48 protein-coding genes (2 of these 48 only partly in view) are annotated in these 56914 nt (G+C 66.3%); 25 read left to right on the top strand and 23 right to left on the bottom strand.

Going from position 1 to position 56914, the window contains the following annotated elements; translation table 11 throughout:
• The 3 genes from ISP17_RS10530 to ISP17_RS10520 all read right to left on the bottom strand — a co-directional run.
• Positions 1-241, bottom strand: partial view of a VOC family protein gene (locus ISP17_RS10530; protein WP_404632882.1) — the 5' portion only. Its footprint begins 203 nt before the window's first position; 241 of the gene's 444 nt are visible here — the first part of the coding sequence; its start codon is at positions 239-241; the stop codon falls past the left edge of the window.
• Positions 238-687 (bottom strand): helix-turn-helix transcriptional regulator, encoded by a 450-nt coding sequence (locus ISP17_RS10525; RefSeq protein WP_404632880.1) that lies wholly within the window; start codon positions 685-687, stop codon positions 238-240. Before ISP17_RS10525 ends, ISP17_RS10530 begins: the two co-directional genes overlap by 4 nt.
• A gap of 150 nt (positions 688-837) precedes the next feature.
• Positions 838-1857, bottom strand: coding sequence for a hypothetical protein (locus ISP17_RS10520; RefSeq protein WP_404632878.1), 1020 nt, complete (start codon positions 1855-1857; stop codon positions 838-840).
• 457 nt (positions 1858-2314) lie between these two features.
• On the opposite strand from ISP17_RS10520, the gene ISP17_RS10515 reads away from it, so the two are divergent.
• From ISP17_RS10515 to ISP17_RS10505, 3 genes are all read left to right on the top strand, one after another.
• Positions 2315-3523 carry an HD-GYP domain-containing protein gene (locus ISP17_RS10515; RefSeq protein ID WP_404632876.1) on the top strand — a complete coding sequence of 403 codons (1209 nt, stop codon included), beginning with the start codon at positions 2315-2317 and terminating at the stop codon, positions 3521-3523.
• Between the two features lie 201 nt (positions 3524-3724).
• On the top strand, positions 3725-4612 hold the full coding sequence (locus ISP17_RS10510; RefSeq protein WP_404632874.1) for an HNH endonuclease: 888 nt from the start codon (positions 3725-3727) through the stop codon (positions 4610-4612).
• A gap of 215 nt (positions 4613-4827) precedes the next feature.
• Positions 4828-6759 (top strand): CocE/NonD family hydrolase, encoded by a 1932-nt coding sequence (locus ISP17_RS10505; RefSeq protein WP_404632872.1) that lies wholly within the window; start codon positions 4828-4830, stop codon positions 6757-6759.
• Positions 6760-7009: 250 nt separating this feature from the next.
• Here the strand turns inward: ISP17_RS10505 and ISP17_RS10500 are convergent, their stop codons facing one another.
• Both ISP17_RS10500 and ISP17_RS10495 read right to left on the bottom strand, forming a co-directional pair.
• On the bottom strand, positions 7010-7828 hold the full coding sequence (locus tag ISP17_RS10500) for a class I SAM-dependent methyltransferase (protein ID WP_404632870.1): 819 nt from the start codon (positions 7826-7828) through the stop codon (positions 7010-7012).
• Positions 7829-8185: 357 nt separating this feature from the next.
• The gene (locus ISP17_RS10495) at positions 8186-9289 is read right to left on the bottom strand and encodes a GGDEF domain-containing protein (RefSeq protein WP_404632868.1); all 1104 of its coding nucleotides are present in this window, start codon (positions 9287-9289) and stop codon (positions 8186-8188) included.
• 226 nt (positions 9290-9515) lie between these two features.
• Between ISP17_RS10495 and ISP17_RS10490 the strand changes: the two genes are divergently transcribed.
• The 3 genes from ISP17_RS10490 (at position 9516) to trmY (ending at position 11767) form a co-directional block, all read left to right on the top strand.
• Positions 9516-10124, top strand: a complete 609-nt coding sequence (locus ISP17_RS10490; RefSeq protein WP_404632866.1) for a dihydrofolate reductase family protein — start codon at positions 9516-9518, stop codon at positions 10122-10124.
• Positions 10125-10277: 153 nt separating this feature from the next.
• Entirely contained in the window at positions 10278-11006 is a 729-nt protein-coding gene (locus tag ISP17_RS10485; protein WP_404632864.1) for a M90 family metallopeptidase, read from the top strand.
• Between the two features lie 167 nt (positions 11007-11173).
• The gene (trmY, locus tag ISP17_RS10480; protein ID WP_404632862.1) at positions 11174-11767 is read left to right on the top strand and encodes a tRNA (pseudouridine(54)-N(1))-methyltransferase TrmY; all 594 of its coding nucleotides are present in this window, start codon (positions 11174-11176) and stop codon (positions 11765-11767) included.
• A gap of 241 nt (positions 11768-12008) precedes the next feature.
• Here trmY and ISP17_RS10475 read toward each other — a convergent pair whose 3' ends face one another.
• Positions 12009-12401: a VOC family protein gene (locus ISP17_RS10475; protein ID WP_404632860.1), complete on the bottom strand. Its 393-nt coding sequence runs from the start codon at positions 12399-12401 to the stop codon at positions 12009-12011.
• A 361-nt stretch (positions 12402-12762) separates the two neighbouring features.
• Positions 12763-13707 (bottom strand): RDD family protein, encoded by a 945-nt coding sequence (locus ISP17_RS10470; protein ID WP_404632858.1) that lies wholly within the window; start codon positions 13705-13707, stop codon positions 12763-12765.
• A gap of 285 nt (positions 13708-13992) precedes the next feature.
• On the opposite strand from ISP17_RS10470, the gene ISP17_RS10465 reads away from it, so the two are divergent.
• The 3 genes from ISP17_RS10465 to ISP17_RS10455 all read left to right on the top strand — a co-directional run bounded on the left by ISP17_RS10465 (position 13993) and on the right by ISP17_RS10455 (position 17182).
• On the top strand, positions 13993-15672 hold the full coding sequence (locus tag ISP17_RS10465; protein ID WP_404632856.1) for a GspE/PulE family protein: 1680 nt from the start codon (positions 13993-13995) through the stop codon (positions 15670-15672).
• A 149-nt stretch (positions 15673-15821) separates the two neighbouring features.
• Complete coding sequence (locus ISP17_RS10460; protein ID WP_404632854.1) at positions 15822-16181, top strand: DUF1428 domain-containing protein; 360 nt, start codon at positions 15822-15824, stop codon at positions 16179-16181.
• 26 nt (positions 16182-16207) lie between these two features.
• Positions 16208-17182, top strand: a complete 975-nt coding sequence (locus tag ISP17_RS10455; protein WP_404632852.1) for a diguanylate cyclase — start codon at positions 16208-16210, stop codon at positions 17180-17182.
• Positions 17183-17325: 143 nt separating this feature from the next.
• Here ISP17_RS10455 and ISP17_RS10450 read toward each other — a convergent pair whose 3' ends face one another.
• Positions 17326-17691 carry a DUF6164 family protein gene (locus ISP17_RS10450; protein ID WP_404632850.1) on the bottom strand — a complete coding sequence of 122 codons (366 nt, stop codon included), beginning with the start codon at positions 17689-17691 and terminating at the stop codon, positions 17326-17328.
• Positions 17692-17966: 275 nt separating this feature from the next.
• On the opposite strand from ISP17_RS10450, the gene ISP17_RS10445 reads away from it, so the two are divergent.
• Together ISP17_RS10445 and ISP17_RS10440 are read left to right on the top strand one after the other, a co-directional pair.
• A complete protein-coding gene (locus ISP17_RS10445; RefSeq protein WP_404632848.1) occupies positions 17967-18584 on the top strand; it encodes an SOUL family heme-binding protein in 618 nt (205 codons plus the stop codon).
• A gap of 212 nt (positions 18585-18796) precedes the next feature.
• Positions 18797-19186, top strand: a complete 390-nt coding sequence (locus tag ISP17_RS10440; RefSeq protein ID WP_404632846.1) for a DUF6404 family protein — start codon at positions 18797-18799, stop codon at positions 19184-19186.
• A gap of 186 nt (positions 19187-19372) precedes the next feature.
• Here ISP17_RS10440 and ISP17_RS10435 read toward each other — a convergent pair whose 3' ends face one another.
• The 4 genes from ISP17_RS10435 to ISP17_RS10420 all read right to left on the bottom strand — a co-directional run bounded on the left by ISP17_RS10435 (position 19373) and on the right by ISP17_RS10420 (position 24047).
• On the bottom strand, positions 19373-20506 hold the full coding sequence (locus ISP17_RS10435; protein ID WP_404632844.1) for an aminotransferase class V-fold PLP-dependent enzyme: 1134 nt from the start codon (positions 20504-20506) through the stop codon (positions 19373-19375).
• A gap of 151 nt (positions 20507-20657) precedes the next feature.
• On the bottom strand, positions 20658-21815 hold the full coding sequence (locus ISP17_RS10430) for a lactonase family protein (protein WP_404632842.1): 1158 nt from the start codon (positions 21813-21815) through the stop codon (positions 20658-20660).
• A gap of 255 nt (positions 21816-22070) precedes the next feature.
• Positions 22071-22253 (bottom strand): YgaP family membrane protein, encoded by a 183-nt coding sequence (locus ISP17_RS10425; RefSeq protein WP_404632840.1) that lies wholly within the window; start codon positions 22251-22253, stop codon positions 22071-22073.
• A gap of 210 nt (positions 22254-22463) precedes the next feature.
• Positions 22464-24047, bottom strand: a complete 1584-nt coding sequence (locus tag ISP17_RS10420; RefSeq protein WP_404632838.1) for a hypothetical protein — start codon at positions 24045-24047, stop codon at positions 22464-22466.
• Positions 24048-24531: 484 nt separating this feature from the next.
• On the opposite strand from ISP17_RS10420, the gene ISP17_RS10415 reads away from it, so the two are divergent.
• Together ISP17_RS10415 and ISP17_RS10410 are read left to right on the top strand one after the other, a co-directional pair.
• Positions 24532-25068, top strand: coding sequence for a flavodoxin family protein (locus tag ISP17_RS10415; RefSeq protein ID WP_404632836.1), 537 nt, complete (start codon positions 24532-24534; stop codon positions 25066-25068).
• Positions 25069-25304: 236 nt separating this feature from the next.
• Complete coding sequence (locus ISP17_RS10410; RefSeq protein WP_404632834.1) at positions 25305-25823, top strand: DUF2141 domain-containing protein; 519 nt, start codon at positions 25305-25307, stop codon at positions 25821-25823.
• A 262-nt stretch (positions 25824-26085) separates the two neighbouring features.
• Here ISP17_RS10410 and ISP17_RS10405 read toward each other — a convergent pair whose 3' ends face one another.
• On the bottom strand, positions 26086-26628 hold the full coding sequence (locus ISP17_RS10405) for a DUF1579 family protein (protein ID WP_404632832.1): 543 nt from the start codon (positions 26626-26628) through the stop codon (positions 26086-26088).
• A gap of 110 nt (positions 26629-26738) precedes the next feature.
• Between ISP17_RS10405 and ISP17_RS10400 the strand changes: the two genes are divergently transcribed.
• Complete coding sequence (locus ISP17_RS10400) at positions 26739-27590, top strand: helix-turn-helix domain-containing protein (protein ID WP_404634284.1); 852 nt, start codon at positions 26739-26741, stop codon at positions 27588-27590.
• Positions 27591-27902: 312 nt separating this feature from the next.
• Positions 27903-29693: a WD40/YVTN/BNR-like repeat-containing protein gene (locus tag ISP17_RS10395; protein ID WP_404632830.1), complete on the top strand. Its 1791-nt coding sequence runs from the start codon at positions 27903-27905 to the stop codon at positions 29691-29693.
• Positions 29694-29807: 114 nt separating this feature from the next.
• Here the strand turns inward: ISP17_RS10395 and ISP17_RS10390 are convergent, their stop codons facing one another.
• From ISP17_RS10390 to ISP17_RS10375, 4 genes are all read right to left on the bottom strand, one after another.
• Positions 29808-30470: a hypothetical protein gene (locus ISP17_RS10390; RefSeq protein ID WP_404632828.1), complete on the bottom strand. Its 663-nt coding sequence runs from the start codon at positions 30468-30470 to the stop codon at positions 29808-29810.
• Positions 30471-30631: 161 nt separating this feature from the next.
• Positions 30632-31318 carry an XAC0095 family protein gene (locus ISP17_RS10385; protein WP_404632826.1) on the bottom strand — a complete coding sequence of 229 codons (687 nt, stop codon included), beginning with the start codon at positions 31316-31318 and terminating at the stop codon, positions 30632-30634.
• A gap of 609 nt (positions 31319-31927) precedes the next feature.
• Positions 31928-33220, bottom strand: a complete 1293-nt coding sequence (locus ISP17_RS10380; RefSeq protein ID WP_404632824.1) for an MAE_28990/MAE_18760 family HEPN-like nuclease — start codon at positions 33218-33220, stop codon at positions 31928-31930.
• The gene (locus ISP17_RS10375) at positions 33217-34422 is read right to left on the bottom strand and encodes a DUF262 domain-containing protein (protein ID WP_404632822.1); all 1206 of its coding nucleotides are present in this window, start codon (positions 34420-34422) and stop codon (positions 33217-33219) included. Before ISP17_RS10375 ends, ISP17_RS10380 begins: the two co-directional genes overlap by 4 nt.
• A 334-nt stretch (positions 34423-34756) precedes the next feature.
• Here ISP17_RS10375 and ISP17_RS10370 point away from each other — a divergent pair, with 334 nt between their 5' ends.
• Both ISP17_RS10370 and ISP17_RS10365 read left to right on the top strand, forming a co-directional pair.
• On the top strand, positions 34757-35206 hold the full coding sequence (locus ISP17_RS10370) for a lysozyme inhibitor LprI family protein (protein ID WP_404632820.1): 450 nt from the start codon (positions 34757-34759) through the stop codon (positions 35204-35206).
• Positions 35207-35236: 30 nt separating this feature from the next.
• Positions 35237-36784: an XVIPCD domain-containing protein gene (locus tag ISP17_RS10365; RefSeq protein ID WP_404632818.1), complete on the top strand. Its 1548-nt coding sequence runs from the start codon at positions 35237-35239 to the stop codon at positions 36782-36784.
• Between the two features lie 198 nt (positions 36785-36982).
• On the opposite strand, the gene ISP17_RS10360 is transcribed toward ISP17_RS10365, so the two are convergent.
• Both ISP17_RS10360 and ISP17_RS10355 read right to left on the bottom strand, forming a co-directional pair.
• Complete coding sequence (locus ISP17_RS10360) at positions 36983-40705, bottom strand: methylmalonyl-CoA mutase family protein (RefSeq protein ID WP_404632817.1); 3723 nt, start codon at positions 40703-40705, stop codon at positions 36983-36985.
• Between the two features lie 511 nt (positions 40706-41216).
• Complete coding sequence (locus ISP17_RS10355) at positions 41217-42200, bottom strand: transporter (RefSeq protein ID WP_404632815.1); 984 nt, start codon at positions 42198-42200, stop codon at positions 41217-41219.
• Between the two features lie 102 nt (positions 42201-42302).
• Here ISP17_RS10355 and pdxR point away from each other — a divergent pair, with 102 nt between their 5' ends.
• Positions 42303-43778, top strand: a complete 1476-nt coding sequence (gene pdxR / locus ISP17_RS10350) for a MocR-like pyridoxine biosynthesis transcription factor PdxR (protein WP_404632813.1) — start codon at positions 42303-42305, stop codon at positions 43776-43778.
• 21 nt (positions 43779-43799) lie between these two features.
• On the opposite strand, the gene ISP17_RS10345 is transcribed toward pdxR, so the two are convergent.
• Together ISP17_RS10345 and ISP17_RS10340 are read right to left on the bottom strand one after the other, a co-directional pair.
• The gene (locus tag ISP17_RS10345) at positions 43800-44723 is read right to left on the bottom strand and encodes an alpha/beta fold hydrolase (RefSeq protein ID WP_404632811.1); all 924 of its coding nucleotides are present in this window, start codon (positions 44721-44723) and stop codon (positions 43800-43802) included.
• Positions 44724-44733: 10 nt separating this feature from the next.
• On the bottom strand, positions 44734-45336 hold the full coding sequence (locus ISP17_RS10340) for a TetR/AcrR family transcriptional regulator (RefSeq protein WP_404632809.1): 603 nt from the start codon (positions 45334-45336) through the stop codon (positions 44734-44736).
• 108 nt (positions 45337-45444) lie between these two features.
• Here ISP17_RS10340 and ISP17_RS10335 point away from each other — a divergent pair, with 108 nt between their 5' ends.
• The 5 genes from ISP17_RS10335 (at position 45445) to ISP17_RS10315 (ending at position 51513) form a co-directional block, all read left to right on the top strand.
• On the top strand, positions 45445-46242 hold the full coding sequence (locus ISP17_RS10335; protein ID WP_404632807.1) for a M48 family metallopeptidase: 798 nt from the start codon (positions 45445-45447) through the stop codon (positions 46240-46242).
• 111 nt (positions 46243-46353) lie between these two features.
• The gene (locus ISP17_RS10330) at positions 46354-46689 is read left to right on the top strand and encodes a hypothetical protein (protein WP_404632805.1); all 336 of its coding nucleotides are present in this window, start codon (positions 46354-46356) and stop codon (positions 46687-46689) included.
• A 211-nt stretch (positions 46690-46900) separates the two neighbouring features.
• Positions 46901-48004 (top strand): Glu/Leu/Phe/Val dehydrogenase dimerization domain-containing protein, encoded by a 1104-nt coding sequence (locus tag ISP17_RS10325; RefSeq protein ID WP_404632803.1) that lies wholly within the window; start codon positions 46901-46903, stop codon positions 48002-48004.
• A gap of 99 nt (positions 48005-48103) precedes the next feature.
• A complete protein-coding gene (gene yccS / locus ISP17_RS10320; protein ID WP_404632801.1) occupies positions 48104-50251 on the top strand; it encodes a YccS family putative transporter in 2148 nt (715 codons plus the stop codon).
• A gap of 104 nt (positions 50252-50355) precedes the next feature.
• Positions 50356-51513, top strand: a complete 1158-nt coding sequence (locus ISP17_RS10315) for an isovaleryl-CoA dehydrogenase (RefSeq protein ID WP_404632800.1) — start codon at positions 50356-50358, stop codon at positions 51511-51513.
• Between the two features lie 79 nt (positions 51514-51592).
• Here the strand turns inward: ISP17_RS10315 and ISP17_RS10310 are convergent, their stop codons facing one another.
• Entirely contained in the window at positions 51593-54394 is a 2802-nt protein-coding gene (locus tag ISP17_RS10310; RefSeq protein ID WP_404632799.1) for a S8 family serine peptidase, read from the bottom strand.
• Positions 54395-54599: 205 nt separating this feature from the next.
• Here ISP17_RS10310 and ISP17_RS10305 point away from each other — a divergent pair, with 205 nt between their 5' ends.
• Both ISP17_RS10305 and ISP17_RS10300 read left to right on the top strand, forming a co-directional pair.
• On the top strand, positions 54600-55784 hold the full coding sequence (locus ISP17_RS10305) for a thiolase family protein (RefSeq protein WP_404632797.1): 1185 nt from the start codon (positions 54600-54602) through the stop codon (positions 55782-55784).
• 161 nt (positions 55785-55945) lie between these two features.
• Positions 55946-56365 carry a hypothetical protein gene (locus tag ISP17_RS10300; RefSeq protein ID WP_404632795.1) on the top strand — a complete coding sequence of 140 codons (420 nt, stop codon included), beginning with the start codon at positions 55946-55948 and terminating at the stop codon, positions 56363-56365.
• Positions 56366-56604: 239 nt separating this feature from the next.
• Here the strand turns inward: ISP17_RS10300 and ISP17_RS10295 are convergent, their stop codons facing one another.
• Positions 56605-56914: the end of a TonB-dependent receptor gene (locus ISP17_RS10295; RefSeq protein WP_404632793.1), read on the bottom strand. It continues 2111 nt past the right edge of the window; only the last 310 of its 2421 coding nucleotides appear in the window; its start codon lies off the right edge, out of view — the gene reads right to left on this strand; the stop codon is at positions 56605-56607.

The following is a 56914-nucleotide window of genomic DNA, read 5'->3' as shown; positions in this document are numbered from 1 at the left end:
TCTCCTCGTCGGTGACGCCGGGGCTGGCGGCCGGCGGGTACAGCACGATGGACGTGCCGGGCTGCTCGGCCGGGCCGACGGTGATCCAGCGCAGGCCGTGGTAACCCACGTCCTTGCGCACCTCGAAGCCGAGCGTGTCGCGATAGAACGCCAGCGAGGCGTCGGGGTCGGTGTGCGGCAGGAAGCTGGAGTGGATGGTGATGTCCATGGCGTTCGCCTTCGTGGGGGATGGAGCCGTCATGCTAGGTCCGGCTCGGGGGCCGGCGCTTCTCGATTCCTGATCGGTCGCGTCACCTGCCGCGCCACGCACGACGGCATCCCGGCCGTGGCGCCAGCCGCCTCGCGTCGATAAACGCTGGGCGACACCCCGACCAGCTCGGTGAAGCGCGTGCTGAAGGTCCCCAGCGACGCGCAGCCCACCGTGAAGCACACCTCGGTGACGCTGAGGTCGCCACGCCGCAGCAGCGCCATCGCCCGCTCGATGCGCCGTGTCATCAGGTAGCTGTACGGCGACTCGCCGAAGGCGAGCCTGAACTGCCGGCTCAGATGCCCGGACGACATGCCGATGTCGCGCGCCAGCACTTCCACGTTCAACGGCTGCGCATACTCGCGATCGATGCGGTCGCGCACGCGGCGGAGCCGGGCGAGATCGCGCAGCGAATAGTCGGGGGCGGGATGGCGGGGCATCTGCCGATCGTCCCATCCCGCGCCGACAGGCTCAACGGGGTCGCGCTCTTCACCTGCCCATCGGCAATCCACTGCGCCCCCGGCGCCAGGCCCTGACGCGCTGCTTGCGAGGCCCTGCTCTCCAGCGTGGGCCTCGCGACAGGTCACCGGCTAAGGATGGCCATCGCGGCCCTGCTCGTCATCCTTCCGGCCCTTGTCCTTGTCGGATCGGCCCTTGCCCTTGCTGTCCGAGCCGCGCGCTTTCGGTGCCGGTTGCGAACGCGGCGGCTGTTGCTGTCGGACATCCTGCTCCTGCCGAACCCTCTGCTGCTGTTGCTGCTGCACATCCTGCCGCTGCCGGCTGCGCTGCTCCTGCTGCTGACGAACGTCCTGCTCCTGCCGAACCCTCTGCTGCTGTTGCTGCTGATCGTCCTGCCGCTGCCGAGTGCGCTGCTCCTGCTGCTGGCGAACGTCCCGCTCCTGCCGAACCCTCTGCTGCTGTTGCTGCACATCCTGTCGTTGCCGGCTGCGCTGCTCCTGCTGCTGGTCGTCCTGCCGTTGCTGACGGTTACGCGTCTCCTCGCCACGTCGACGCTCCTGGAGAATCTGCCGGCTCACCGACTCGCGCGGCTGGTAGCGATAACTACGCGATTCGATCGCGCGCTGCTGCTCCTGCTGGCGGGGATAACGGCTGCCGGAGTAGCTGCGCTGGTACGTCGGCAGCGGCGCCGGTGCGGGCACGGAGCGACGGTTCCAGCGGTCCCATCCGCTGCGCTGGCGTTCCCAATCGCGGCCCCAGTGCTCACCCCAGCGCGGTGGGGCGTCGGGGCGCCAGCCGCGGAAGTAGGGAGGCGGCTGACGGTAGTAGCGCACGGGAATGCGCAGCACGAACAAAGGCACGTAGGCGGGATAAATCATGTCCCACGGGCCGTTGTACCAGGGACTCGAGTACCAGTTGTCATCCATGTAGACCCAGTACAGGCCGTCGTAGAAGAAGTAGTTCAAATCCATCTGCGGGTCGTAGTAGACCGGGTACCCGGGAATGCGCTGCAGCGTCGGGTAGTTCGAGATCGCGAACCCCAGGCTCACGCCGCGGTTCCCGATGCTGATGCTCATGCTGGTCTGCGCCCACGCCTGGGTGCAGACCACCGGAGAGAGGAATAGCGCCAGGGCAAGAATGACATTACGCATGGTCAGGACTCCCAGTGGATGACCGTTGTCGCTGTCGGCTCACGGTGTTGCCATCGTCCTGTTACACACCTTGCGCCGCAGGCAGCTGGCATGACCGTAGTCCGCTGCCCGGGTCGCCAATTTGCTCACGATCAATCCGCCGCGTGCTCATGCTCCTGGTATTTCGCCGGCGCCGGCCGACTTCACGGAGCAGCACGTTCAATTTCACGGCGGCGCAACGAGACCGCGCCCCGCCGCGGGCCGCTCCGCAGGCGCGCGGGCTGGCTGCCGAAGAGTGCGCCACCGCCCTCATACGCAACCGGATCAATCACGACTCAAGTGTGGTTCGCCTTGGCCGATAACCGAACGCACCGCATGCAACCGGAGGGTTCTTGCGGGGTATCCCACGCAGAAGCGGTCAGTGCCCCCGGACGTATGCGCGGGCGCAGAAATCGACGAGATACGGATTGGCCAGAACATGACCTCGCCGCTTAAGAAAATCCCCGTCGCGCGGGTCGCGCGGGGCATGTACGTGCACAAGATCTGCGGCAACTGGCTGGACCACCCGTTCTGGCGTGGCTCGTTCCTGGTGGAGGACGAAACCACCCTCGCCACGTTGCGGGCACTGGGCAACCAGGAAGTCTGGATCGACACCGACAAGGGCTTGGATCTCCCGTCCTCCCCCATCCGCGCGCCATCCGCGCCGGCGCCGGCGCCCGCCCCGGCCGCTGTCGAGCAGGAACCCGAACCGCCACGCACGGTATTCGGCAATGACGTGGCCCGCGCCGAGGAGCTGCGCGACCGCGCCAAGGCCGCGGCGAAGGCGCTGTTCCATGACGCCCGCATGGGGCGCGCGCTGCAGATGGAGACGGCCGCCAGCATCGTCGACGAGGTGGACGAGGCCATCGCGCGCAATCCCGCGGCCATGCTCAGCGTGCTGCGACTGAAGAACAAGGACGATTACACCTACCTGCATTCGGTCGCCGTCGCCGCGCTGATGATGGCGTTGGGACGCCGGCTCGGTTACGAGGGTGTCGCGCTCAAGGAACTGGGCCTGGCCGGCCTGCTGCACGACATCGGCAAGGTCGGCGTGCCCGATGCAGTGCTCAACAAGCCGGGCAAGCTCAATCCGCTGGAGCTGACCTCGGTGCGCCAGCACCCGCAGATCGGCTGGGACATCCTGCGCCGCGAGGTAGCGGCCGGCCCGGTGGCGCTGGACGTATGCCTGCACCACCACGAGAAGACCGACGGCAGCGGCTATCCGGAAAAACTCGCCGGCAACTCCATCAGCCGCGCCGCCCGCATGGGCGCGATCTGCGACGTGTACGACGCGATCACCTCCGACCGTCCCTACAAGCGCGGCTGGGAACCGGCCGAGGCGATCCGCCGCATGGCCGAGTGGCAGGACGGCCACTTCGACCGCGACATCTTCCACACCTTCGTCAAGCTCATCGGCATCTACCCCACCGGCACCCTGGTGCGGCTCGCCTCCGACCGGCTGGCCGTGGTGCTGGTGCAGGGGGAAGGCAGTTCGCTCAAGCCCGTCGTCCGCCTGATCTGCGCGCTGCCCGACCGCGAACCGCTGGAACCGGAAACGCTGGACCTGCACGAGTCGGACGATCGCATCGTGGAGATCGAAGATCCGGTGGCGTGGGGCATCCATATTCCGCGCGTGCTGCGGGAGTGAGAGCCCGATCACCGCTAGGCTGATAGAGACGCGTCCTTTGCGGCTGCAGCAGCGATCCTCCCTGATACCGCTGTGGTCACGTCTCTCACCTAGCAGCTGAGGTCGAACACGAAAGGAACTCCACAACCGGATCGCTATCCGCATCATGTCGTTCGCCCTGCACTCGGCCTGGTAACCTGGCGCGACGCCCGGGGAGCGTCCATGACGAATGCCGTTTTCACTTCATCCGCAAGCTCGATCTACGACGATCTGATCGAAGAGCGGTACCACTTCCCTCGCACGTATCTGCGACAGGTAGAAGAGGCAGTCGGCGACTGGATCGTCTATTACGAGCCACGGCGAACATCAGGTCCGCACAGTGCCACGGGGCGTCAAGCATATTTCGCTATGGCCCAAGTCGTGGACGTGGTCGCCGATTCGGCTCGCGCCGATCATTTTTACGCGCACATGCGCGAATACGTCGATTTTGAGCACCCGGTACCTTTCCGCGACTCGACCGGCTATCGCGAATCCATGCTTCAGCGCGAGGACACCAGGACCAACAAGGGTGCGTTCGGAAGAGCTGTCCGCTTGATTCCTCGCGAGGAATTCGACGGCATCATCCAGCGCGGCATCAGCACGCGACCGGACCCGTGGGAACTGCCGCTGCAGGCCGTGGCCGAGGAAGCACCGGAATACGTCATCCGCCCTGTCATCGAGACCCTGACCACCAGAAAGGTCCGTGATGCCTCGTTTCGACGTCAGGTGCGCACGGCCTATCGCAACACCTGCGCAGTCACCGGGCTGCGCCTCATCAACGGCGGCGGCCGCCCGGAAGTGCAGGCAGCGCATATCCGACCAGTCGAAGCCAACGGGCCCGATGCCGTACGCAACGGCGTTGCCCTGACTGGCACCGCTCATTGGTTGTTCGATCGTGGACTGATGACCTTCAGCGACGATTTCCGCGTCCTGCTATCCCCGCATGGCATACCAGATGATCTGGACAAACTGGTCCGATCGGACCAGATCCTTGATGTACCCGACGCGCCCGAGCTGCGACCGCACCCAACCTATTTGCGATGGCATCGAGAGAACTGTTTCAAGGCCTGAGGATCGGGCGGGCACGCGGGCACGCGACTGTTAATGCACCAATCCTTGCCTGACATCCGGGCGCTGACTGGCAAGCACTCACGAACTGGTGGCGTTCGCCGCAAGAACCCGCGCATGCCGCACTCCGCCTTGCCAAACCCGCCCTGCCGTTTTCATAGTGACGATTGCGCAGCCCTGCCGGGCCGCTGCCGTTTTCCACCCAGAGGACCCCACCCATGAAGCAAGCTGCCCTGGCTTCGGCGATCGTCTCGCTGATCTGCCTCGCCTCCGCCACCGCATTCGCTGCACCGCCTATGGGCCAGCAGGCGGCGCAGGTCACTCCCGACATGATCCAGACCGGCTCGGACATCCCGGCCAAATGGGTGCAACCGCAGGGCAACTTCGACTACGTCAAGCGCGAGGTGATGATCCCCATGCGCGACGGCGTGAAGCTGCACACGGTGATCATGATCCCGAAGGGCGCGCACGACCTGCCGATGCTGCTCGAACGCACGCCGTACAACGCCAGCGGCATGATGCCCGGCAACAGCCCGAAGATGGCCGACGCGGTGTGGTCCGGCGACAAGGATTGGGCCGACGGCAGCTACATCCTGGTGGCGCAGGACGTCCGCGGAAAATACGGCTCGCAGGGCAAATACATCATGACGCGCCCGCCGATGGGCCCGCTCAACCCCACCAAGACCGACGACACCACCGACGCCTGGGACACCATCGACTGGCTGGTGAAGAACATCACCGAGTCCAACCACAACGTCGGCATGATCGGCTCGTCCTACGACGGCTGGACGGTGGCGATGGCCCTGCTCCATCCGCATCCGGCGCTCAAGGTGGCCGCGCCGGAGAGCCCGATGATCGACGGCTGGATGGGTGACGACTGGTACCACTACGGCGCGCTGCGCCAGGTCAACCTGGACTACTTCACCGGCCAGATGACCAAGCCCGGCGAAGGCCAGGAAGTGCCGCGCAGCAACTACGACGACTACTCCAACTTCCTCGACGCCGGCTCGCCCGGCGCCTACGCCGAGGCGCACGGCTTCAAGCAGCTGCCGTGGTGGAAGCGCTTCGCCGCGCATCCCGCGTACGACGCGTTCTGGCAGCTGCAGGCGCTGGACAAGCTGCTCGTGGCGCATCCCTCCAGCGTGCCCACCATGTGGCTGCAAGGCCTGTGGGACCAAGAGGACATCTACGGCGCCGTGCACGCGTGGGAGGCGCTGACCGAGGCCGGCCACGGCAGCAACAATCATCTGGTGATGGGTCCGTGGTGGCACAGCCAGATCAACCGCGACGGTTGGAACATCGGGCCGCTGAAGTGGCCGGGCAACACCACCGCGCAGTTCCGCCAGACCGTGATCATCCCGTGGTTCAACCACTACCTGCGCGGCACGCCGATGCCCAAGCCGCTGCCCACCGCGATGATCTACAACCCGGTCGCGCAGCAGTGGGACAGCTTCGACCACTGGAAGCCGGCCAGCGAGCAGCAGCTCACCCCGCTCTACCTGCAGGCAGACTTCGGGCTGGGCTTTGGCGCACCGGGCGGCGATGGCGACAGCTACGTTTCCGACCCGGCCAAGCCGGTGCCCTACCTGCCGCGCCCGATCCCGCAGAAGAACGACCGCTGGCGCACCTGGCTGGTGCAGGACCAGCGCTTCGTGGTCGATCGCCCGGACGTGCTCTCCTACGTCACCCCGGTGCTGACCCAGGCGGTGACGGTGCAGGGTGCACCGATCGCCGACCTGTTCGCCAAGACCACCGGCACCGACGGCGACTTCGTGGTGAAGCTGATCGACGTCTACCCCGGCACGGTGCCGAGCGACCCGGAGATGGGCGGCTACGAGCTGCCGGTGTCGCTGGACATCTTCCGCGGCCGCTACCGCAAGAGCTTCGCCGATCCGTCGCCGATCCCGGCGAACCAGGTGCAGGAATACAAGTTCCGCCTGCCCACGGTGAACTACGCGTTCCAGCCCGGCCACCGCATCATGGTGCAGATCCAGTCCACCCTGTTCCCACTGTACGACCGCAACCCGCAGACGTACGTGCCGAACATCCTGTTCGCCAAGCCGGCCGACTACCGGAAGGCCACGGTGACCATCGAGCACCGGGCGGACGGCCGGAGTGCGGTGCTGCTGCCGGTGGTGGCCAACAAGTAACGACGTAAGCCATTCGCCACCGTTCGTGGCGACTGCCGCTCGCTTCAGCCAGCGGAGGCAAGACACGTTTCTATAAGCCCGCTCGCCCCGGATCGGATCCGGGGCGAGCGGTCGACGTTGGCAGAGCCTCGGGGTTGGTCAGGCGCAACCGTTCGAATTCAGGCGAAGAGCCCGGCCCGCGCCTGCGCGTGTGCCGGGCGATTCGTCTGGACGTCCAGACGTCTTTTGGCGCTTCCCTGGCGGGCGCGGATCAGCGCGCGACCTGCGCCACCAGCGCCTGGATGCGGCCGGCGATCGGCCCGTCACCGAAGCGTGCAGCGAGTGCGGCCGTGGCCACTGCGGTGGCGTCCTCCAGCCCCACCTTGCTGCGCGCCTCGATCTCGCCGCGCATCGGCGTGCCGTGGCAGTAGGCCAGGGCCGCAAGGTGCGGCGTATCGGCGTGGCTGGTGGCGGTGACGGTCTCGATGATCGGCGACTCGACAAAGCCGGCCAGTGCCAGATCGCGTGCGATGGCTTCCGCCGAAAAATAGCCGTGCGGCACGCTGGCCATGAAGCTCGGCGGATCCTCCGGGAAGAGTTCGGCGAGGACATCGCTCACCACCCGGGCGAAGTCGTTCGTCTCGATCCGGTCCCACACGTTGAACAGCAGCGTGCCGCCCGGGCGCAGCACGCGGCGTGCCTCGGCGAAGGCATGCGCCTTGTCCGGAAAGAACATGGCGCCGAACTGGCACACCACCGCATCGAACGAGGCATCGTCGAACGGCAGCGCCATCGCATCGGCCTGCCGCCACACCACCGGCCGCGCGGCGCCCTGCGCTTGCGCCACCGCCAGCATCGCCTCGTTGAGATCGGTGGCGACAAGCGGCACCTCACGCGGAAGCTGCGCGGCCAGCGCGCGCGTCACCACGCCGGTGCCCGCTGCCAGCTCCAACACACTCGCAGGCTGCAGGGGCGTGAGCCGGTCGACCAGATCCGCCGCATACGGGGCGAAGATCAACGGAACCAGCAGCTCCTGATAACGCGCGGCCACCGCGTGACTGAAACGGCCATCGTTTTCGGTCGTATGCATGGCGTGACTCCGGCCCCGGGACGGCGCAAGCGTACGCCGCCCGGGCCGCGGATGTGAGCAGTTCCGCGCCTTGCTCTCCCTTGAACGGGTTCATCGTTCGGGGGACAGGGCTCAAGCACGGAGCTTCGCGATGCGCCGGGAGCCGCATTGCTCCCTCTCCCCTGAACAGCTCCATCGTTCGGGGGAGAGGGACGGGGTGTGGGGGGCTTTTGCTTGGCAGGCACGCCTCTCTCGCTGGCGAAAATCAACAGCACAAAGCGCCCCCTCACCCAACCCTCTCCCCCGAGAAAGCTCGGGGGAGAGGGCTCAAGCTTCGAGCGCCAGCGCGCCGCACACGACCAGCGACCAGCGACGGCATCAGCCCGAAGAATGCGTGCTCCCGGCGCCCGCCACCGGCCCCGCTTCCACTCGATTGCCGCCCAGCTCCTTGGCCCGGTAAAGCGCCTGGTCGGCGCGCTGCAGCACGGTGTCCAGGGTGTCGCCGGGCCGGATCAGCGTGGTGCCGAACGAGGCGGTCACCTGGCGCACCGGCGCCACGGGCAGGCGGGCGATCGCCGATCGCAGGCGTTCGGCCACCTGTTGCAAGCCGGGCGCGTCGACGTTCGGCACGATCACCAGAAACTCTTCACCGCCCCAGCGCGAAATGCATTCGTTCTCGCGCAGCAGCTCCTTGCAGCCGCTCGCCACCGCCTGCAGCACGCGGTCGCCCACCGGGTGGCCGTAGGTGTCGTTGATCGACTTGAAGCGGTCCAGGTCGAGCATGATCACGCCGGCGGGTGCGGCTTCGGCCAGCGCTTCGCGCAGCATCCGCTCGCCGAGCAGGCGGCTCTGCACGCCGGTCAGTGGATCGCGATGCAGCATCACCTCCATCCGCTGGCGCTCCGACGCCAGTCGCCGGATCTTGCTGGCCAGCCCTCGCTGCACCGGCAACAGCACCACCACCAGGATGCTCACCGGGCCATACGCCATCATCAGGTCGCTGCCCCGCGGCGACCACAGCTCCAGCGGGTGAAGCAGCAGGTAGGCCAGCACCGGCAGTGCAACCAGCGCCCAGCAGAGTGCCGCGGCGAAAAACGCCAGCCGGCCGGGGATGAAGATCATCAGCATCACCAGGAACACCACGAACAGCGACGACACCGGCGGCAGCAGATCGATCAGTTGCACGCCGGGCGTCAGCGTGGCCTGCAGCGTGTAGAGCCACGCCGGCGCGGCCAGTGCCAGCGCCCCCGCCGCCAGCGCGATGCGCGCAATGCCGATCACCCAGCGCGGCCGCCGGATCAGGGCGACGATGAGGCCGCCGAACAGCACGGTGGCGGCGGGCGGAATGATCAGGTCCATCGTGCGATGAACCGGGGCCAGCCAGTGGATCGCGGTGGCGCACGCGCCCGCAAATACCGTCAGCGACAGCAGGAACATCACGGCGATGCGGACGTAGCGGTTGTCGGTGTCTGGCGCTTGCATCCGGTAGGACCTGGGAGGTTCGCTGGCGAGTGGGGCCGCAGCCATGGTCCGCGCGGCGCGGTCGCCGGCACGGCGGGGTGCGTGCATTATCGGCCGGGAACGCTTTCGCTGGAGCGTCGTCCGCGCGGGCGTGCCGACCACGTCGCGACCCATCCCTTGTCGAACGTTCCACCGCTCGCTCGTCGTATGCACAGGCGGACATGTCGATCCGCACCGGAGCCCCACCATGCGCAAACTCATCGTTCCCGCCTTCGTCACCCTCGACGGCGTCATCCAGTCGCCCGGCAGTCCCGACGAAGACACCGGCAACGGCTTCGCCCACGGCGGCTGGTTCTGGCCGTATGCCGACGAAGCCACCGACGCGATGGAAGATCTGTTCCAGCGCCCCTTCGAGCTGCTGCTCGGGCGCCGCACCTACGATGTGTTCGCCGGCTTCTGGCCACAGGTGGAGCCGGACTCCCCGCTGCGCGGCACCGCCGACCTGTTCAACCGCACCACCAAGCACGTCGCCACCCACCGACCCGACTCACTCGGCTGGAACCACAGCCGCGCCCTCGGCCCCGACGTCGCCGCTGCCGTGCGCGAACTCAAGCACAGCGACGGTCCGGACCTGCTCACCCAGGGCAGCAGCGAGCTGGTGCAACAGCTGCTGGCCACCGACCTGGTCGACCAGCTGATCCTGATCGTCGTACCGATCCTGCTCGGTACCGGCAAGCGCCTGTTCGACGGCCGCGCGCAGCCGACTGCGTTCCAGCTGGCGTCCTCGACCACCTCGTCGAAGGGCAACGTGGTGAATCGCTACGTGCGCGAGGGTGAGGTGCAGGCCGCGTCTTAGTTGGCTTCACCGAACACTGTACGTTCCGGGAGAGATCTCGAATGGCCTCCCGACGGCGGCGCGGCGCTTGAGAAACCCCACTTCGCCCAGATGCTGGGAGCGCCGAGACTCCTGCCGCGTGGGGCCATGTTCCAAAAGCTCAGAAACTGGCGCGTGCGCCGCATCGTCGCGAGACACCCGATTCCCGAACCGCTGTGGCAAGCCGCGCTGGCGCGATGTGCCCCGGCGCGCCGGCTGGGTGCGTCCGACCAGGCCGCACTGCGCGTGCTGGCCACGCTGTTCCTGCGCGAGAAGTCGCTGGAGCCGACACAGGGGCTGGAGCTGGACGACGCCGACCGCGTGCTGCTCGCCACGCATGCGTGCATTCCCATCCTGAAACTGGGCATGGGTTGGTACGACGGCTGGCACAGCGTCATCGTGTATCCGGACGCGTTCGTGCCCCGTCGCACGCGCATCGACGAAGCGGGCGTGGTGCACGAGAGCCGTTCCGCGATGGCCGGCGAGGCGTGGGGTCGCGGGCCGGTGATCCTGTCGTGGGCGGACGTGCTCGACGCAGGCCAGCGGCCGGGGCACAACGTGGTGATCCACGAAATGGCGCACAAGCTCGACCTGCAGAACGGCGCGGCGAACGGCTTTCCGCCGCTGCACCGACGCATGGATCAGCGCGTTTGGACCAAGGTGTTCTCCAGCGCCTGGGAGCACCTGCGCGAGGCACACCACCAGGGCATGCCCCTGCCGATCGACCCGTACGGCCTGGAGAACCCGGCCGAGTTCTTCGCGGTGGTCAGCGAGCAGTTCTTCGAGGCGCCGGCCGCGTTGCGGGAACACCTGCCCGAGGTGTATCGGCAGCTGGAGCTGTTCTATCGGCAGCATCCGTACTGAGCGCAAGGCGGAAACCGCAGAGTCGGACGATGCGACCGGCGGCGTGATCGCCGGCCGGCCCGCGGAACGCGCGCGCCCTGCCACTGTCTTCCGATCCGCTCGTTCGTGGACAATCGGCATTCGACGCGCCTCGCCGCGCGCAGCACCACGAATCAACCGGGACAACCATGCGAACCTTTGTACTCCGCGCGCGCGCCGCGCCTACCGACAGCCAGAAACTGCTGGCGGGCGTGGGCAAGGAGGCGCACACCGAGATCCTCGCGCACACGCTGATGAACGCCATCTTCGTGGCGCAGTCGCACCGGGCTGACGTCACCGTCTACCTCGTGCTGGAGAGCACGCAGGATTACTCGCGCACGATCCGCTTCGACGCCAATGCGCTCACCGACATCGGCGGCTTCGACGAGCGCACGCTGCTGGCCGCGGTCGCTAGAGCTCTGGATGCCTCCATCGGCATGGGCAAGGAAGAGACGCGCCCGGTCGCACCGGGCATCACCGTGCGCACGGTGAGCTTCGAGCGGCTGGTGCAGGAGCTGGCCGAGGACCACCAGCTGTTCGTGATGGACCGCAAGGGCGCGCCGATCCGCGAGCAGGCCTTCGGCGGCAACCCCTGCTTCCTGCTCACCGACCACATCCCGATGCCGAAGAAGACCTTCCACAGTCTCGAGCGCCTGGGCGCGAAAAAGATCACGCTGGGCTCGACGATGCTGTTCGCATCGCAGTGCGTGGTGTTGATCCATCACGAGCTGGATCAGCGCTGAGCCCTTGGAAAGGCGGATGACGCTGCACGCGGCATCGCTGGCTCAGACGTTCTTCTTGGGAACGCTGTCAGAGCATCCAAGAGTCGAGATCTCGCCAGCGAATCGACCGTGGTCACCGCCCTGGCTCAACCCGGCGTTTGACTTGCCGCAAGTGAACCTGCCCTCGTTAGCTGGTCCTCAACTGCGGGCCCGCCCCCACGCAAACAGGGGCGGAGAAACCACCTCGCGCCCCTGCACGGGCTCAGCCGGGGCGATATATCGCGCAGAGCTTGTTGCCGTCCGGGTCGCGCACGTAGGCGAGGTACATCGCACCCAGCGAGCCCTCACGCAGGCCCGGCGCTCCCTCGATCGACCTGCCGCCGTGGGCGACCGCCACATCGTGGAACTGCTGCACCTGCTCGGGCGAACTGCACTTGAAACCCACCGTGCCGCCGTTGGCGCACGACGCCGCCTCGCCATTGATCGGCTCGCTCACGCAGAACATGCTGCCGTCATGCGGATAGAACAGGCGCACATGCCCCGTGCTCGCCACGTTGCGCAGCGGCTTGCCCGCACCCACGACGCCGAGCACCGCATCGTAGAAGCGCTGTGACCGGTCGATGTCGTTGGAACCCACCATGATGTGACTGAACATGCAATTTCCCCTGGAGACCCGGCTCAATGCCGGATGTGGCTTGAAAGTGGTGACGACTGCGGGTGCGCACCCGGCTGCGATTGCCTGACCTTCGCAAGCGGCAACGGCCACTGGCAGCCATGACGCGCGGCTGAGCGAACCGGCCGATGTTAGCCAGACATCATGCGGATAGACCGCAGGCAAGCTGCGGCAAAACGACCGGGGAACGGGCGCGTCGCAGTGCGTGGTGTTGATCTATCACGAGCTGGATCAGCGCCGAGGCCTTGCCACAGACTTCCGCAAACCTTTCCCGAAGCAGCTGACAGATATCCGTTCCTGGCCGGAACAGTCGACTGCGCCCTCTGCCTCGCCGACAGCGGATCTATCGCAACTCTTCCGACTTGTACGAGTACACATGCGTCTTCCAACCCGACGCAATGCCCATGTCGTACCCGAAGACCAGGCGCACCACCACGGCGTCCTCATGGGCGATCTCGGAATCGGCTTTGGCCATCTGCTGCGCGATGCGCCGGGCCATGGCGTCATCGTCGACCAGTGGTGCATCCAGCTGCAGCGATGACTGCAGGGAGTGGGTGGTGTTCCCGTTCATGGACGTCCAACTGCGCATGAGCTGCGCCGTCATCACATGGGGCTGCCTCGACAGCTTCCGGTACAGCGGCATGAGGTCCGCGAAACTCCGGGTCTGCGCAAAATGATTCGCCACGATGGGTGCGCCCAAGGCAACCGCAGCAAGCAGCGCCGCCACGGCGACGTGCCCACGCCACATCACGGGGAACGGTACCAGTCGCGCCGCACCATCGAAGCGTTCCACGTAGGAGCCGACCGCCAGATCGTGCAATGACTGGCGTGTGCGCCGATTGAACACGTAGAGATAGACAATGGCGAGCATGCCGCCGAACACGACCAGGGCGAGCAAGTAGCCCAGCGTGCTCCCCATTGCCACGTCGGGATCAACCGGCAGGCCGTTGGCGAAGGACGGAATGCCCAGCACCGCGTAGCGCAGCAGCGAGCGTGGCAACGACAGCAGCTGGTCGTGACCGTCGACCACCCGCACGCCCAGCCAACGCTTGCCAAGCGTCTGTCCACCGCCGATTCGGCTGTTCAAGACGCCGAAGTACGCCAGCGCGATCGCAAAGCCGATCAGCCGCGCATAGGCGCCCATGCGCGCAAACGTATCGAACAGCAGCGAGCCCAGGATCATGCCGACGATGCCAAGCATGATCACGTCGATAACGAAGGCACCAAGACGACGCCAGAAGCCGGCGATCTCACGAGCCGGCGCCTCTTCCCCATGCAATGCGTCCATGTACTTCCCCCTGAAGTCGGGAGCATCTTGCAGCAAGGTCCAGCGGGAGGCGAGGTGCGCTGCGGCAACGTGGAGCCGGCCCGTTGACCATCTCGCCCTGGCAACCTCGCGGTAAGTGAACCTGACTCCGTTAGTTGCCTTCATCGACCTGGCCGCCGAGGCGATCGGCGGCGAGGCGGCATGAGCAGGGCGTCCGTCGGTGGCGCCCCTGATGCGGATTGACGGCGGTAACGCCGCATGTGCGAAAGCGTGCTATCACTAGCCGGGAAGGCTACAGGGGGCCAGATGATCAGCGACAAGAACAACGGCCTCGTGCCGGTTATCCGCCAGCCGGAGCAGTTGGCGGCCTTTCTCGTCGCCTATGCCGCCGGCGATCCGAACCGCGCCCTTGAGGGCCTGCACGTGACGCGGGAGGCATGGACCACCCTGGCCGGCGACGACGGCGGCGCCTCCTGGAACCGGGCCGAGGCATTCGGGCTGCCGCTGGTGGACCTGGCCGGCGTGGAGGCCGATCCGGGGGCACTGGCGCTGCTGCCGGCGGCCAGCGCACGCAAGCTGCATGCCGTGCCCCTGCTGAGCGCGCGCGGCTGCGTCGCGGTGGCGGTCGACGCCACCACCGAACCGTCGCTGCTGACCGCGGTCGACTTCGTCTCGCGCGACCGGGTGGTGCTGCTGGTCGCCCATGAACGGGCCCTGCGCGAGGCCATCGGCCGGCACTACGACCTGATCGAGGACGCCGAACTGGTGCATCGCCTGGGGTTGGACCACAACGGCGCCGAGCACGGGGTGGACGACTGGAAGCGGCTGGCCGGCGAAATGCCGGTGGTGAAGATCATCCATTCGGTGATCGCCGAGGCGATCGCCAGCCGCGCCTCGGACATCCACTTCCGCCCGGGCGAACACTCGGTGGAACTGCTCTACCGCATCGACGACGACATGGTGCCGATCCGGCACTTCCTGCGCACGCTGGCGCCGGCACTGGTCAGCCGCATCAAGGTGATCGCCTCGATGAACCTGGCCGAGCACCGCATGCCGCAGGACGGCCGCGCCACCTTCGCCACCGAACAGGGCAAGAAGGTGGACCTGCGCGTGTCGGTGCTGCCCACGGTGTTCGGCGAGAGCGTGGTGGTGCGCCTGCTCGATGTTGCCGAAAGCCTCAAGACGCTCGACGAGATCGGCCTGACCCCGGAAGACCGACTCGCGCTGGACGACCTGATGAACTCCAGCCACGGGGTGTTCCTCACCACCGGCCCCACCGGCTGCGGCAAATCCACCACGCTCTACGCCATGCTGCTGGAGATGCGCAAGCAGCGCATCAACATCCTCACCATCGAGGAGCCGGTGGAATTCCACATCGCCGGCATCCAGCAGATGCAGGTGAACCGCCCCGCCGGCTTCACCTTCGCCAGTGCGTTGCGCAACTTCCTCCGCCACGATCCGGACACGATCATGGTAGGCGAGATCCGCGACCGCGAGACGGCGGACATCGCGATCGAAAGCGCGCTCACCGGCCATCTGGTGCTGAGCACGCTGCACACCAACACCGCGGCCACCACCATCACCCGGCTGCTCGACCTCGGCGTGGAGCCGTTCCTGGTGCGTGCCCCGCTGCTGGCCGTGATGGCGCAGCGGCTGGTGCGGCTGACCTGCGAACACTGTCGCGAGCCGGAGCGACCACTCGAGCACATCCGTGCCGTGATGGGCGTTGCGCCGGACGAGACCTTTTTCATCGGACGCGGCTGCCACCGCTGCAACGGCTCCGGCGTGTTCCGGCGCGCGGCGGTATACGAGCTGATGAGGATCTCGCCGGCGATCCGGCGGCTGATCGTGCCGGGCGCCGAGGCCGACCGCATCCACGAAACGGCGCTGGCCGAGGGCATGGTGCCGATCACCCAGGCCGCGCTAGGCATGGCCCGGCGCGGGCTCATCTCGCTGGCCGAAGCCTACCGGGCACGCGCCGAGTAGCCCGGGGCCCGGATCAATGCGGCATCCGGGCGATCCGGGGAACAGGCAGCGGCCTCGCCCACGCGCTATCCGGAGCATGTCGATTCCCCGTGTGCTCACCCGTCGTCCCCGAGCGAGCAATCCGTCACCGCGCCGCCCCGGAGAACACCATGTCCTACATCGATGGCTTCCTGATCGCCGTTCCCGTCAACCACCGCGACAAGTTCGTCCACCATGCCGGGACGTTCGACGCGATCCTCCTGGAGTACGGCGCCGCCCGCGTCATGGAATGCTGGGCCGACGACGTGCCGCACGGCAAGCTCACCGACTTCCATCGCGCGGTGCAGGCCCGGGACGACGAAGCCGTGGTGTTCTCCTGGATCGAATGGCCCGACAAGGCCACCCGCGATGCGGGCATGGAAAAATTCATGAAGGACCCGCGCGTGACCGCAGGCGGCGACCTGCCTTTCGACGGCAAGCGCATGATCTTCGGCGGCTTCGTGCCCGTGGTGGACCTGTCCGCGCCCTAGGACACCGCGTCGCGCCGGTTTCCGGAATGGTGCGCAAGGTACCGATACACTCCACGACAAGCCGCGAGGTCGCCCCGAACCGTCCACAGCCGTGGAGTTTTGCCATCAACGCCGAACGCGCCTCCATCCAGTCCGCCCTGCAGCAGCTAGACCTGGCCCAGCAGCGTCACAACCAGTGGTACGACGCGGTCATCCGCACCCTCGTCTGCGATTTGCCGGGCGAGCCCGACGACATCGCTCCGGACGCGCACCACCGCTGTCCGTTCGGACGCTGGTACTACGAGGATGCCCCGGCCGTGCTGCACCAGCATCCCGGGTTCGTGGCGATCGAGGAGCAGCACGAACGCATGCACGAGCTGGCAGCGAAGCTGCTGGGCTCGCTCGGCAACGAGCAATCCGTCTCCGTCAACGACTTCGATGCGTTCGCCCGTGCGCTGGAGGACCTGCGGCTGGAGATCTTCACGATGCGACGCGACCTGGAGAACGCGTTGTACAGCCTCGACGAGCTCACCGGCGCCGGCAACCGGATCGGCATGCTCGGCGTCCTGCGCGAGCAGCAGGCGCTGGTGGACCGGGCGGTGCAGTCGTGCTGCGTCGTGATGATCGACATCGACCACTTCAAGCGCGTCAACGACACCTGGGGACATCCCGCCGGCGACCGCGTGCTGGCCGTCTCCGCCCGGCAGCTGATGAAGCAGCTGCGTCCCTACGACAAGCTGTTCCGCTACGGCGGCGAGGAGTTCCTGCTCAGCTTGCCGGATACCGATCTGGCGACCGGCCATGGGCTGGCTGAGCGCCTGCGCGAGAGCGTGGCCAGGCTGCCGATCCCCGTGGACGGACACGCCCCGATCCACATCACCATGTCGTTCGGCATCGCCCGGATGGAGCCTGGTCTTGCCGTGGAGCAGGCCATCGCCCATGCGGACAAGGCGATGTACGAAGCCAAGCGGGACGGGCGCAACTGCACGCGCGCATGGGTCGACGCCATGGCGACGTCGTAGGCGCACGCCCCCGCAGTTGCTTGCTTCTTGCCCCTGAAGGCATGGGGAAAAACAGGAGTCAGAGTCGGCCTTTCATAATGGCGCACTACCAGAAAGTGCACTCTGCCCCCTGCTTTTACACGGCGTTCCTCGTGGCCTTGACGCTACCCGCGCAGCAGCAGGATCGGCAGCGCAAGCAGCCCCAGCAGGCAGAGGATGGACACCAGAATCGTCACCACGCGCAGCGGCTCGGCACGCAGCAGCGTGAAGAACGTCGCCGCGGTGCCTTCGCGCCTGGCCGCCGCAACGTCGGCTCGCACGCGAGCGCTGCGCTGGCGCTGGTACTCGGCCATAGCGCGCTCCGCGTCCACAAAGGCCGCGTCCTCCGTCACCCAGATGCCGCCCGCCGAGACGCCCCAGAGACTGGGCCGGGTTTCATAGAACGCGATAGCGTGCGCGTCGAGCATCGCGCGCACTTCGTCGGCTTCGTCGTCGGGTACGTGGCGCAGGTTGAGCAGCAGCTTGGACATGTCACCATGATAGCGGCGCCCGGTTACTGTCACGGCGCGGGCGCGGGGCGCCACGCGGTAACCCACGTCCATGCGCCCGGCGCATCCGATGCTCCGCCCCCGGGCCATCGGATGCCGTGCCACTCCATCTGCACGCCGCCATGCCCCGTTCCCCATCGCCCCCTCACACATTGCTGATGCACCGTGGCGTAACTCATCACGGGACGTGGGCACGGCAGCCGTGCCCGAAGCCGCCGCGGATGAACCCATGACGATGATCGGAGTGCCCCCTGGCCATGAAACGATGGACGCTCGCCGGTGTACTGCTCGTCGCCACGATGGGAACGGCCGCGATGGCCGTTGAAACGCCCCGCTACACGCCGGTGCTTCGCGACGGCCACTTCGAGGTGCGCGACTACCCCGCGCTCGTGGTGGCCGAAGTGACCGTGGAAGGCGACCAGAAGGAAGCGGCCAGCAAAGGCTTCCGCCTGCTGGCGGGCTACATCTTCGGCGCCAACAAAAAGCGCCAGAGCATCGCCATGACGGCGCCGGTGGCTCAGCAGGCGGCCAGCGAGAAGATCGCGATGACCGCCCCGGTGGCACAGACCCAGGGCGCTGCCGGCACGTGGGTGGTCCGCTTCACCATGCCGAGCGCGTGGACCCTGGAGACGCTGCCCGTCCCCAACGATGCCCGGGTCACGTTGCGCAGCACCGCCCCCACCCGCTTCGCCGTGCTGCGCTTCTCCGGTTTGGCCAGGCCGGACGACGTGCAATCGAATACCCGCGAATTGCTGGCCCAGGTCACCTCGCACGGCCTCCACGCGATCGGTCCGGTATCGCTGGCGCAATACAACCCGCCGTGGACCTTGTGGTTCATGCGGCGCAACGAGGTGATGGTGGAGGTCGAGCGCTGAGCGGCGTAGGTGCGGAAAGGGGAACGCACTGGCCACGTCTTGCGCGGTGCCGGTGTCTTGTCGAACAGTGGCCAACACATGCGTTTCCAGGAGTGCGTTCGGGCCGCTATCGTGCGGGCGCCCCTGCGCGAGGCTTGCCGCTATCCTGCGCGCTGAGCAACCGGCCAACCTCTCAACCGCGGCGAGAGCGCGCTGCTTTTCCGGATCACACCATGCAGCCCAGACAACGTATCGACGCGTACTTGCAGTACATGGACGGCCGCGGAGTCGCTCGGCGCAACTGCGCGCCACCGATCTGGACCGCCTTGTGGTCCGCGGGCATATTCCTGCCGCCGCCACCGTTCATGGGCGTGCCAGCCATGGTCACCATATCGGCCCTCTCGGGCGCCTTGCTGGCTCTCGTTCTGTGGCTCGTGTACGGGCTCATTGCCTTGCTCCGCCCCGTCACGGGCAGTGCTCTCACCGTGGCCATGCTGTGGTGGTCAGCGCTGATCACCGCCGGCCTCATGGCCATCGGCAACCCCATCTACTACCGCCGCATGGCTCGCGAACATGGCCTCGCCACCTGGTCGACGTTCGCCGGCATCCGGCAGCGCGTTTGAGCACGCTGAAAATGCGCAAGCCCTGCGAAGGCGCCCGGCGGACACCGAAGTGGCTGCATCAGGCTCCCGCTGGAAACCCGGTGGAGCACTGAAGCGGGCTACGTCGAGGGTGAAGCAGCGCACCCTGCCTGCCCGTGTAGCCATTTCATCAACGGGAAGCCAAACCTGCCTCGACGTCGCCGGCCGTTACCCCGCGATGCGCGCCAGCGCTTCCTCCAGCCGCTGTACCGCGCCGTCGACATCCTTGAGCTTGTCCAGCCCGAACAGGCCGATGCGGAAGGTCTTGAAGTCGGCCGGTTCGTCACAGGCCAGCGGCGTGCCGGCGGCAATCTGCAACCCCTGCGCGGCAAAGGCGCTGCCCTTGTGGATGGCGTCATCGTCCGTGTAGCTCACCACCACGCCCGGCGCCTGAAAGCCCTCCGCCGCGACGCTGGGAAACCCTCGACCAACCAGCGCAGCGCGCACCTTCCCGCCCAGTTCGCGCTGCGCGTTGCGGGCATTTTCCAGCCCCATGGCCATGGTCTCGACCATGGCGTCGCGCAGCTGCGCCAGCGCATCGGTGGGCAAGGTGGCGTGATAGGCGAAACCGCCGTTTTCGTAAGCCGCCATGATGGCGCGCCATTTGGCCAGATCCAGCGTGAAGCTGGAGCTCTGCGTGGTGGCGAGGCGTGCCTCGGCCTCGGCGGACAGCATCACCATGGCGGCGCTGGGCGTCGCGCTCCAGGTCTTCTGCGGCGCAGAGATCAGCACATCCACGCCCACCTGCTGCATGTCGACCCACAGCGCGCCACTGGCAATGCAGTCCAGCACGAACAAGCCACCGTGCGCGTGGACCGCCGCCGCCACGCGCGCCAGATATTCGTCCGGCAGCAGCAAGCCCGCGGACGTCTCCACGTGGGGCGCAAACACCAGCGCCGGCTTGTGCTCGGCAATGGCGGCGACCACCTCATCGATCAGCGGCGGCGCGAACGGCGCCTGATGCGCGCCGTGGGTTGGGCGGGCCTTGAGCACCGTCGTTTGCGCGGCGATCCCACCGACCTCGAGGATCTGGCTCCACCGATAGCTGAACCACCCGTTGCGAATCACCAGCACATCCCTGCCCTGCGCAAACTGCCGCGCCACCGCCTCCATGCCCGCCGTACCGCCGCCGGGCACCAGAGCGACCGCATGAGCGTGGTAGACCGTCTTCAGCCGATCCGACAGCTCACGCATCACCTGCTGGAAGCGCTGCGACATGTGGTTGAGCGCGCGGTCGGTGAAGACCACCGAATATTCGCGCAGGCCATTCGGATCGACGCGGGAGGGAGAGTCCGGATGCATGGTGTTTACCTTGGTTCGGCACGTGCCGATGGTTGATCGATGACTCGCCGGCGGCCCGTGACCGCCACGCGATCATCGAACAACGGCGAGAAGCGCCGGGCAAGTCGAGTCCACATCGCCCGCTGATCGCCGCGCGGGCCTTTCCGGGAACCTACGGTTTCAGGAACTTGATATCCGACGGCGTCCGAACAGGCACGGTCTGCAGCGTTTGGCCCAGACGCCCCGTGGCCGGATCGCGGGCGATTACCGCGATGCGATCCTCGCCCTGCACGGCCACCAGCAGGAATCGCCCACTGGGGTCGATGGAGAATTCGCGAGCCTGCCGACCTTCGCCCGAGCGACGTTGCAGCAGCGACAACGCGCCATCGGCGCCCACCGCAAACACGGCAATGTGGTTGTCCGTCCCGCGATTGACGGCGTACAGGAACCTGCCGTCCGCAGACAGGTGGATGGCGCCCGCCCCCTGGCTTCCGTGGAAACCCGGCGCGTAGAGGTTCACCACTTTACGCAGCGTCAAAGCGCCATCGGCCCCGACGTCCAGCACCGCCACCTGCCCGGCCATTTCCAGGGTCAGATAGGCGTGCCTGCCGGCCTTGTCGAACACAAGGTGACGCGGGCCGCTGCCCGGCGGCAGGGTCAGGAATGGAGTAGCCGCCGGCTGCAGCGGATGTTCGGCATGGTCTCCCGGCAGGTAGCGATAGGCGTAGACACGATCCCCGCCGAGATCGGCCACGTAGACAAACTTGCCGTCCGGCCCGAAGTTCACCGAATGGATGTGCGAGGACAGCTGCCGCACCGTGTCGACATGGCTCGCCTGATACGCAGAGAGCTGGGTGACCGGGCGCAGCGAGCCGTCGCTGGCAATCGGAAGCACGGCCAGAGTTCCGCCGGGGTCGGCGTGGACCGAATAGTTGGCGACGAGCAGATAGTGGCCATCCGGCGACAGGGAGGCGAAGGTGGGCTCGTCACCCAGCGTCGCGACCTGGTTCTGCACCGTGAGCCTGTGTTGCGCATCAATCACCAGCGCCGTGGCGCGACCCACGACATCGCGCGCGCCGGGCCCGTTTTCGTTGACCGCATAAACGCGCTTCTGATCCGCGGAAAGTGCCAGCCAGGACGGATTATCCAGCCGTACCTGCTGCCACGGCTTGGCGTCGAGTCTGCCGCTGTCCGTATCGAACCGGAACGCGTACACGCCGGGCTGCTCGCCCGCGGTATACGAGCCCACCAGCAGATCAACCGAGGCCGCCGAGGCAACGAGCGGGAGCACGCTGACGGCCAGCGCCATCAGCCGGAAAGAAAACCGCATGGAGCATCTCCTGGAACGCGCAGGCGCATCACGCCGGCTTGGGTGAGCTTGAATCATCGGCTGAGGTTACCCGACCGACCCGCGGCAGCGGTGCCTCTCCCGCATCAGGCCCGCCCGCGGATCAACCCCTCGACGTCGATTACGGGCTCTCCATGGCGGCCTCGCCCCCTATAACAGCGGCGACAAGACACGCGCGAAACGCGGTCTTCAACCGCGCACCCTGCGCTTCCTCAAGCGCTTGCCTTGCGGACCGGCTCAGCGCTTGCAGGTATTGGCGCCGATCAAGGCGTAAAGCGGGCAGAAGTTGAACAGCCCAGTGGCCAGCGGGACCACCCCGATCCAGGCCCACACCGGCCCGCCAGCGACTGCCCAGACGATCAGCAAGAGCCCGACAGCAATGCGAAGCCACTTGTCGACAGCACCGACGTTGGATTTCATGCGCATGCCCTCTTGAAGGTATACGCAGCATGCGCAGTTCAGGGCCTCGCCGCATTGACCGCGGTCAAGCCCAGCCCGCGAACAGCTCGTAGCTGACGCCAAGAACTGACGACGCACCCACGAGTTGAATGGCGGCACCGGGAAGAGAAAGTCGACTCTTCCCCCTGTTTTGAACGGTCGTAAGTGAACCTGAGCCCTTTTTGCTGTGCGTCAGCGTCCCGGATCCTGCACGAAGCAGCCGGCCGCGCTGTACCAGTGCAGTACCTGCTGCTTTGGCGGCAGGGCGAGATCCTTGAACGTGACCGTGCACTGGACTTCCGTCTCGTCCCCGGCGAGGCCCGGTACGAGTGCGCTGGCCGGGCCTAGCCGGCCGACCACGCAGCGGTACGACGTTGTGTTCGCGGTGTGCGTGGTGCCCGCATCCGTCGTGAGTTGCGTAAACGTGTAGCCGAACGCGTGACCCTCGACTAGAGGGAACGGCTGGCCCTCGAGCGAATCGATCGACGTCACTCGCACCGTGTAGTCGTTCGACCCGTACGGGCTTTGCGAGCTGATCGTTCCGTCGAGCGGCAGCAGGCCTGCCCATGTCACGCCTTCGTAACGCGTAGCGACAGCCCCCGCCTTCGACACGTTCGCGGTGCGGCATACGTTGCTGCCCGCCGCGCGTTGCACTCTCAACGTCGTCGCGACCGCCGTGGTTCCGATCGTGCGCGTGCCCGACCGTTCCACGCTCACGCCGGTTGTCGCCGCGGGAAGTTGAAAGAAAGGTTCGGTAGCGACACGAGACATCATCGAGCCGGCTGGCGGCGCGATGTCCGATGGCGCAGGCGCCGGGGTTGTTCCACCACCGGCATGACCGCCAAGTCGTCGCGCTTCCACGCGCGCGATCGGCGCATGCCGCCCCTGCGGAAAGGCGGCAAGATAATCCTCGTAGTCCGCGGCGAGCTTGCTCGTGGCGATGCGCCGCCAGAGCTCGGCCTCGACATCGTCGCCGGATGCGGTCGTCGCGGATGGCTGCTCCGCACGCTCACGCGGGGCCGCGGGTTCGAACGCATCCGGCACCCACGGCAGCTCGACGCGCTTGATGCCCGTAAACCGGAATAAATGACGGTAGTCGGTGAGGCTCTTCTCGGCCTCGGCCGCCGTGTCGCTGGCGATGCACTGCGCGGACGGATCGACCTGGTAGCTCGCGGCGGCCTGCGCGCCGAAGGACTTCGCCCAATGCTCGAGCGCGGCGAAATGAGCCATGTTGTCAGCGCGCGGGAACGCAACCGCGGCAACGTTGCTGGTTACCTGCGTCCGCGTGTCGACGTCGGTCAGCCGGCAATAGACGTACTGCATGGGGGAGGCCGACTGCACCGGCTGCGTGCCCGCATAGGTGGCGGCGCTCGGCGTCCACTCCACGTCATGCCATCTGTAGACCCGCATGCCCAACACGCGCTTGCCCATGATCTCCGCGACCTTGGCGCGCGTCGCCTCCGCCTCTGCCCGCGACGCGACCACACATTGCTTGTTGCCCGCACCACCCAGCGTGGCCACGTAGGCGTGGAATTCGCTTGCGAGGTCGAGCGCCATCGCGCCCGCCGACGGAGGCGCGGGGAACACCTGCGATACCCAAATCTGGTGGCCGCCAGTGTCTTCGACCGAGCAGTACGCGGACATGCCCGTCCCCGAAGCCTGGGCGGATGCCGCGATGGGGCAACAGACCGTAACCGCGACGAGCAGCGACGCCCTGACCCACGCGGCGCGCCGCGGTGCGCACGCGAAGCCGCGCATTTTGCGCTTGAAAAACATGTGTCGCCCCCTGTTGAACGATCGGAAGGCGGCAGCCGCCTTCAGCGTGGGCGCGGGTAGATCCCCCGGCCCTCCCCGGCTGCATGTTGCCACCGCGACGCGCCGGTTGTCTCCAAAACCGAGCAAAAAGAGGACGAAACGAATTAAGTGTCGGACCCGACCGAATATCCGGGATATTGCCCGATGTCGCGATTAAGGGGATGGAGGCGATTATGCCGAACTAATTCCCTCCACCCCATTTTTGTGGTGAACCTGACACCGTTTTCCTCGGACTGGTCAGACCAGGGCAGAGCACGCTGTTATGAAAAGTCGACTCTGACCCCATTTTTTGCGAATTTAATTAGCGACGTCCCCTTTAATTGCTTTAATTCCCGCGGGAGGGCCCGAAAGGGCCACGCCCCCTTTATTGACCTGCATCAACACCACCGCAAACAGCAGTACCAGCATGGGCTCACCACAAACTCGCCGGATGGAGGGGAAAGCCATGACGCCCGCCAACCGCACGCTCATCATCTACTACAGCCGCAGCGGCACGACCGCGCGCGTGGGCCATGCCCTGGCCCAGCGCCTGGGTGCGGACGAGGTGGTGATCCAGGACATGCGGGCGCAGGGCCATGTGTCCGTCGTGCGGGCACTGCTCGATCGCCTGTTCAATACCTTGCCGGCCATCGCTCCGATTGCGGTGCCTCTGGAAAGCTATGACCTGGTTGTGCTCGGAACACCGGTCTGGGGGGGGCGCGCCGCAGCCCCGGTGCGCCGATTCCTCAACGACTACGCGCCCCGCCTGCCTGCGGTGGCCTTCTTCTGCACGATGGGCGGCAGCGGCGCGGAAAGCACCTTCGAGGACATGCAGGCGCGGCTGGGCAAGCCGCCTCGCGCAAGCTGCTCGTTCGACGCCAAGGCGCTGGACAACGGCAGCTATCTGGGCGCGCTCGACCACTTCGCGATGCAACTGACCGGCAACGCGTACTCGCCGCTCTCAAGCCAGCCGGGACCTCACAGCGTCCCTACCCATCATTAGGCGAGCAAGGGGCAAGGGGCAAGATGTTTTCCCACGGCAGGCGTTCGTCCGTGGGTGGTCAAAGCGGGGCAGAATCCCTGCTTCCGGCATCTCGAGCGGCCGAGGCGAACCCTTCACGAGCCGAAGGGCGCTTAACTCCCTCCGTCCCTTTATTCGGGCCCGGACGACGACCGAATTCAATTAACCACATCCCCTTTAATTCTGTTCTGGAGCCTGCACGATCTGTGAGGAGAATCATGAATTCGTCAACTATTCGGCAGTCCGCGACAGCGCCGCTGTTCAAGGGGCCGGCGAGGCGCGCCTCGCTGGGAAATCGGGGCGTTGCATTGCTCGTGGCGCTGATGCTTGCGTCTCTGCCCGTCCTTTCCTTCGGCCAATCGCCCTGCCCCGGGATCCACGTGAGGATTCTGGACATAAGAAGCAGCACCGGGACCGTGGCTTGCGCGCTGTTCGAATCGCCGGATGGCTTTCCCGTTGACTACCTGCGCACCGCGACGAACGTCATGGTCATCAGGGTTCGGAAAGGCCAGGCGCGTTGCGACTTTGAAGACATCCCACCGGGAACCTACGCAATGGCCGTCGTTCACGATGAGAACGTGAATGGCAAGCTCGATACCAATTGGCTGGGAATCCCGACGGAAGGCTACGGCTTTTCGAACGATGCCAAGGGCGTGCTGGGGCCACCCTCATTCTCCGCCGCCAGCTTCCCGTATGACGGGAAGACTCTCGATTTGACGATAAGCCTGCATTACTGATGGCCGCAGAGGGGACGGAGGGAATCAAGGCGAACACCAAGTTCCAAGCCATGGTGGAAAGGGTACTCGGACGCCCGGTCAAGCTCAGGAACCGCGGCAGACTGCGAAACCCGCATAGTCACCTGGGTGGGGCTTAATTCCACCAGCCCCCTTTTGCCGTCAGAAGACGACGAATTTAATTAGCCACGTCCCCTTTATTCCGCAACGAACGCTGTCGGTGGCGTGCCTGACCGGCTCGCGACGGCCCGAGCCACGCGGCTGGTCAGTTCACGCGCTTGTAATCCAGTTTCACGGCGAGCGCCTCGTTGCCACCGTGCGTTTCGAAATACGCGTAGCTGAAGTGATCGGGCCCGTCGACCGTTATCACTTCCCGCACCGGGATCCGCTTGCCGCCCTGCGCGCTCATGCTGCCGCGCAGAACGTAAGTGCGCGTCGCCGGGTCGAACGCACCCTCGGCCACGACGATGCCGGTGAAGTTGACGTCCATCCAGGTGCTGAAGAACTGCCTCGCGACCTGATCAAACCCGAGGTAGCCGAGCCCCTCGAAACCGGTGCCGTCGTCGATGGTCAGCTTCTGCTGCAGCTCGTGGCCGTCGAGCACCAGTGAGAACGTGGCCCGACCGGCATCGACCTTGGGCGCCGCGTTGCCGGTGGTCCACAAGCTCTGCTTGACCGCCCAGTCTCCAACCAGGGTGACCAGCATCCGGTGCTCTGGATCGGTCACCGGTGCCGCCACGGCCACCCGCCAGGGGCTGAGGGCGAGCCAAGACAAGGTGATGGCCAGCAGGACGCGTCTCGATTTCATGCGGGTGCTCCTTGGTTGGGTGCGGGCACCATCGTTGGCCGGGAGACGGCCAGCAACTACCTGGGAGGTCGTTGTACCTTCGCCCCGAGCCGATCCATCAAGGTCAAGCCATGTCATCGCATCCTTCCGACACCCGCTATCCGCCGATCGGCGTTCTTCTGCGGCAGTGGCGCGGCGTGCGCCGCATGAGCCAACTGGACATGGCCCTGGCCTGCGGCATATCGGCCCGGCATCTGGGCTTTGTCGAAACGGGCAAGGCGCGGCCCTCGCGTGAGGCCATCGGCCGCTTCGCCGACACGTTGTCCGTGCCGCTGCGCGAGCGGAACGCGCTGCTGCTGGCGGCCGGCTATGCCCCGCACTACGCCGAACGCGACTTCGGCACACCGGCGCTGGAGCGCATGCGAGAGGCGGTCGAGCTGATCCTGAAGCACCAGGACCCGTACCCGGCATTTGTCCTGGATCGCCACTTCAACGTGCTGGGGGCGAACGCGTCGGCGGTGCGGTTGAACGACTTCCTGATGGGCGGTCGGGCCAGCCGGCACACCAACCTCCTGCGGCAGATCTTCGACCCGGAGGACTTCAGGCCAGTGATTGCCAACTGGCCGGAGGTGGCGACCGGCTTTCTTCGCCGGCTGCACGACCACCTGACGGCCACGCCGGGCGACGCCGCCGGCCAGGCCCTGCTGGAGGACTTGCTGCAATATCCCGAGGTACCGCGGGAATGGCGGTACCGCGCGATCGACCGCGACACCGAAGCGGTACTCACGCTCGACTTCCGCAGCCCCGCCGGCAACCTGAGCTTTTTCGAGACCATTACGAGCTTCGCCGCGCCGCTGGATATCACGCTGGACGAAGTGCGCATCGACTGCGCGTTTCCCGTCGACGAGGCGACGGCATCGGTCTGCGCGCAACTGGCGGCAGGTGGGCTGGCAGAAGATCGAGGCCTCGCTGACGTGTCGTGATGGCCAGCCGACCACGTCCTCGGTGCGCCCCGCCCTTCGACGCGAGGAAGGCATGCGACTGATGCCGTGGCAGACGTCCACCGAAGCTGTGGCCAGAGTCGACCTTTCCCATGACACACCACAACAAAATCGCTATCTGCCGCTTGTTTTCGGCTCATCTCCACATAATCGGGAGGTGAACCTGCCCCAATGCGTTTCCGGACCGGCTGATCGGACTTTCCCTGGAAGCGCGCGGCGGTTGCGCTTGGCGGGCTCAGGGACGAATTTAATTAGCCACGTCCCTTTTAATTCACCGCCGGCGGCGAGAGCGACATGATCGCGCCGGATCCGGACGATCCGGACATCGTCTACGGCGGCCGGGTGGACAAGCTGGACACCCGCACCGAACAGACCCGCAGCGTCGATCCCACCCTCGCCTACCCCGCCGCGCACTACCGCGCCGCGTGGACGCTGCCGCTGGCCTTCTCCAAGCGCGACCACAAGGTGCTGTACTTCGCCAACCAGCGCCTGTTCCGCACCGATGACGGCGGCGAGCACTGGGCGCCGATCAGCCCCGACCTGACCCGCGAGGACGCCGGCGTGCCGGCCAACCTCGACGCTCCCACCGCGGCCGACGACAGCCACCTCGACAAGCGCCGCGGCGTGATCTACACCATCGCGCCCTCACCGCTCGACGCCAAGGCACTGTGGGTGGGCACCGACGACGGCCTCGTCTGGCGCAGCAACGACGAGGGCGCGCACTGGCAGCAGGTCACGCCGCAGGCGCTCACGCCGTGGTCGAAGGTGGCCGGCATCGAGCCCTCGCACTTCGACGCGAACACCGCCTACCTGGCGATCGACCGTCATCGGCTGGATGACGACACGCCCTACCTCTATCGCACCACCGACGGCGGCAAGGCCTGGACGCGCATCGACGCCGGCATCCCGCGCGACAGCTTCGTCAATGTGGTGCGCGAGGATCCCAGGCACCGCGGCCTGCTTTACGCCGGCACGGAACGAGGCATGTACGTCTCGTTCGACGACGGCGCCCACTGGCAGGCACTGCAGCAGAATCTGCCGATGACTTCCGTGCGCGACATCGACGTGCACGGGGACGACCTGGTGATCGCCACCCACGGCCGCGGCTTCTGGATCATGGACAACGTCAGCGCGCTGCGGCAGATGGCCGGCCTGCACGCGGACACGGCAACCCTGTTCCGGCCGGCCGACGCCATCCGCGTTCGCCTCGCCAGCTTCACCGGCACACCGTTCCCGAAGGACGAGCCCATGGCGGCCAATCCGCCGGACGGCGCCATGATCGACTACGCGCTGCCGACCGCGGTGAAGGGCGCGGTGACGCTGACCGTGTTCGATGCCCAGGACAAGCCGGTGCGCAGCTTCAGCAGTGCCGAGCCGGTGAGCAAGCCCGATCCGGCCAAGCTCGCCGTCGCACCGGAGTGGGTGCCGGCACCGATGCGCCTGTCCACCGCACCGGGCATGCATCGCTTCGTGTGGGATCTGCACTATCCGTCGCAGCTGCCCACCGAGTCCGACAGTCCGCAAGAGAAAAGCGGCGTCTGGGCACCGCCCGGCCAGTACACCGTCGAGCTGCAGGTGAACGGTCACCGCTACCGGCAGCCGCTGCAGGTCAAGCCCGACCCGCGCGTGCAGGTGTCCCCGGCCGCGCTGCAGCGCGAGTTCGAACTGGCGCGCAAGGTGGAAGAAGCCTCGGCGCGCGCCGCCCGCGCCAGCGCCGAAGCGGGCAAGCTGCTCAAGGCACTGGACGCACTGCCGCCGACCACGCTGCATGCCCAGGTCGAAGCACTGATGGCCAAGGCGCAGGACCTGTCCGGCGTGGAAGCACATCCCGACCCGCGCAACTCGATGGGCGCCCCGCCGCGGCGCACAGACAGCCTGCACGCCGTGTCGATGAACCTGGCAAAGCTCGAACAAGCGGTCGACGGCGCCGACGCCGACCCCAGCCAGGATGCGAAGGCATCGTATGCCGCCCTGTCGACGACGCTGGATGCCACAATCGAGGCATGGCAGAGGTTGAAGCGCAGCGATCTGGCCGACCTCAATGCCCGACTGAAGGCGGCCGGGGACAAACCGATCGCGCTGTAGCAAAAGCAAAGCAGGGGTCGGAGTGCGCTTTCTCGGAAAGTCGACTCTGCCCCCTGTCTTGCTGCTAGTGACGGCCGGATTTAATTAGCCACGTCCCCTTTATTCTCGTCCCGTTTAATTCTCTTCCTCCAGCGCTTCCTCCAGGAACGCTTGATACACGTCCAGGCGCAGCCTCAGGCGAACGAGCCACCATGACACCAGGTAGGCAAGAAAAATGGCCCAGAGCAGCAGACCGCCAACCAAGTGCACGCTGCCCCACAGCGACGTCCAGTCGCCGAACTTCCAGTCCTTGAACTGCACATAGAGCATCGCAAGCACGGGCAGCAGCCCCAGGCGTTCCACGTTTCCGCTCAGCAGGCCGGTGCTGTAGGCAAGGGAATTTCGGCGGCCCTTGAGGTACCGGAGAAGGCGCTGCAGTTCCACCTGAGGGAATGCATTCAACTCGCAGGCCAGCTCACGGTAAGACGTATAAGACTCGTCCAGCTCGCGCGCGTACTGGGCGTGCGGCATCTTAAAGTCACGCCATTCGCGTCGTATCCTCAGAGCGAGCCAGACACCCAGGCCCATCAGCTCCATCACGAGCGCGATGTTAAGCAGCACCAGGGCCGGCCTGCCCGTGACTATCTTGGTCAAGAGAAAGCCGACACCGCCCGAGGCGAATCCCGCCACCATCGACCACCGTTCCCATTTGCCTGCGCGCTCATCCGAAGTGGTCGCTTCGACATACCGACTTACCTTCTCATCGAGAAGGGCAAAACTGAGGGGCGTGGCGTCCATGGGCATCCCTGTCGACGGAAGCCGACATTCAAGCATGCCTGCTCCTTTCGGGCACGCCGCGGCTCAAGTGCGACGATGCCTCGCGCAGGGTCCGATCGACGCAAGAGAGGCGAAAGCGCACCCCGCGAGTGCGGGGTGCGCAGGGCGGACGTTGCTGCTTGCTAGTGGTAGGTGAGTGATGTCGGCATGGTGGGTGATATGCCTTCCCTCAGCGAAGGCGCGGTCGGCACGCAGTAGGCCGCGTGTTCTTCGCGCACACCCGGTTTGCTGGCACGTGGCTGCAGTCGCTGATCGTCGTAGATCGCGTCGACGATGTCGCGTAGCTTCTGCGCATCACGGCAGATGGCGTCGCCCATAATCGACAGCGTGACGCCTTTCAGCTTGGCCTCGTCGCTGCTGGCGACCACGTTGCCGTGGGCGCGGAGACTGTCGAGCAGCAGGTGGATCTCGTCGATCTGGCCCAGGCTCACGCCGGCTATCCAGCGGTGGCCCGCCTCGTCACTCACCGGCTCGGTGCCGTACGGTTTCTCGGCATTCGTATCCGCGGCCTCTGCTTCTTTCTCCGTATCCGCAGCCGCGCTGAACGCATCCGCACTCTCGCCACGCTCCCCCGGCCAGGAGAGCTCATCCAGCACCAACCCTATCTGCTCCTCGATCAACTCAAAGCAGATCGCCACCTCGCCCGGGCGAATCTCGTTGTAGCACTCGCTGTCTTCGTCTGGCCGCCGAGGTCGGGCCAGGTTGGTGAGGAATCCCACGTACTCGCGCAGTTGCTTCAGCCGTAGCTGGGTGTCCTCCGGCAGGAAATAGCCGGTGACATTCCGATCTTCCGAATCGATGGTCGACATGCTTGCCTCCTCGTTCCATGAAGTACCCGCACGCCAGGATGGCGACGGGAAGTCGGGAGGTTCGAAACCGCACACAGCCGGCGGGCGTATTCCCCTTGCGGGTGTTGTATTAGCCGCCCTCCCGACGCAAGCATCGCGTCGGCTCGTGACTGCAAAGGCGCAGGCACAAAAAACCCACCGGTTTGACGGAGGTGGGTACCGCTGTGTGGGGAGTTTCGACGCTCCTTGAGACCGAGTCTGCTACTGGTCTGGAGGGGAGTCAAGGCGAGAGTGCGCTGAGATCAGCTCGCGGCAGGTAAAGCGCGGGAAGGCGAACCCAAGACTCGCCTTCAATCAGGCCAATGACGAATTTAATTAGCCACGCCCCATTTAATTAATTTAATTAAGCTTAATTGGCCACGCCCCCTTTATTGAAATATGCCTTGCCGATGGCCTCGCCATAAATGGACAAAGTATGCCAACGGGGTCAGCCCCACTCCCAAGCAATCGATAAGTAAATCTGACCCCGTTTCGCCGACCACGGGATAAGTGAGTCCTGTTTTTCAAGGAGCGCCTTTGGGGCCGCCCGACCCACCCGAGCTGTAGCGGGACGCGTCAGCTAGAACAAATTTAACTCCGACCTGCTTTTTTTAACTTAGCTTCGGCGTCCGTCAGGGCGTCACAGCAGCGCTGGTAGTCAGCCAAGAGCCACTCATGCTGTCCACCGCCGCCATGCTTTACCAGCCAGGCGTAGGCTTCGTCCCGGCAAGCGGTCCAAATAGCCACTTCATCAACGACGTTTGCCGCGTCTGCGGTTTCACCGACAGTCTTGGAATCGGAACTACCCAACGGTGGCAGGACCGCAGCTCGTTGTCTGCGTTGTAATACGCCGGTTCGGACGATGTAAGTTGGCTTGCATCGACCATCAATCTTCAAACCGACATCGACGGGACGGCCTTCCGGCGTGGTGGTGACGGCAGTACCGTTAATCTGAATTTCCACAACATCTACCGCGTACCATGAACCGGTGGGGCGTTGAATCGCAATAGAATCACCAACTCGAATTACCTGGCCTTCGGACCTGATACAGACGATATTGTGGTTATAAACCCTTATCGGATTCCCGTGATCAACGCCGTAAAAATCTACCAAATGAGCTAGCAGTGCGTCGGCGAGTACCTCAGCCAATGCCTCACAGTACGCGGCAAGTTGATCGCAGTACAGTAGCAGTTCGCTAGGGGCGAGCGTGTTAGAAATATCTCCATGAGCGACCTCATTGCGACGAGACACGAGCTCACTGACAAGGTCTAGAACAGCCTCAGGTCGGTCCGTCGGAGCCCTAGCTGTAGCTGCTAAGTAGTCTGCAAATACTTCGGTCTCAACGACCCGTCGGTTTATTGAATCAACACCCAGACTTCCAAAAAAATCGTCAACAACTGGCGGCCTGAAATTAGCCGTGTGGTGCAACATCGATTCAATGATCAAATCGTAAGGTACGCTACCCTGGAGGCAGCCAGCAAATGCGGTTGCCAGCTGGGCCGCTGTGGCGCGGCCGTCGTATCTCGAATCTCGCGTCCGCTGGAGATGTGCTGTCAGTTTAGTAAAGTGAGTTGACCGAATTTTTTGTGGAAGGTTGTCGTATAATGGCGTCGCATTGGTTAGCGCCGCTAAATATTCGTCGGCAGCATCTTCGACAAATCTTTCGAGAATGCCGTAGAGCAGAACCACCGCACACACGTAGTCAAACCGACGTCCATTACGAAAACTCACAACGTCGTTCGCCCAGCGAGTGGCTGCCGCCCCAACCACTGCTCCGGTTTCGAGAATTTCCTTAACGGCGTCCGTTCGCCGCTCAGATATCCCCAAGAACGTTCTGACGTCCTGCAAAGCCGCTAGAGCAGCGGCGAGAGCCGCTGACGTCATGCCGCAAACTTCTCGAACACTTCAACGAACAGTTCATTGCGCCGACGAAGGTTTTCTCGATTCGTGTATCGCCCCTCAAATTGGGCGTAATCGCGCTCGTACATTTCACGAATCGCATCCTGCAACGCGTCCTTGCGACTTATCAGTAGCGCACGAGCAAAGCGGAAGCGGCTCAGTGCAAACATCATCGGATCGTAAACTGAAGTCGTTGGACGCCTGTACCAACCCCACCCCGTGACACGCTTTCGCCAAAGATAGAACGCCTTTTCGCCGAAAAGCGCTTCCGCGAGGTTAATCGTTTCGACAAAAAGCTCCTTTAGCTGATCGAGAGTCTCATCAGTGAGCAAGTTAGCCTTTTGCAAATACTCATCTAGAAAGACCTTAAGAGATCCCTCTTGATTTTGCAGTCTCTGGCGGTACGCAAAAAATCGCAGGACTAGCTCAACATCTGTCATCTGGCGAAAAAACTCGTTTTGACGCGCGAGCGGATTAATTTCCCCACCTGCAGCCTCGTCTGCCGTTGGACTGGGGATGCCCCATGTCTCACATAGGGCTGGGGTGCGGCTTAGCTGCAAGCAAAGACGGTTCATAGGGCCGTCAAAAATCGCGTTGCGGCTTTCCTGATGCGACAGGGAAACGCCGCCACTATTAATTCGCTCGAAGACAAGCTGCTTTAGCCGCTGAGCTTCTGCCGGATTGCTTGCGGTTTCTTGTAGCAGCACGACTGAGGACAAGTAGCGACGGTCGACGCCTCGACGCACGGCATCAGGAAGAGTCTTGTATGTACGTCCGTTGAGCTCAGACCACTCCTCTAGCCCCGTGAGAACGAGCCGCTCACCGTAAAAATCCGCGATAGCGGTTAAACGTTGTAGCCCGTCCATGACTTCGTACTTGGCGTAACCAACCTCGTAGAGAAAAATAGGTGGGATTGGCACGTTCATGATGAACGATTCGATCAAGCGCGATTTTTTTTCGTCGTCCCAGCGGTGCCGACGCTGGAATTCGGGATCCAAGCGGTAGTCATCGCTTGCGACCATCTGGGGCACTTGAGGCAGCGGATACCGTGCCTGCTCTGTCACGATGCGCACTGCGCCGGCGGAATACTTAGAGTTCAGTTCTTCATCAGACTGAGCGAAACGATTGGTCTGAACGGCCTTCCCGAATATCAGCAGCTCGCCTTGAAACAATGAGTCACTCGTCACGCGTGAACCTCCAAGATTGTGACCGGCATGAGCCGGCCCTTTTTGAACAAGCTCAACCGAAGCAAAGCTTGCCGAACACGTTACATATTCCGCCGATACTCCCCACCCACGTCATACAACGCAGAAAAAGGGGACGCGACTAATTAATCCCCCGCCTCGGACGACTTGGTTACTCCTCGCCAGCGTTACGCCCTTCCAAGTCGTCTCGATCATTCGGTTCGTCCTCGCGCCATTCCCTTACGCCAATCCCCGAGCCCGCTCACGTTCCGAGCCACCGGCCGATGATAGGCTCCTGCGCCTCGGAAGTCAGGATCGCAAGGACAGGAGCCGCAGCATGCCGACAATCAGAACGTTCACCCTCCCGCTAGCCTTGGTACTCATGGCCCAGGTCACCGTCGCGACCGCGACGGACAGCAGAAGCCAGGACATCAAGCGACATGCACCGCCGGGCATCACCGACGCTTTCTATACCTGCGTCGACAAGGCCGACTCCGACACGAACGCGGCAGCCAACTGCCTGACCGACGAGCACACGCGCCAGGACAAGCGCCTCAACGTCACGTACAAGGCCCTCATGAGCAAGCTCAGCCCCAAGGCCAAAGACGAACTGATCCACGCCGAACGCGCCTGGCTGAAGTTTCAGGAGGCCAACGGCGCGCTGGAAAGCTCCGTCTACGGCAGCGAAGCCGTCGGCAACCTACAAGTTACGGAAAATGCACTCTTCCGCGTCTGCGAGCGCGCCAATGCGCTGGACGACTACCTGTTTGTGGTGAACCTGCAGTAATTCCCACCCCTCCCTTCAAGGACGAAGACCATGCCTAACCTCGATACGCACAATCTCGACGCGATGTCCGGTGCCACCTACTTTGTGGTGGGCCGGGGAACGGAAGGCGGCCCCGCCTCATACCGCTTGAGCATTGCAGGCATCACGGCCGGCACCTCCGACCCGAACTGGGGCCACGCTGACAGGATCAAGGCGAACAGTGGCTATTCAATCGGCACGATCCAGGTGGATCTCGGCCAGCGCGGCGCCTGGGCGCTCGGCTCCACCGATGGGGGGGCGCTCAAACCAGGAGAGACCACATATGTGGATGCGATCATTGGTCAGGCATCCGCCTATGCGAAGGCGCACGCCCTCCCCTTCACTCAAGACCAGGCCCAGCTGCGCGCCGATCTACTCAGCCACGGCAATGGCAAGGAACATCGAGGCACCCTGGCCTTCATCGATACCGACACCCGCGACAGCATCAATGCATGGGCGTCTTCCGAGGAAGGGGAAAAGTGGATACATAAAAATATCGACTATCCACAGGTGAAGAACGCCACACAAACCGCGATGGACATGCTCGACCAGAACGGCAAGAACGTTCCGGAGGATCACCGCCTGGAAGCCATAGCGATACTGGCGAAGACCGCAAACCAGATGCCTAGCGCGTTGAAAACCTACGAGAAGGTACTCAAGGACGGCGGCGACTACAGCGATGTGCTCGCCACCGCCAATGACATCCATCGCAGGCTCGACTGGTACGACGGCCCCAAGGCCGCAGCGATCGCCAAGCAGTACAAGCAGGCTCACGACGACCCGACGGTGGCCGCCGCCATCGATCGCGCACATACGAAGGTGGGCGACGCTGATTTCAACCCGTTGAAGTCGGCCAACGACCCGGACATCGAGCAGGCGCTTAAGGCCATCGGGCAAGGTCATCGCAGCCACCACACGGTGTTGCACCAGGGCTCGCATGGCCATGCCGTCGTCGCGTTGCAGACCGAACTGGCGCAGCTCGGATTCACCGACTCCCATGGCCACCGGATAAAGCACGACGGCGATTTCGGGCCTTCCACACGCTTTGCCGTCGAAACGTTTCAGCGCAAGCACAGCCTCAAGGCAGACGGCATCGTGGGCCACGACACCGCCGAAGCCCTCAAGCACGCCACCCTGCAGCAAACCGCCCTCACCGCACTCACCCTCGACCATCACCAGCACCCCGGCCACCCCATGTTCCAGCAGGCGCTGGCCGGCGTCGGTCAGCTCGACCAGGCGCAGGGGCGCGCGACGGATTTCCGCAGCTACAACCTCTCCGGTGCATTGGCGCTGGCGGCGCGCAAGGAGGGGCTGGAGCGGATTGACCAGGTGATCCTGAGCGAGGATGCCTCGCGCGCCATCGCCGTGCAGGGCGACATCCGCTCGCCGTTGCGGCGGTTTGCCGATGTGGATGTGGTGAGCGGCGTCAGCACGCCGCTGGCGCAGAGCAGCACGGACTGGTCGCAGTTCCAGACGCCGGGGATGCAGAGCGTGCAGGCGCCCACGCCGTTGATGCAATCGGCGGATGCGCAGGTAGCGCAGCCTTCGATGCAGCGGTGAACGAAAAAGGCCCGGCAATGCCGGGCCTTTTTGTAGGAGCCAACGCGTTTCTCTGCAGCCGTTGAGCGGGGCGAGGCTTTTCGCTTCGGTTGCTTCCCCCTCACCCTGCCCTCTCCCCCGCGAGCGGGGGAGAGGGTTCAGGCTCGCTAGGTTCAAGCTCACCAGGGTTCAAGCTGAGCGAAGCGGTGCATCGCGGTCTTACATGTTGCGCCGGTACTCGCCGCCCACGTCGTACAGCGCGTGGCTGATCTGGCCGAGGCTGTGGGTCTTCACCGCTTCCATCAGCGCATTGAACAGGTTGCGGCGGTCGCGGGCGGTGTTCTGCAGGTAGGCCAGGCCGTGGCCGTCGTGGGCTTCGGATGCGGCGGTGGCGTCCTCGGGCACGTGGGTGAGCTCGGTCTCGCCCTGCGGGGCCAGCTTGTTGCGCACGGTCTGCCAGGTTTTGACGTTGGCGATCTGCTGGGCTTTTTCTTCTTCGGTGGAGCGGATCAGCTCGATCTCGGTGGCGATCTCGCCGCCGTGGTCCTTGGGCAGGAAGGTGTTGACGCCGATCAGCGGCAGGCTGCCGTCGTGCTTCTTGTGCTCGTAGTACATCGACTCTTCCTGGATCTTGCCGCGCTGGTACATGGTGTCCATAGCGCCGAGCACGCCGCCGCGCTCGCTGATCGCCTCGAACTCCTTGTACACGGCCTCTTCCACGATGTCGGTGAGCTCCTCCACCACGTAGCTGCCCTGCCAGGGGTTCTCGTTGAAATTGAGCCCCAGCTCCTTGTTGATGATCATCTGGATCGCCACGGCGCGGCGCACGCTCTCTTCCGTGGGCGTGGTGATGGCTTCATCGTAGGCGTTGGTGTGCAACGAGTTGCAGTTGTCGAACAGCGCGTACAGCGCCTGCAGCGTGGTGCGGATGTCGTTGAACTGGATCTCCTGCGCGTGCAGCGATCGGCCGGACGTCTGGATGTGGTACTTCATCATCTGGCTGCGCGGGCTGGCACCGTAGCGCTCGCGCATGGCGCGCGCCCAGATGCGGCGGGCGACGCGACCGATGACGGTGTATTCCGGGTCCATGCCGTTGGAGAAGAAGAACGACAGGTTGGGCGCGAAGTCGTCGATGTTCATGCCGCGCGCGAGGTAGTACTCGACGATGGTGAAGCCGTTGCTCAGGGTGAAGGCGAGCTGGCTGATCGGGTTCGCGCCCGCTTCGGCGATGTGATAACCGCTGATGCTCACCGAGTAGAAATTACGCACCTTGTGGTCGACGAAGTACTGCTGGATGTCGCCCATCATGCGCAGCGCGAATTCCGTGCTGAAGATGCAGGTGTTCTGCGCCTGGTCTTCCTTGAGGATGTCTGCCTGCACGGTGCCGCGCACGCTGCTGAGCGTTTCGGCCTTGATCTTCGCGTAGGTCTCGGCGTCCACCAGCTGGTTGCCGGTGACGCCGAGCAGGCCCAGACCCAGGCCGTCGTTACCGGCGGGCAGATCACCGGCATAACACGGACGCTGGCGGCCTTCGAACAGTTTGGCGATTTTTTTCTCTGCCTCGGCCCAGCGGGTGGCGTCGGCCTTGAGGTATTTCTCCACGTTCTGGTCGATCGCGGTGTTCATGAACATCGCGAGGATGATCGGCGCCGGGCCGTTGATGGTCATGGAGACCGAGCTGGTGGGCGCGGACAGGTCGAAGCCGGAGTACAGCTTCTTCATGTCGTCGAGCGTGGCGATGTTGACTCCGGAGTTGCCGATCTTGCCGTAGATGTCCGGGCGCGGCGCCGGGTCTTCGCCATACAGGGTGACCGAGTCGAACGCGGTGGACAGGCGCGTAGCGGCGCCGCCCTGGCTGAGGTAATGGAAGCGGCGGTTGGTGCGCTCGGGCGTGCCTTCGCCGGCAAACATGCGGGTGGGGTCTTCGCCGCTGCGGCGGTACGGATACACGCCACCGGTGTACGGGTAGTGGCCGGGCAGGTTTTCCTTGCCGAGGAACAGCAGCAGGTCGCCCCAGTCTTTCGTCTTGGGCGGCGCGACCTTCGGCACCTTCTGGTGGCTGAGCGAGGTGCGGTAGTTCTCCACGCGGATGATCTTGCCGCGCACCTCGTACTCGTTGACCTCGGCGGTGACGGAGTCGTACAGCGCGGGCCAGCCGCGCAGCTGCTCGATGGCCTCCTTGCTCAGCTCGCCGAGGGCGGCGTTGTAGCGCTGGCGGAGCAGAAGGAGAGAGCGATCCACTCCCCTCTCCCCGTGGGAGAGGGGCTGGGGGTGAGGGTTCGGGGCTTGCGGGGACTGGTTCGCTCCGGACGTACCCTCACCCTCGGTCCCTCTCCCGGGGGGAGAGGGATGCAATGCGTCGCTGCTGTAGAGATCCAGCGGCTTGGGCAGTGCGGGGTCACCCAGCTCTTTCAACGACTCGTAGTAGTGCTGCGCCTTGCTGGCGAACTCAGCCTGTTTTGCGATGGATGCATTGATACCGCGGCCCTGCTCGGCGATCTCGGCGAGGTAGCGCACGCGGTTGCCGGGGATCAGCACGGTGGCGCGCGGCTCCTTCAGCGTGGTGTCGAGGTGCGGCTGCCAATCGCAACCGCCCTTGTAGGAGCCCACCTTGTGGGCGACCTCGCTGTCAGGGGTGGCCTGGTCGCGCACAGGGTGCGCTCCTACACCGAGGTGCAGCTTCTCGCGCATCAGGCGGCAGAGGTTGGTGAACATCCAGGTGATGCCCGGATCGTTGAACTGGCTGGCGATGGTGGGGTAGACCGGCACGTCCTCGTCCTTCATGGCGAAGGCGGTGCGGTTGCGCTTCCACTGCTTGCGCACGTCGCGCAGGGCGTCTTCGGCGCCGCGCTTGTCGTACTTGTTGAGCACGATCAGCTCGGCGAAGTCGATCATGTCGATCTTCTCCAGCTGGCTGGCCGCGCCGTATTCGCTGGTCATCACGTAGACGGGGAAGTCGACCAGGTCGACGATTTCCGAATCGCTCTGACCGATGCCGGCGGTTTCCACGATCACCAGGTCGTAGGGCTGGCTCTTGAGGAAGTCGATGCAGTCGTGCAGCACGGTGTTGGTGGCCGCGTGCTGGCGACGCGTGGCCATCGAGCGCATGTAGACGCGGTGCGAGCGCAGCGAGTTCATGCGGATGCGGTCGCCCAGCAGCGCGCCGCCGGAACGTCGACGGGTCGGGTCCACCGCCAGCACGGCGATGCGCATCTGCGGGAACGCCTGCAGGAAGCGCAGCAGCAGTTCATCCACCACGCTCGACTTGCCGGCACCGCCGGTGCCGGTGAGGCCAAGCACGGGCGTGTGCTTGCCGGCCAGCTGCCACTCCTTGCGCAGGCGGTGCAGGTCGGCGTCGGTGAGGCCGCCCTCCTCGATCGCCGAGAGCATGTGGCCGATGCTGATCTCGTTGTCGATGTCGACGCTGGGCACGCCCGCGCCGTGGCCGCGCGCGTGCTCGGTGGCAGCCTTGCCGGCGCGCGCCATCACGTCCTCGATCATCTCCACCAGGCCGAGCTTCATGCCGTCGTTGGGGTGGTAGATGCGCTCCACGCCGTAGGCCTGCAGCTCCTTGATCTCTTCCGGCGTGATGGTGCCGCCGCCGCCGCCGAACACGCGGATATGGCCGGCACCGCGCTCCTTGAGCATGTCCACCATGTACTTGAAGTATTCGACGTGGCCGCCCTGGTAGGACGACAGCGCGATGGCGTCGGCGTCTTCCTGCAATGCGGCGCGCACCACGTCTTCCACCGAGCGGTTGTGGCCCAGGTGGATCACTTCGGCGCCCTGCGCCTGGATGATCCGACGCATGATGTTGATCGCCGCGTCGTGGCCGTCGAACAGGCTGGCGGCGGTGACGAAGCGCAGCGGCGTGGCTTCGCCCGGGGTACGCGCGTGCTGGGTGTCGCCGGCAGTGGGGACGTGCTTCGGCTGGGAACTCATGGCAACTCCGAACGGCTTGTCTGAACCGTGCAATTCTAAAGGGGTTGCCCGTTACGCGCTTGTCGCAGTGCGGTGGCCGCCCGGCGTGGCGCCGGTTGGGGTACGACGATTCCGGTGTCAGGGGAGACTGCTCGTCACTCTCGAACGGCGGATTCGCCATTGCGGAATCGCGAAGCGGGGAGCCCCTGGCGCGGCTGCCTCACCGCCTTTTCGCGGGGGAGCCGTGTGTCATCGCGTGTGCCATCGCGTGTCCCTTCCCGGCTCTCGACGGCGTCATTCCCGCGAAAGCGGGAATCCATCTTGCTTTTGCATCAAGAGCGAAAGTGGATTCCCGCTTTCGCGGGAATGACGGCGGGGTGGGATTGGCGTCGAGGTGGGATTGGCGTCGAGGTGGGGGCGTCGAGGTGGGGGGCGTCGAGGCGGGGTGGCGCCGAGGCAGGAACGGTGTCGATGTGGATGGACTGGACCACTCCCATGACGCGAACGGTATGGCGAGCTGGCTGCATCGCAGCTAATGCACGTAGTTGATCGCGATCGCCGGGGTCACCGAACGGGTCGCGTTTTGTCCGCCGGGGATCACCCGCACGCCGAGCAGCACGCCCACGTTGGGCGTCCAGCTGTACTCCACCGCCGGCGCGAAGCCGAACGCCTCGCTGCGTGGCGAACGGATGGATACGGGCGCGGGAAGTGTGCCCAGCGGATCGTCGACGCCGCGCACATGCGTGGGATCGTTGCGGCTGTAGGTGAGATCCAGCGCCAGCACCCAGCGGCGGCTCAGGCTGTATTCGAACGAGGTGCCCAGGTAGAAGCTGTCGCCCGGATACGCCTTGCCGCGAAACGCGGGTCCGGTGCCGTAGCTGCTGACGCCGGCGAGGTCGGCGTGGCGCGACCACGTGCGGGTGACGTTGAGGCGCACGCGCAGGATGCGGCCGCTGGGCATCCAGAAGTAGCTCTGCGCGTTGAGCCCCAGCGTGTTCGCCCACGCGCCGCTGCCCATGCCGTCGGCGGCGCGTGCCAGGCGCTGGTAGCGACCGGTGGGCACGGCGAGTTGCCATTGCAGCGCAATGGTCGGCAGCCAGCTGCCCTCGCGGAAGCGGGTGAAGCGGTACTGCGCCTGCAGGATCTGGTCGCCCGCGCCGATGCCCGAGCTGTTCGGCCCGCCGTGCATGGCGGTGTAGCCGATGATCGGGATGGCGCCCACGGTGAGGTCGTCGGTAAGGCCATAGAGCACGTAGGCGCGCGAGCCGAAGTTGTCCGCGCCGTCGGTCATCACGTTGTAGACGTAGGGCTCCACCAGCACGTGGCCGCGTGGCAGGGTCTCGGCGGAGTTGGCCAGCATCGGGCCGGTCCACCACGCGTCGTCGCGCGACTGGCGCGCAGCGCCGGTGTCCTGCGCCGACGCGGTGGTGGCGATCAGTGCGAGCCAGCACGCGCCCAGCCACGCCAGGTTCGGTCGTCGTCGTCGCGTTCTCGCCGGCTGCCTCTGCCTGCCCATCCCTACCTCCCACGCGCTACTGGTGGCCGCACCTTAGGCAGTTAAGTGGTTCAGTCGAATAGCCACTTGGCTATGATCCTGCATAGCCACTTGGAGCCTGACATGAAGCGCGTAGCCGACAGCCTGCTGCCCCCGATCGCGCTGGATGCCGCCGGCGGGATTCCGATCTACCGGCAGCTCTCGGACTGGCTGCGGCGCGCCATCGTCGACGGCCAGCTGCGCCCGGGCCAGCGACTGCCTTCCACCCGTGCGCTGGCCGGCGAACTGGCGGTGTCGCGGCTGCCGGTGTTGAGCGCGTACGAGCAATTGCAGGCCGAGGGCTACCTGGAAACCTTCACCGGCTCGGGCACCTGCGTGGCGGCGGCGATCCCGCTGGGCATGGCGGCGCCGTCGCCCCGCGCCCGCGGCAAAGCCGCCGTGGTCGCGCCATCGCCGGATCGACGCCTTGCCGCTCGCGCGGCGGCGATGGCGCCCACCGAACAGACCTGGCTGGAGAGCCAAGGCGCGTTCCGCATCGGCCTGCCGGCGCTGGATGCGTTCCCGCTCGATACCTGGGCGCGCCTGCTCAGCCGACACGCGCACCGGGCCGGCACCGACGCGCTGGTCTACGGCGATGCGCTGGGCTACCTGCCCCTGCGCGAGGCTATTGCCGACTACCTGCGCACGGTGCGTGCGGTGCGCGCCGATGCGGCGCAGATCATGATCACCGGCGGGGCGCAGCACGGGCTGCAGATCTGCGTGCATGCGCTGCTCGACCCCGGCGACAGCGCGTGGATGGAAGAACCCGGCTACCCCGGCGCGTACCAGGCGCTCGCCACCGTGGGCGCGCGGACGGTGCAGGTGCCGGTGGATGACGACGGGCTGGACGTGGCCGAAGGCATCCGCCGCGGCGCAGACGCGCGACTGGTCTACACCACCCCGTCGCACCAGTTCCCACTCGGCGTGACGATGAGCGCCGCACGGCGCATGCAGTTGCTGCAGTGGGCGGCGCGCGAGGGCCGCTGGATCGTCGAGGACGACTACGACGGCGAGTACCGCTTCGGCGGCAAGCCGGTGGCGTCGCTGCAGGGGCTGGATACCGATGCGCGGGTGATCTACGCCGGGACCTTCAGCAAGGTGATGTTCCCGGCGCTGCGACTGGGCTACCTGGTGCTGCCGAATGATCTGGTGCCGGCCTTCCGCGCGGTGCGCGACGCGCTGGATACCTGCTCGGCCACCCTGCCGCAGCGGGCCATGACCGACTTCATCCGCGAGGGGCACTTCGCCCGGCACATCCGTCGTACGCGGGTGCTCTATGCGATCCGGCGCGCGGCGCTGCTGGAGTCCATCGAGCATCACCTGCCGGGTCGCCTGCAGGTGATCGGCGCCGAGGCGGGCATGCAGCTCACCGCGCTGCTGCCCGACGAGGTCGACGATGTGGCGCTGTCGCGGCGGGCCGCCGGGGTGGGCGTCTCGATCCGTCCGCTGTCGCCCTGCTATCGCGGACCGCAGCGTCGCAACGGAATGATCCTCGGCTACGGCGCCGTGGATGGCCCGACGATCGACGAAGGCATCCGCCGGCTCAAGCGCTGTCTTTAGGCATGCCCTTCGCGGCGGCGATCAGGCCAGGCCGAACGGCAGGTTCGGCGAGGCCACCACGCGCTCACCCACCGCCGCACCACCGGCAAAGGCCAGCACCGCATCGATCACCTCCGGCGCCTCGAGCACGCGGTGATGCCCCAGCCCCTGCGTGGTGAACAGCCGTGCGCCGGGCCAGTGGCGGGCGTAGCGTTCGCCCTCGTCCCACGGCACGTCGGCGTCGTCCAGGTCGTGCACGACCAGCCCCGGCTGACCCAGCGCAGCGGCGTGACGGTGCATCTGCAACTGCTCCACCGGCACGCCGGTGCGCGCCACCAGCCAGTCGTAGAACGATCGACGCAGGTGCTCGCCCAGGCGCACGAAGCGGAAGTAGCGCGTGGCCGCCGCATCCATGTCTGCCGCTGGCGCGATCAACGCCAGTCGGCGCGCGCGCCAGGCACTGTCCTGGGCCAGTACCAGCGCCGCTCCGCCGAGCGAATGGCCGATCGCCAGCTCGGCATCGCCGTAGTGACGCCCGACCGCACGCACGGTGTCGGCGAACTCGGGCAGCGTGCAGTAGCGCCCGTCGCTGAGCCCGTGTGCCGGCTGGTCGAAACTCACCACCGCCAGCCCGAGCGCGCGCAGCCGCTGCACCCATGGACGAAAGCGCAGCCCGAAGCTGGACCAGCCGTGCACCAGCAACACGTACGGTTGCGTGGCCGGATCGCCCCACACGTAGGTGGCGATGCTGCAGCCGTTGACCACGAGGCGCTCGCGGCGCATGGCCGGATCGGCATCGGCGGCACGCGCACGCGCGCGGCTGCTGGCAAACGGCGTGGCAAACAGGCGGGCGGCACGCTCCACGGTGCGCCGCGGCGCCAGGCGTCCGCCCAGCGCGAAGCCGGTGCGCAAGGTGGCCAGCTTGAGGCGGGTAGCGAGATTGGCGCGGTGAGTGGTCGGGGACATGGGCGTTTCCTCAGGCCTGCCAGCTTCGCCACAGGCGCTCGAAGGCGGCCTCCGCCCGCGCGCTGGCGGGCTCGAAGCCGAACAGGCCGGCGTCGTGGTGCAGGCCGAGAATGAGTGCATAGATCTCGAAGGCGATCTGCTCGGGATCGGCATCGGCACGAAAGTGGCCCGCGTCGATCGCCAGCTGCGCCGCCTGGGCCAGCACCTCGCGCCACTGCGATTGCTGGCGCACCACGCCGTCGTGCAGCGCGCCTTCGCGGCCGTCGTACTCGCTGACGGCCGACAGCAGCACGCAGCCTTCGGCGTGCGCGCACGACCAGTCGAACCAGCGACGCACGATGGCGCGCAGGCGCGGCAGGCCGCGCGGTTCGTGCAACGCCGGCACCATCACCGCGGCAGCGAAGCGCTGCGCGCCCGCGTCGAGCACGGCCAGTTGCAGGTCTTCACGAGAGCCGAAATGGGCGAATACACCGCTCTTGGACATGCCCACGTCGGCGGCCAGGTTGCCGATGGACAGGCCTTCCAGCCCGTCGCGGGTGGCCAGCGCGTAGGCGTGGTCGAGGATGAGCTCGCGCGTCATGGCGCGCTTGCCTGGCGTGTGGGTGGCGGACATGCGTGGAAAATAGCACGACCGTTCGTTCTTTTACATCCCCGCTTGCACGAGCCGACTACGCCCGCCGCGACTATCCTGACCGCCTCGTCATCCACAGGGAGTTCCACCATGCGTGTCGCTTTTGCCGCCACCGTCCTCGCCGCCGCCGTGTTGAGCGGCTGCGCCACCTCGCCCACCGGCCGGTCGCAGCTGATGATCGTGTCCGACGCGCAGATGAGCCAGATGGGCATCGCGGCATTCAACGATCTGCGCAAGCAGGGCAAGTTCGTCGACGCGCCGGGCGAGCGCGCTTACGCCACCTGCGTGGCGAACGCACTGGTCGCCCAGCTGCCGCCGCCGTGGAACGCCAACCAGTGGGAAGTGCAGATCGTGGGCGACGACAGCGCCAACGCCTTCGCCCTGCCCGGCGGTCGCATCGGCGTGAACCGGGGCATGTTCAAGGTGGCGACCAATCAGGACCAGCTCGCCGTGGTGCTGGGCCACGAGCTGGCGCACGTGGTGGCCCGCCACGGCGCCGAGCGCGTGTCGGACAACTACGCGGCGCAGGCCGCGGTGGCCGCCGGCACCATCTACGCCGGCACGCGCGGCACCGACACCGGCTATGCGGCGGCGGCGCTGGGCCTGGGCGCGGAATTCGGCATCCTGCTGCCGTTCTCGCGCACGCAGGAAAGCGAGGCCGACGTGCTGGGCCAGCGCTACATGGCGCAGGCCGGCTTCGACCCGCGCGCGGCGGTGACGCTGTGGCAGAAGATGGGCGCGCAGGGTGGCAGCAAGCCGCCGGCCTTCCTGTCCACCCATCCCTCCAGCGGCAAGCGCGCGCAGGTGCTCGACCAGCAGGCACAGCAGCTGCTGCCGGTGTGGCAGAAAGCCCGCGCGGGCAACCACGCGCCGAACTGCCGCCTGTAAGCGCACACCCTTGCCGTCGCCTGAATATGGCGATCCACGCGGGTCAACACCGCGGCCGCTGGGTCGTTTTTCCCCGGGCAGCCGCGCCTGGCGGCGATGATGGAGGACAGCATGATCACGATGACCCGCAAGCTCGCCCTGCTCGCCGCGCTGGGACTGGCCGCCACGACGGCGGCCAGCTACGCCCCGCCGGCCAGCGCCGCGCAGGTATCGGTGGGCATTTCCGTCGGCGTGCCCCCGCCGCCGCCGCGCTACGTGCGGGTGCCGCCGCCGCGCCGCGGCTACATCTGGGCGCCGGGCTACTGGCGCTGGGAGCCGCACGCCCATCGCCACGTGTGGGTGGGCGGCTACTGGGTGCGCGTGCGGCCGGGCTACCGCTACGTGCCGGAGCACTGGGTGCATCACGGTCGCCACTGGCGCTTCGAGCGCGGCCACTGGGTGCGATGACTTGACCCACCCCGGTTGTTGCGCCGCGGCAGCAACCGCCCGGGGGACGTACTAAACTGCCGGCCCCAAACCGAGCCCCAGCCCCCGCTGGGGCTTTGATTTTCAAGCCGTTGGCTTTTGTTTCCGCCGGAGAGGGCCGCACGCTGCGGCTCTGTCCTACCCCGTGCGGCCGCCTTCCCCGGGCGCCGTCAAACCTGGAGTCACCGTTCGCATGATCTTTGAAACCATCGCCAAGACGGATCACGAGGAAGTCGTGTTCTGCCAGAACAAGGACGCCGGCCTGAAGGCCATCGTCGCGATCCACAACACGGTGCTGGGCCCCGCGCTGGGCGGCCTGCGCATGTGGCCGTACAAGACCGAGGCCGAAGCGGTGAACGACGTGCTGCGCCTGTCGCGCGGCATGACCTACAAGAACGCCGTGGCCGGCCTCAACCTGGGCGGCGGCAAGGCGGTGATCATCGGCGACCCGAGCAAGGACAAGTCCGAGGCGCTGTTCCGCGCGTTCGGCCGCTTCGTCAATTCGCTGGGCGGGCGCTACATCACCGCCGAGGACGTCGGCATCGACGTCAACGACATGGAATACGTGTTCCGCGAAACCGAGTACGTGACCGGCGTGCACCAGGTGCACGGCGGCTCGGGCGACCCCTCGCCGTTCACCGCGTTCGGCACGCTGCAGGGCCTGATGGCCGCCCTGCAGTTCAAGCACGGCAACGAGGACGTGGGCAAGTACAGCTACGCCGTGCAGGGCGCCGGCCACGTCGGCATGGAGTTCATCAAGCTGCTGCGCGAGCAGGGCGCCAAGGTGTTCGTCACCGACATCAACAAGGAACTGGTGCAGCGCGCGGTGGACGAGCTCGGCTGCGAGGCGGTGGGCCTGGACGAGATCTACGACGTCGACGCCGACGTCTACTCGCCGTGCGCGCTGGGCGGCACGCTCAACGACAAGACCATCGATCGCATCAAGGCGAAGATCATCTGCGGCGCGGCCAACAACCAGCTGGCCACCAACGAGATCGGCGACGAACTCACCCGCCGCGGCGTGCTGTATGCGCCGGACTACGCGGTGAACGCCGGCGGCGTGATGAACATCTCGCTGGAGATCGACGGCTACAACCGCGAGCGCGCCATGCGCATGATGCGACAGATCTACTACAACCTCGGCCGCATCTTCGAGATCAGCAAGACCGAAGGCGTGCCGACCTACCTGGCCGCCGATCGCCTGGCCGAGGAGCGCATCGCGCTGATCGGCAAGATCAAGCTGCCGCACATGGGCAACGGCGGCACCCGCTTCCAGGGCCGCATGCGCGGTCAGTAAGCACCCCGCACCAACGCACCGCGAGAAACGCCGGCCCTGTGCCGGCGTTTTTTTATGCACTGCAGCAAACGCGGCGCCGGCCGAAGTATCCTCGCGCCAATGCCTGCTGCCGCTGCCCTCGTCCATGCCTGGCGCCGCTTCCGCGGCTCGGACCGCTATGCCGAATGCGTGCGCGTGTTCCTGGCGCTGGGCGGCATCGTGGCGTGGTGCCTGGCGCGCGGCGAGCAGGCCGCGGTTATCCCGGCCCTGCTCGGCGCCATCGCCTGCGCGCTGGCCGAGACCGAGGACCACTGGCGCAACCGGCTGGGAACGCTGCTGGTCACGCTGGGCTGCTTCGCCGCCGCCTCGATCGCGGTGGAGTGGCTGTTGCCCTCGCCGTGGCTGTTCGCACTGGGGCTGCCGCTGGCCACCTTCGCGCTGGTGATGCTGGGCGCGGTGAGCGGCCGCTACGCCACCATTGCCGGCGCCACGCTGATCCTGTCGGTGTACACGATGATCGGCGTCGATGCGGCGCGCGGCAGCGCATTCGATCCGCTGCACGAACCGCTCCTGCTGCTGGCCGGCGCCGCGTGGTACGGCGTGCTGTCGCTGCTGTGGAGCGCACTGGCGCCACAGCAGGCGCTGCGGCTGTCGCTGGCGCGGCTGTTCGATGCACTGGCCGATTACCTGGACGGCAAGGCCGCGCTGTTCGCGCCGATGCACGGGGTGGATCGCGACGCCCTGCAGCTGGAGCTGGCGATGCGCAACGAGCGCGTGGTGCAGGCGCTCAACGCCACCCGACTGGTGCTGGTGGACCGCATCGGCACCCGTCGCCCGCGCGGCCGCACGGCGGCGCGATTGCAGCTGTATTTCATGGCGCAGGACATCCACGAGCGCGCCAGCTCCACCCATCATCCATACGATGCGCTGGCCGAGGCGCTGTTCCACTCCGACGTGCTGTTCCGCTGCGCGCACCAGCTGCAGCTGCAGGCGACCGGCTGCCGCGAACGCGCCACCGCGCTGCGCCTGCGCACGCCGTTGCCGGAGTCGCGGCGTGCGCGCGCCGCGCTGGTCGACCTGCGTGAGGCGATCGACCTCGCCGCGCACCAGCGGCAGGCGCCGGCGGCGGACATCCAGCGCTCGCTCGACGCGCTGGCGCGCAACCTCAGTGCGATCCAGGCGCGGCTGGATGACGAGGCCGGTGCTCCATCGGACGCGGAAACCGGCAGCGCGCTGCAGGATCCGGCACCGCAATCGCTGGCGCAGGCGTGGGCGCGCATCCGCATCCAGCTCACGGCGCGCTCTATGCACTTTCGCCACGCGGTACGGCTGTCGCTGGCCTTGCTGGCCGGCTACGCCGTGCTGCTGGCACTGCATCCGCGCAATGGCTACTGGATCCTGCTGACCACGCTGCTGGTGTGCCAGCCCAGCTACGGTGCCACGCGCCGCCTGCTGCTGCAGCGCGTGGCCGGCACCGTGCTCGGCCTGCTCGCCGGCTGGGCCACGCTGAAGCTGGCACCGTTCGGGCCGTGGCAGATGGCGCTGATCGTGCTCACCGGTGTGGCCTTCTTCGCCACGCGCCAGCGTCGCTACACGCTGGCGACCGCCTTCATCACATTGTTCGTGATGCTGTGCTTCAACCAGATCGGCGACGGCTACGCGGTGATGTGGCCGCGCCTGCTCGACACCCTGCTCGGCGCCGGCATCGCAGCGCTGGCGATCTACACGGTGCTGCCGGAATGGCGCGGACGCCGCCTCGACCGGGTACTGGCCGAGGCGATGCGCAGCGACGCGCGCTACCTCGCGCAGATCCTCGAGCAGTACGCCAGCGGCAAGCGCGACGACCTCGCCTACCGCGTTGCCCGGCGCGATGCGCACAACGCCGACGCCGCGCTCAGCGGCCTGCTCGCCGACATGCTGCGCGAGCCCGATCGCGCCCCGGCCAGCCGCGAGGCGATGCTGCGCTTCCTCACCGACGCGCACACGATGCTGGGGCAGCTGTCGTCGCTGGGCGCGCACCGGCCGGCGACACCGCGTGCGCTTGAGCCCGCGATCCGGCACGAGGGCGCCCGGGTGGTGGCCACGCTCGATGCGTTCGCCGATGCGCTGGACGGACACGTGGACCCGGCACGCGATGTCGCAGCCACCCCCGTCGAGGCCGCCGCGGACGGTGACGACACCACGCGCTTCGTACTCGCCCAGCTGGCCCGGGTGCTGGCGCTGCACGGGCGTTTGCGTGGGCACGCGCAGGCCTTGCGCAGCGCCTGATCGCCCCCGGCCGACGGCCGCTGCGTTGTGCGTCGCGCCAAGGCCGGATGCGCCGCGCGCGCTACCATGCGAGGGATTTTTTTCCTGACATGGAGTTGCACCGCATGCGCCCGTTCCCCCTCGGCGAAGACATCGACCTGCTGCGCGAGACCGTGCACGCCTTCGCGGAAAAGGAGATCGCCCCGCGCGCCGACCAGATCGACCGCAACAACGCGTTCCCGGAAGACCTCTGGCGCAAGTTCGGCGACCTCGGCCTGCTCGGCATCACCATCCCGGTGGAGTACGGCGGCAGCGGCATGGGCTTTCTCGCGCACACGGTGGCGATGGAGGAGATTTCACGCGCCTCCGGCTCGGTCGGCCTGTCCTACGGCGCGCACTCCAATCTCGCGGTGCAGAACATCTTCCACAACGGCAACGAGGCGCAGCGGCAGAAGTACATCCCCAGGCTGTGCTCGGGCGAGTACGTCGGCGCGCTGGCGATGAGCGAGCCGGGCGCCGGCTCCGACGTGGTCGGCTCGATGAGCTGCAAGGCCGAGCTGAAGGGCGACGTGTGGGTCGCCAACGGTTCGAAGATGTGGATCACCAACGGCCCCGACGCCTACGTTCTGCTGGTGTACATGCGCACCGCGCCGCGCGCCGCCGGCAGCCGCTGCATGACCGCCTTCATCGTCGAGAAGGGCATGAAGGGTTTCAGCACCGCGCAGAAGCTCGACAAGCTCGGCATGCGCGGCTCCAACACCTGCGAGCTGGTGTTCGAGGACTGCGAGATTCCGGCCGAAAACATCGTCGGCGAAGTGAACGAAGGCGTGCGCGTGCTGATGAGCGGTCTGGACACCGAGCGGCTGGTGCTCTCCGGCGGCCCGCTCGGCCTGATGCAGGCGGCGCTCGACCTCACCCTGCCCTACGTGCGCGAGCGCAAGCAGTTCAACGCGCCGATCGGCACCTTCGGCATGATGCAGGCCAAGGTGGCCGACATGTACACGGCGCTGCAGTCCTCGCGCGGCTTCGCCTACATGGTGGCGCAGCAGCTCGATGCCGGGCACAAGTCACGCATCGACCCGGCCGCCTGCCTGCTCAACGCCTCGACCAACGCGGTGAAGGTGGCGCTGGAGGCGATCCAGTCTCTCGGCGGCAACGGCTACATCAACGAGTATCCGGCTGGCCGCCTGCTGCGCGACGCCAAGCTCTACGAGATCGGCGCCGGCACCAACGAGATCCGCCGCATGCTGATCGGCCGCGAGCTGTTCCACGGCAAGAGCTGAGTCATCCGACGCCCGATGCCCGAATGAAAACGGCCCGCGCAATGCGGGCCGTTTCTTGTTGCCAGCACCAAGGATGCCGTCAGAACGCGAGCCGGTAGTTCAGCGTCGCCATGCGTGCATGGTCGCGCTGGCCCAGGTACTGGTCCACGCCCAGCCCGAAGCTGCTGCGCGGGGAGATCGTCCAGTCCAGCCCCGTGCCGATCATGCCGCCGTAGCGCGCGACACCGATGCCGCCCACCGGTGCCCACTGGTTCACGCCGGTGAAGCTGGCCTCGAACACGTCGCCACGCAAACCGAAGGCGCGCTGCCACTGCAGGTGGCTGGTCCACTCCAGGCGCGAACCGTTGCCCAGCGTCCAGCCCTGGCTGGCGCGCAGGCCCACGCCCGCCTGCCAGCGCGCGATGGTCTGCGAGGGCGTCTTCAGGCCAAAACCGCTGCCGCCGGTTTCGCTGAAGGCATCGCGGCGAATCTGCGCGTACTGCAGGTTGGCGTAGGGCGTAAGGTGCATGCCGCCGATGCCGAAGCGGTAGCCGCTTTCGCCATAGGCCACACCGTAGCGGCCGTTGGCATTGCTGGCCACGCCGCTGCCGAAGCTGCCCAGTTGCACCGAGCGGCGCATGGTCTCGCGATAGTGGCCCGCTCCGAAGCGACCCACCGCGTACCACGAGCCTTTCACCATGCCGCCGTAGAGCATCGCTTCCATCGCGTGGCTGCGGCCCTGATCGGCCGACTCGGCGAGGCGACCCAGGCCATCGGCCTGGCTGATCGCGTAGCCGGCAAAGCCGTTCGCGCCGAGGCGGCGGTCGGCACCGGTCATCCAGCCGTTGAGGTCCACGCCCACGTTGCCGTAGCCGGCGCGCGACATCGAGCCGTGATAGCCGAGGTTCTGGCTCCAGGCGCTGGCCTGCGGGCCGTCGAGCAGTTGGTCGACATGGTCGGACAGCGCGCGCGTGCCCGCATCGATCGCTTCGAAGGTCATCGCCGCGCTGGCCGCATGCAGCTGGCCGGACAGGCTCTGCAGCGAGCTCTGCAACGCGGCCGTGCTCATCACATGCTGCAGGCTCGCCGCGCCGGCGACGAACTCGCTGCCCACCGGTGAGACCGAGCTGACGCCACCGCCGAACTGCGCGTTGAGCTGCTCGAACGCGCCCTGCACGCGCTGCGCCGCGCCGAACGACGCGGCGGTGTAGCTGGCGCCCGCCACCTGGGTGACGTTCACCTGGGTCACGTTGAGCCAGGCGCTGGTGGCGTCGTAGTTGAGCGTGGCGCTGAGCAGCACGTTGTTCGGCGTATTGAGCGCGTCGAACGTGCCGCTCAGGCCCTGTCCGGTGGTGAGCACGTTGGTGTGCGAGCTGATCGTGTAGTTGGCGTTCTTGTCGTAGACGTAGAGGTCGCCGCCGTTGAGCGTGGCGGTGCCGGTCACCGTGAGCGACGAGCCCAGCGACAGCGCGAGCCGCCCGCCGGCCTGCTGGGTGTAGTTGCCGCCGACCGTGGTGCCGCCGGCGTTACCCAGGTCCAGCGTGCCGGCGTTGTCGATGCTGCCGTCCACGTGGTTGGCGCCAAAGCCGGCCAGCGCGGAGATGTGGACGTCGCCGGCCAGGCTGTTGGCGATCACGCTGCCGGCCAGCACCTGGGTCCCACCGGTGTAGGTGGATGGCTGGCTCAAGGTGAGCGTGCCGCTGCCCTCCTTGATCAATCCACCCGGGCCGGAAATCGCGTTGTCCCAGCTGGAGCTGCCGCTGAAGCTCACGGTGACCGGGCCCCAGTTGAACTGGGCCGGCCCCTTCACCGCCTTGCCCACGTCGAGCAGGCCGTAGCCGAAGGTGGCATCCACGCCCGGCGCGCCGAGATCCTTGGCGGTGCCCAGCAGGGTCTGCCGGACCAGGTCGTTGTTGAAGTACGGGAAGGCCTGCCACACGTCGGCCGCCGCGCCGGCCACCGCGGGCGTGGAGAACGAGGTGCCCGAGACCACGTAGTAAGTGGGATGCCCGGCGGTGTCGTCCGCGCCGGTGACGATCACGTCGCCCGGTGCCACCAGGCAGTAGTTCATCGCCTTGCCGCAGGCGTTGGAATAGCTGGCCAGCTGGGTGGGATGCAGCGTGTCGAGCGCCGCCACCGCCAGCCAGCCGCGCTCGAGGTCGTGCGCGTAGTACGGAATGGCGGCGGTATCGGACGGCTCGCTGCGACTGTCGTTGCCGGTGGCAAACACCACCAGCCCATCGTGGTCGACCACGAACGGACGGAACGCGTCGCCGAACGCGGTGCCCACCGCCGCCGCGTTGGACGGGTCGAAATACAGCCCGCCCCAGGAATTGTTCATCACCTGCACGCCCTGGGTGATCAGGTCCGGCAGCAGGTACTGGCCGAAGAAATCCGCATCGGACGGCATGACCTTGTTGCCCTGGCCCGAGCCGTCGTCCTTCGGCGGCGTGTCGTTGATGATGCGCGCGGACACCAGCGTGGCATCCGGCGCGATGCCTCCGGGCCACTGGCCGAACGGCTGACCGGCGGCGATCTGCGAGGTCCACGTGCCGTGGCCCACCACGTCGCCCTTGGTGGTGTCGTTGGTCGCCGGGTCGACATAGAGGAGCAGCGCCTTGACCCGTCCGGTGAGTGCCGGGTGATTGGAATTGATGCCCGTGTCGACGATGCCGATGGTGACGCCCGCGCCGGTAAAGCCGGCCGCGTGCGCGGCATAGGTGTCGGTAAGCGCCAGATGCGAGTCGAAATCCGGCTGCGCGGTCGGTGTCGGCGCCGGCGGCGGAGCACTGGTCGGACGCACGTTGCCACCCCCGCCTCCGCAACCGGCCAGCCCGAGGGCGGCGGCAATCATCAACGGCATGCGACGCGGCATCAGCGCCAGTCCTGGCTTGCTCATCATGGTGTCTCCCCCGGCAGCGTGATCGTAAGAACGGGTGGCGGCCCCTCCGCCAACCTGTGTTCAACGCGGCCTGTCGCATTACACCCTACCGGCGACCGGCTCGCCAGATCGGTGCGAGCGGCGGTTTGCCGCCCTCCGTCGGCGGCTGCGATAATCGAAAAGTCCCTACCGCGCCACCGCGCCCCAGGTATCCCCGGAGAATTCCATGTCTGACGTCAGCGTTGTGATCGCCGGTGCCAAGCGCACCGCCATCGGTTCCTTCCTCGGCCAGTTCACCGGCGTGCCCACGCCCAAGCTCGGCGCCACCGCGATCAAGGCCGCCCTGGAGCAGTCCGGCGTACCGGCTGCGGACGTCGGCGAGGTGATCATGGGTTGCGTGCTGCCGGCCAACCTCGGCCAGGCGCCGGCCCGCCAGGCCTCGATCCACGCCGGCCTGCCGCTGTCGGCCGGCGCCACCACCATCAACAAGGTGTGCGGCTCGGGCATGAAGGCGATCATGCTCGGTCACGACCTGATCAAGGCCGGCTCGGTCGGCGTGGTGGTGGCCGGCGGCATGGAGTCGATGACCAACGCTCCGCACATGGTCAACGCCCGCACCGGCATCCGCTACGGCGACGGCCAGCTCGTCGACCACATGGCGTGGGACGGCCTCACCAACCCGTACGACGGCAAGGCCATGGGTGTGTTCGGCGAACTGTGCGCCGACAAGTACCACTTCACCCGCGAGGAGCAGGACGCGTTCGCCACCGCCTCGGTGAACCGCGCGCTGGAGGCGCAGAAGAACGGCGCCTTCGCCGGCGAGATCACCCCGGTCACCGTGGCCGGCCGCAAGGGCGACGTGGTGGTGGACACCGACGAGCAGCCCGGCCGCTCCGACGTGAGCAAGATCCCCACCCTGCGCCCGGCGTTCAAGAAGGACAACGGCACCATCACCGCCGCCAGCTCCTCCAGCATTTCCGACGGCGCCGCCGCCGTGGTGCTGCTCTCGGCCGACGATGCCAAGGCGCGCGGCCTCGCCCCGCTCGCCCGCATCGTGGCGCACGCCACCCATTCGCAGGAGCCGGAGTGGTTCACCACCGCGCCGGTGGGAGCGATCCAGAAGGTGTTGGCCAAGGCCGGCTGGAAGGTTGAGGACGTGGACCTGTTCGAGATCAACGAGGCCTTCGCCGTGGTGGCGATGGCGCCGATCCGCGAGCTGGGCATTTCGCACGACAAGGTCAACGTCAACGGCGGTGCCTGCGCGCTCGGCCATCCGATCGGCGCCAGCGGCGCGCGCCTGGTGGTGACCCTGCTCAACGCGCTGAAGGTGCGCGGCCTCAAGCGCGGCATCGCCACGCTGTGCATCGGCGGCGGCGAGGCGACGGCCATCGCGGTGGAACGCATCGACTGAATCGTCACGCGCCCGGGCCGACAATCCCGGCGCCCCTCAAGGCAAATGCTTAACGGCCGGGTTAATGGGTTTTCGCGTTACCGAGAAAGCGGTAGCGACTTTCACGCGAACGAGCTATTAATACGCGGCCACACGGCATTCCACGGCAAAGGAGATCCACTATGAAGTTCACGCGTACCCTACTCGCCTCCGCGCTCGTCGCGCTGCTGGCGGCTTGCAGCAACGGCGCGCAGGATTCCGCGCAGGACGCCCAGAAGTCCGCTGACCAGGCTCAGCAGGCTTCCGACAAGGCGCAGCAGGCTGCTGCAGCTGCTCCGACGGCGGCCACCGAGCAGGCGGCTGACCAGGCCAAGATGGCTTCGGACACCGCCTCCATGGCGGCCGATCAGGCCAAGCAGGCTGCCACCGCGGCTTCTGCTGCTGCCCCGGCCTCAAGCATGAGCGCCTCCGGCAACGGCATGATGAAGGATGCCAAGGACGCGGCTTCCAACGCTGCTGACGCCGCCGGCAAGGCCGCCGACGCTGCCAAGAGCGCCGCCGACAACGCCAAGGACGCCGCGAAGGACGCCTCGGGCAAGTAATCCGCCCGCGGGTTTTTCAACGCAGAAAACCGGCCACCTTCGGGTGGCCGGTTTTTTTTGGCCTGGGAATCAACTGGTAAACCGACGCGTTCGATAATCCGGCGAATAAAAAGCCCCGGTTTGCACCGGGGCTTGGACACCGTCGCGAGAACGGTCCAGAACGAGGGGATGTCTGATTTTGCCCGTCATCCCGGCTTGCGCAGGAATGACGGGCGAAAAGCAGGTTGTTCAGACCTTCCCTAGAAGTCCTGGGTGAAACGGATGCCGATCGTGCGCGGCTGGTTGGTCACCGTGTAGACCTGGCCGTTGGGATACTGCGGCACCACGCCATGCGCAGCGCATACCGCCTCGGCGCACTCGGTGTACTTGTACAGGTCGGCACGCTTGTCGAACACATTGTTGATGTACAGGTCGACCGAGAAACTGCTCCACTTGTAACCGCCGGAGAGGTCGAGCGTGGTGTAGGCCGGCAGATCGCCGACCAGGCTGTTTTCGAGCGAGCGCAGGTCCGACCGGCGCTTGCCGACATGCACCACGGCACCCTGCACG

Source organism: Dyella ginsengisoli, from assembly GCF_044904665.1.
GTDB lineage: Bacteria > Pseudomonadota > Gammaproteobacteria > Xanthomonadales > Rhodanobacteraceae > Dyella_A > Dyella_A ginsengisoli.
Note: the sequence above shows the minus strand (reverse complement) of the source record. Positions and strands in the feature narration are given on the sequence as shown.

What these genes read in the sequence shown, in the direction of transcription:
- ISP17_RS10475 (WP_404632860.1), bottom strand. Translation starts at nt 12,401, where the DNA reads ATGTTCAGTCACATCATGGTGGGTTCCAACGACATCGACCGGTCACAG.
- ISP17_RS10455 (WP_404632852.1), top strand. Translation starts at nt 16,208, where the DNA reads ATGGTGCGCAAGGTACCGATACACTCCACGACAAGCCGCGAGGTCGCC.
- ISP17_RS10340 (WP_404632809.1), bottom strand. Translation starts at nt 45,336, where the DNA reads ATGTCCGCCACCCACACGCCAGGCAAGCGCGCCATGACGCGCGAGCTC.
- ISP17_RS10405 (WP_404632832.1), bottom strand. Translation starts at nt 26,628, where the DNA reads ATGAAATCGAGACGCGTCCTGCTGGCCATCACCTTGTCTTGGCTCGCC.
- ISP17_RS10360 (WP_404632817.1), bottom strand. Translation starts at nt 40,705, where the DNA reads ATGAGTTCCCAGCCGAAGCACGTCCCCACTGCCGGCGACACCCAGCAC.
- ISP17_RS10490 (WP_404632866.1), top strand. Translation starts at nt 9,516, where the DNA reads ATGCGCAAACTCATCGTTCCCGCCTTCGTCACCCTCGACGGCGTCATC.
- ISP17_RS10380 (WP_404632824.1), bottom strand. Translation starts at nt 33,220, where the DNA reads ATGACGTCAGCGGCTCTCGCCGCTGCTCTAGCGGCTTTGCAGGACGTC.
- ISP17_RS10410 (WP_404632834.1), top strand. Translation starts at nt 25,305, where the DNA reads ATGAATTCGTCAACTATTCGGCAGTCCGCGACAGCGCCGCTGTTCAAG.
- ISP17_RS10505 (WP_404632872.1), top strand. Translation starts at nt 4,828, where the DNA reads ATGAAGCAAGCTGCCCTGGCTTCGGCGATCGTCTCGCTGATCTGCCTC.
- ISP17_RS10465 (WP_404632856.1), top strand. Translation starts at nt 13,993, where the DNA reads ATGATCAGCGACAAGAACAACGGCCTCGTGCCGGTTATCCGCCAGCCG.
- ISP17_RS10520 (WP_404632878.1), bottom strand. Translation starts at nt 1,857, where the DNA reads ATGCGTAATGTCATTCTTGCCCTGGCGCTATTCCTCTCTCCGGTGGTC.
- ISP17_RS10300 (WP_404632795.1), top strand. Translation starts at nt 55,946, where the DNA reads ATGAAGTTCACGCGTACCCTACTCGCCTCCGCGCTCGTCGCGCTGCTG.
- ISP17_RS10355 (WP_404632815.1), bottom strand. Translation starts at nt 42,200, where the DNA reads ATGGGCAGGCAGAGGCAGCCGGCGAGAACGCGACGACGACGACCGAAC.
- ISP17_RS10420 (WP_404632838.1), bottom strand. Translation starts at nt 24,047, where the DNA reads ATGTTTTTCAAGCGCAAAATGCGCGGCTTCGCGTGCGCACCGCGGCGC.
- ISP17_RS10495 (WP_404632868.1), bottom strand. Translation starts at nt 9,289, where the DNA reads ATGCAAGCGCCAGACACCGACAACCGCTACGTCCGCATCGCCGTGATG.
- ISP17_RS10315 (WP_404632800.1), top strand. Translation starts at nt 50,356, where the DNA reads ATGCGCCCGTTCCCCCTCGGCGAAGACATCGACCTGCTGCGCGAGACC.
- pdxR (WP_404632813.1), top strand. Translation starts at nt 42,303, where the DNA reads ATGAAGCGCGTAGCCGACAGCCTGCTGCCCCCGATCGCGCTGGATGCC.
- ISP17_RS10440 (WP_404632846.1), top strand. Translation starts at nt 18,797, where the DNA reads ATGCAGCCCAGACAACGTATCGACGCGTACTTGCAGTACATGGACGGC.
- ISP17_RS10305 (WP_404632797.1), top strand. Translation starts at nt 54,600, where the DNA reads ATGTCTGACGTCAGCGTTGTGATCGCCGGTGCCAAGCGCACCGCCATC.
- ISP17_RS10390 (WP_404632828.1), bottom strand. Translation starts at nt 30,470, where the DNA reads ATGGACGCCACGCCCCTCAGTTTTGCCCTTCTCGATGAGAAGGTAAGT.
- yccS (WP_404632801.1), top strand. Translation starts at nt 48,104, where the DNA reads ATGCCTGCTGCCGCTGCCCTCGTCCATGCCTGGCGCCGCTTCCGCGGC.
- ISP17_RS10510 (WP_404632874.1), top strand. Translation starts at nt 3,725, where the DNA reads ATGACGAATGCCGTTTTCACTTCATCCGCAAGCTCGATCTACGACGAT.
- ISP17_RS10310 (WP_404632799.1), bottom strand. Translation starts at nt 54,394, where the DNA reads ATGATGAGCAAGCCAGGACTGGCGCTGATGCCGCGTCGCATGCCGTTG.
- ISP17_RS10365 (WP_404632818.1), top strand. Translation starts at nt 35,237, where the DNA reads ATGCCTAACCTCGATACGCACAATCTCGACGCGATGTCCGGTGCCACC.
- ISP17_RS10345 (WP_404632811.1), bottom strand. Translation starts at nt 44,723, where the DNA reads ATGTCCCCGACCACTCACCGCGCCAATCTCGCTACCCGCCTCAAGCTG.
- ISP17_RS10470 (WP_404632858.1), bottom strand. Translation starts at nt 13,707, where the DNA reads ATGGACGCATTGCATGGGGAAGAGGCGCCGGCTCGTGAGATCGCCGGC.
- ISP17_RS10430 (WP_404632842.1), bottom strand. Translation starts at nt 21,815, where the DNA reads ATGCGGTTTTCTTTCCGGCTGATGGCGCTGGCCGTCAGCGTGCTCCCG.
- ISP17_RS10445 (WP_404632848.1), top strand. Translation starts at nt 17,967, where the DNA reads ATGAAACGATGGACGCTCGCCGGTGTACTGCTCGTCGCCACGATGGGA.
- ISP17_RS10500 (WP_404632870.1), bottom strand. Translation starts at nt 7,828, where the DNA reads ATGCATACGACCGAAAACGATGGCCGTTTCAGTCACGCGGTGGCCGCG.
- ISP17_RS10450 (WP_404632850.1), bottom strand. Translation starts at nt 17,691, where the DNA reads ATGTCCAAGCTGCTGCTCAACCTGCGCCACGTACCCGACGACGAAGCC.
- ISP17_RS10325 (WP_404632803.1), top strand. Translation starts at nt 46,901, where the DNA reads ATGATCTTTGAAACCATCGCCAAGACGGATCACGAGGAAGTCGTGTTC.
- ISP17_RS10335 (WP_404632807.1), top strand. Translation starts at nt 45,445, where the DNA reads ATGCGTGTCGCTTTTGCCGCCACCGTCCTCGCCGCCGCCGTGTTGAGC.
- ISP17_RS10515 (WP_404632876.1), top strand. Translation starts at nt 2,315, where the DNA reads ATGACCTCGCCGCTTAAGAAAATCCCCGTCGCGCGGGTCGCGCGGGGC.
- ISP17_RS10415 (WP_404632836.1), top strand. Translation starts at nt 24,532, where the DNA reads ATGACGCCCGCCAACCGCACGCTCATCATCTACTACAGCCGCAGCGGC.
- ISP17_RS10395 (WP_404632830.1), top strand. Translation starts at nt 27,903, where the DNA reads ATGATCGCGCCGGATCCGGACGATCCGGACATCGTCTACGGCGGCCGG.
- ISP17_RS10425 (WP_404632840.1), bottom strand. Translation starts at nt 22,253, where the DNA reads ATGAAATCCAACGTCGGTGCTGTCGACAAGTGGCTTCGCATTGCTGTC.
- ISP17_RS10525 (WP_404632880.1), bottom strand. Translation starts at nt 687, where the DNA reads ATGCCCCGCCATCCCGCCCCCGACTATTCGCTGCGCGATCTCGCCCGG.
- ISP17_RS10370 (WP_404632820.1), top strand. Translation starts at nt 34,757, where the DNA reads ATGCCGACAATCAGAACGTTCACCCTCCCGCTAGCCTTGGTACTCATG.
- trmY (WP_404632862.1), top strand. Translation starts at nt 11,174, where the DNA reads ATGCGAACCTTTGTACTCCGCGCGCGCGCCGCGCCTACCGACAGCCAG.
- ISP17_RS10385 (WP_404632826.1), bottom strand. Translation starts at nt 31,318, where the DNA reads ATGTCGACCATCGATTCGGAAGATCGGAATGTCACCGGCTATTTCCTG.
- ISP17_RS10330 (WP_404632805.1), top strand. Translation starts at nt 46,354, where the DNA reads ATGATCACGATGACCCGCAAGCTCGCCCTGCTCGCCGCGCTGGGACTG.
- ISP17_RS10400 (WP_404634284.1), top strand. Translation starts at nt 26,739, where the DNA reads ATGTCATCGCATCCTTCCGACACCCGCTATCCGCCGATCGGCGTTCTT.
- ISP17_RS10435 (WP_404632844.1), bottom strand. Translation starts at nt 20,506, where the DNA reads ATGCATCCGGACTCTCCCTCCCGCGTCGATCCGAATGGCCTGCGCGAA.
- ISP17_RS10460 (WP_404632854.1), top strand. Translation starts at nt 15,822, where the DNA reads ATGTCCTACATCGATGGCTTCCTGATCGCCGTTCCCGTCAACCACCGC.